Genomic DNA, 57,487 nt, shown 5'->3' with positions numbered 1-57,487 from the left:
GGCAAGGCTATCATTGAGTTCAAAACTCTTTGGCAGTTCTTTTGCTGAGAAACGCAAAATAGCCAGTGGCATACGAGGACCACTTGAAGCGCGGGCATAAATAAACACCGTATCAGTAGGTTCTATTTTAGCGAGGAACTGCGGACTGAAAGAGACTTTTCCAGAAACTTGAGCAAGTACCGCTTTGTTAGTTGAAGTTTTTGCAGGGGCTTTCATTAAAGATTGCGCTTCTTGAATACTATTTTGCAGACCATTAATAAATTCTTGATCTTTTGGTTCTAAGGCTGTAATAGCTAGCTTCCAGTCTTTTATCGCAGCGGCAAAATTCTTTTGATCAAATGCAGCAGACCCACGCAGGGCAAGTGCTTTTGCATTTTTAGGATTGATGGTTAGAGCCTGATCTAAATAGCCAAGAGCTTCAGCATTGATACTTTTATTTTGGAATGCGGTGAGATCTGCAAGATCCGCTAACAGGTAGTCATTTTTTGGATCAAGCGCAATGGCTTTTTGGTAAGCCATTTTAGCTTCAGGTAAACGATTCATCGCCGCATAGGACCGGCCCAGAAACATCCAACCATCCACGTTAGTAGGCTCGGCTTTTAACTTACGCTCCAACTGACTGACCATTTCCTCAATTTGTTTTGCTTGAGGATCTTTTTCAACAAAAATAGCGGCAGGATTACCCAATATAAAATAAAGACCCACAACCGCAAGAGGGATACCAGCAATCAATCCGTAAGATAACCATCTAGCATGTTTTTGTGCTGGGCTTTTTGTATCTTTGACATTGACTACCTCCTCAACCGTGCGCATTTCAATCTCAGATTTTTGAAAAGCATATTGCTCTGCAGTTAGAAGATCTTCCTGAAACTCTTTTTCTAGGTTGGCTAAACTTTCTTGCAGAATGACAAGATTACTTTGGGATTGATCCACCGTGGATATGGAAGGTGTGCGTAAAAAAGGCAGAAGGAGAATCAGGATAGCAATACCCATGATCAGAACTGCTAAGACAATAAACAAAGTCATTTCGTATCCTTTTCTACAGACGACAATAAAGCTCTTGCCTTTAAAACATCATCAGGATTTCCTGAATCTAATTTGACTACAACTCGATCTTGACGAATATGACGAAGTAAAGCCCAAAGACCAATTAAGAGAATCACAAATGGCCCAAACCATAAAACGAGGGTATTACTTTTTACTGGAGGTTTATATAAAACAAAGTCACCATAGCGATCAACCATATATGCAATAATTTCATCTTTCGATTTACCACTTTGTAATTGATCACGAATTTGGTTTCGTAGATCCACAGCAAGATCTGCATGTGAACCCGCAATTGTTTCATTTTGACAAACCAAGCAGCGCAGTTCAATTGCAATCGTTTGAACTTTAGCCTCTAATTCTGGGTTATCAGCCAAAGGCTTTGCTTCATTAGCTATGGAGATGGAAGTACATAGGAACAAGCTGAAAAGTATTCCTAAAGTCATGCGTTGGAAAGTGTTCAGAAATCGATTCATAATGAGGATTGGTTTAACTTTGCCAACATGGGCAAAAGTTCTTTTTGGATCAAGGACGGTGTCAGGGGCCCTGTAAATTTATGAACGATGATGCCTTGGCTATTAATTAAAAAAGTTTCTGGCACACCATATACACCATAATTAATCCCTATATTTCCTGACCGATCAACGACTGAAAGTTGATAAGGGTCACCCATTTTGGAAAGCCATTCTTTCGCAGCATCATCTTGGTCTTTATAGTTCAGGCCAATAATTGGAATCGTTTGTTGTTTGGCTAATTCGTTGAGCAAGGGATGCTCTTCTCGACAAGAGACACACCAAGAGGCCCAGACATTGAGGAGCCATACTTTTCCTCGCATCTGTTCGGGAGAAAAATTTTGGCTGGTTTGATTTAGTATGGGTTGGCTAAATTGAGGCGCTACTTTGCCAATCAAAGGGGAAGGGACATCTTTCGGGTTGAGCTGCAAGCCGATGACCAAGAATACGCACAGGCAAGCAAAAATAATCAGCGGCAGAAAGCGTTTCAAGATGTCACCTTAACCAAGCCTGCAGGCTTAGTGCGATATTTTTTATCCAGAATTGCGAAGAAACCACCTAAAGCAATTAAAAATGCCCCTGCCCAAATCCATGAGATGAAAGGTTTATATTGCACCTTCACACCCCATTCGGTCTTACTCACAGGTTCTGCCATCGAGATGTACATATCACCACTTACTTTGGAGTAAATAGCAGCTTCAGTCATTAGCATTTCACTTGAAAAATACTTTCTTTTTTCTGGTTGCATGACCGTTAATACTTGACCATCTTTACTAATCGTAATTTGGCCCTGAGCAGCTGTATAGTTACTTCCCAAAACTTCTTTGACACCATCAAAACGAATTTGATAGCCAGCGAGTTCGCTCGTACTTCCGGCTTGCATTCTTAAATCTTTTTCTTCTTCAAAGCCAGTGACCATCGTGACACCAAAGACAAAGACAGCAACACCAAGATGCGCGATGACCATACCGTAGTAGCTCAGCGGTTGAATCTTAAAACCCGTCAAGAAACCTTGGGGATGAAGTCGCAGACGTGCAATTAAGTTATTGATCGTTGCAGTCACAATCCATATAGCGATGAACAAGCCAAAACCAATCAAGGCAGTCCAAGAACGCATCGTCAATGCAGCAACCGCAGAAGTGATGACAGTGATTGCCAAAGCCCAACGTAATTGCGTAGCGAGCTCAATCGGCTTGGCACTGCGCCATTTAGTGATTGGGCCAACACCCATTAAAAAGAGGGCAGGTGCCATGAGGGGAATAAATACCGCGTTAAAGTAAGGTTGACCTACGGAGATCTTTCCTAAGCCTAGAGCATCTAATATGAGCGGATAGAGGGTGCCGAGAAGCACAGTAAAAGCAGACACGAGTAATAGAATGTTATTGGCTAACAGCATCGAGTCTCTAGAAACCGTATCAAAGGATTCACCGATAGATGCCCGAGGGGCACGCAGGGCAAACAAGGTCAGTGAACCACCGATTAAGACTGCTAAAAAGATGAGAATAAAAATACCACGTGTTGGATCAGTTGCAAAGGCATGCACGGAAGTAATGACACCTGATCTGACTAAAAAAGTTCCAAGTAATGACATGGAAAAAGTCAGGATCGCAAGCAAAGCAGTCCACATCTTAAAGCCGCCCCGTTTTTCAGTCACAGCTAGCGAATGAATCAGGGCCGTACCTAAAAGCCAAGGCATAAAAGAAGCGTTTTCAACCGGGTCCCAAAACCACCATCCACCCCATCCAAGTTCGTAATAAGCCCAGGCACTCCCTAAAGCAATACCAAGGGTTAGAAAACACCAAGCTGTTGTAATCCATGGGCGAGACCAGCGTGCCCATGAAGAGTCAAGTTTCCCGGAAAGTAGCGCGGCAATCGCTAAAGAAAATACAACGGAAGTTCCAACATATCCCATATACAACATCGGCGGATGAATAATCATTCCAGGATCTTGTAGAAGTGGGTTGAGATCACGACCATTCAGAGCCGGAGGCAATATACGTAAAAAAGGATTGGAAGTCGCTATCGTAAATAGGATTGTTCCTGAACTAATAAAACCCATCACACCGAGTGTGCGCGCAAGAACAAAACTCGGTAAGTTTTTCGAAAAACAAGCAACAGCAAGACCCCAACCACTCAGCATCAATGCCCACAACAAAATTGACCCTTCATGGCTACCCCAGGAGGCACAAATACGATAGATCATAGGTAAGGAGGCATTCGAATTTTCAGCGACATTGAGTACTGAAAAATCATTATTCATGAAGGCATAAATTAAACAAGCAAAGGCCACTAAAATCATGACAAAATGAGCAAAGGCGGCAGGTTTAGCAATGGCCATGAGCCGCACTTGATGAGTATGAGCTCCCCACAAGGGGAGAACGCACTGGAGCAAGGCAACTACAAAAGCAGTAATTAAAGCAATATGACCTATTTCAGGAATCATTATTTACCATCCGTGAGAATAGATTTTGAGAGTTTTTCTTGGTTTGTTTTTGCAGCATCTAAAGCACTTTTGGCTTCCGGCGGCATGTAGTTTTCATCATGCTTTGCTAACACTTGTGAAGCGATGAAGGTTCCATGCTCATTTAGTTTTCCTTGCGCAACTACCCCTTTACCTTCTTTAAATAAATCCGGCAAGATACCGCTATATTGAACGGGAACTGAATTCACCATATCTGTCACAACAAAAGACACTTGTAGTCCTCCTGGTTCGCGTTTGACACTATCGCTTAGAACCATACCACCAATCCGAAAATTTTTATTCACGGGGGCTTCTTTGGCAATAATTTGGGTAGGGGTATAAAAGAAAACCAAGTTCTCATTAAAAGCTCTGAGAACAAAAAATGTGGCAATGCCGATGGCAATCAAGCCACCTAAAATGAAATAAGTACGTCGCTTGCGTGGTGTCATGATTGCTCGGAGGAAATGATTTTTTTACGAAAGAGCGTTAAGGATCTTTGTTCGACATAAAAAAGGACGAAGGTAACCACAAAAGATCCCCAGACATAAGGGCCATAGCCATTCATATTGATAAAGTCAGAAAAAGAAGACCAAATCATTTGAGTCCCCCAATGTCAGATAATTCTTTTTGCACCCAGTCAGTGTGAGATTCTTCATCAAGTGTTTTATAGTTCACTCGCGTCAGAATCGTGGCAAAAGTATAGGACCAAAATGCAAAGGTCATGATTAACATCGCGAGAAGCATAGAGCTATCCATACTAGTTTTCGTGACAGTAATGGAAGCTCCCTGATGTAAAGTATTCCACCACTTGACCGAGAAATAAATGATGGGGACATTGACAACGCCAATGATGGCGAGAAGGGAAGCCGCTTTAGCAGCCTTACGCGCATCATCAATAGCACTATATAAACTGAGATAGCCAATATATAAAAACAATAAAATTAATTCAGAAGTCAGTCGGGCGTCCCATACCCACCAAGCTCCCCACGTTGGCTTTCCCCAAAGGGCGCCGGTCCACAAAGCAATAAAAGTCATGATGGCGCCAGTTATAGCGATACTATTTGAAATACGATAGGCTAAACGGGCATTAAAAATCATCCCCATGGCTCCCCAAAACGCCATGGCTAGATAAAGAATCATCGACATCCATGCGGCTGGGACATGAATAAAAATAATCCGGTATGAATCACCTTGAACTGCATCTGTCGGCGCAAACAATAAGCCGAGGATAAGACCAACCAATCCGAGCACGATAGAAAATAGCCAAAATAAAGGAATCAATTTTTTGGCTAAAAAGTAAAACTTACTAGGCGCTGCAAATGTAAACCAATGAATCGATTTGGACGGTTGAGAGGTCATGGCAGTTTTGGTTTGCATAAAAGATTTTATTTAATCAAGCACGATTCTTAAGGCTGAGGCACATGCTACTGGAGCAAAAAAACTTGATAAAACACCGTAAGCGACTAAAAGATGTAAGTATACCGAATAAGGCATTTCCATGGCGGCAGCATCTACAGCTAAGGTGCCTAGAATCAGAGCGGGTATTAATAAAGGCAGGATTAACAATGAGATGAGTGCCCCAGAGCTTTTTAATCCTACCGTCAGAGCTGCGCCAATAGAGCCAATAAAACTCAGGGTAGGAGTGCCAAGTAGTAAAGCAATAAAAAGAACTTGAATAGAATGAGTCGGTAGATTAAATTGCAACGCCAGAATTGGTGACAACAAGAGCAAGACAAAACCCGTATAGCACCAATGGGCAATAACTTTTGCAAAGACTACTAATTCGAGGGGACACGCGCTTAAAGCCAGCTGTTCAAGAACGCCATCCACAAAATCATCATTAAACAAACGACTTAAAGATAGCATGACCGCCAATAGAGCGCTAACCCAAATAATTCCTGGAGCAATTTGTTGTAAAAGCTTTGTTTCAGAGCCAAGTGCCAGGGGAAAAAGACTCACCACTAAAGCAAAAAAGAAAATTGCACCACATGTGTCTGAACCACGACGAATCGCAAGTGTGATATCACGTTTAAAGATACACAAAAGGATGTTGATGGTTGAGATGGGCGTCATGCTTAAAACTCGATTCTGATCTCGCGTTGTTGCAAAGAAGGGGCGATGTGAGCAGCCGTTTCATGCAGATGACTGGTGATCACTGCGATGTAATTCTGCGCCAAGTGGAATTCTAATTGTTTGCTTAGTATGTTGGAACCATTGGAATCTAAACTGTTAAAAGGCTCATCTAAAATCCAAAGTACTTTTTCTAGTAAAGAAAGCTGCGTCAAGGCAACCCGTTGCTTTTGTCCTTGCGATAGATGCTTGGATGGTAGGTAAATAGTTTTACCTTGAAGTTCCCAGGATTGAAGAGCTGAAATCATCTGATCCTGGGACACACTTTGTCCATGAAGCTGCGTTAAAAAAGTCAAATTTTCAACAGCATTTAACTCTGGTTTTAACGGTGGTTGATGACCGATATAGAGAAGTTGTGAGCGATACATTTGAGTTTCTACGTTAATTTTTTCACCACACCATAAAACATCACCAGAGTTAGCCGACGATAATCCTGCCAGTATGCGTAACAAGGAAGATTTACCGCTGCCGTTGGCGCCACTGACAAATAAGAGTTGACCCAGATCCACAGTGAGATTGACATCACTCCAGAGGAGTTGACGACCGCGCTCGCAGGAAATTTCTAGAGTGCTAAGCATTGACTGGGGAAGGATTCGGGTTGAACGCTTGCAGGGCCTCCTGAATTACTTTTAGTGCGCGAGAGGGGTTTTCTTCGTGAAACAAGTGCCCCCCTTCCTCAATGCTGATAACGGCATTTGGATAGCATTGATGGATGACGGGCAGTAGGGAGCTTTCTGGAACCCAGGGATCTTGTGCAGCCACTAAAAAAGTACATTTTGTCTGAAGTTTTGCGCTTTTTTGGAGTAATTCGGGAATATTTGAGGCAGCCATGAAGTTCATGGAGCCATAGATGTGGCTTTGCTGTTTAAATAAAAGATGATAGGGTTCGCGTTGCTTAGTCGTAAGAATCGAATTCGTGGAATCCAACAGTTTATCGATCATTCCAGTCATCGGAATGGTGTTCGCTAAAAAGCTGGCAACAAAGCCGGAAGTAACGAGTGGATTAATTAATGGACCAACAAAGAAGTTGTAAATACTAGGAGGTGCAACAAATGAGGGGTTAAGGCCAATAATGACTGCGGGTGGCTCTTTATATATAAGGCTTAAGGCTAAAGCACAGTTTGCTCCTGCAGAATGACCAATCATTGCATCAATCTGTGGCAAATTGATTGATTTGAAGAGTGAATACAAACTTATGGCAATTTGATCAATATGCAAACCTGATTTTTTTGCCCCGACAGTAAATCCATGACCAGGTAAATCCGGGGCGATTACCGTGTAATCTCTTGCTAAAACAGGCAGGATTTTTTCCCAAGAATGAGCAGATGAACCAGTACCATGAATGAGAACAATGACTTTTGCTGATGGGTTTTCATGCCGACTGATTTGAAAATGCCAGTCTAGTCCAGAGTCATAATGGGTCTGGCTAAATTTGCGATTAGGCCATTTGAGGGGGACGCGCGATAGGTCATTGATTGGCATAAGCAATTATTACATGAAGCTATGTAAAAGACATTTGTCAGTATATCCCCATAAGATGATTCTATTTATTTAAAAGTTTTTTAAAATAGTGGATAGGAATGCTGTCTAAAAGCGCATATCTAAGATTAGGAGTTGTTGTAAAAAAGCCTTTATTCAAAAAAGCAATTCTAAGATGTGTATAATGATTAGTAACACACCCGCCATGCCTCTCTGCGATGCACACTTTGGCGGGTTTTTTTTAAATATGACTCAATTCGACAAACCCGCACTCAGCATTGCTGATCATATCCAAAAATTAAAAGATCGCAGTTTAATTATTACTGATGATGCTAGAGCTTCATTTTGTTTAAATAATATCAGTTACTTTCGTCTTTCTGCATATACTAGACCTTTTTATGTACCAGATCTCGAAGACCATTTATTTAAAAGTGGTACTAGGTTTGAGGATGTTTTAAGTCTTTATATATTTGATCGAGAGCTAAGACTTTTACTACTTGATGCGATTGAAAGAATAGAAGTTTCCCTAAGAGCTCAAATAACTAATACTTTAGGTATGCGCTATGGCCCTCACGGCTATCTGGATTCAACCCTATTTGATACCCGTTACGACCACTCATGGTTGTTAGAAAAATTAGCAGATGATTCAAAAAGGCGGGAGGTTGAAACCTTTTTAAACCATTATCGTAATAAATATAAACAAGCCCCTGAGCAACCACCAATTTGGATGGTTGTAGAGTTATTAACTTTCAAGGAAGTTTCTACTCTTTTTTCAAATTTGAAAAATCCTATAGATTCACAACAAATTGAATCTCATTTTCAATTTAAATACACCCTTTTAAAATCCTGGTTCCGAAGCTTGTCTGATCTTCGAAATTTATGTGCTCATCATGCTAGGGTCTGGAATCGTGAGTTTGGGAGTTGTCCTGAACTTCCCAAGCGACCTCCAAAAAAATGGCCATCCTTTCCATCGTCTATTCCTGTTAAAAGTAGAACTTATACCCAATTTATCAATCCTCAAAGAAGACTTTATTTACAAATAGTAGTTATTGAATCGATGCTTAGAATCATAACTCCTGATAATTGTTGGGCATCAAGATTGATCAATCTTCTTGATCGCTACCCATCAGTTTCAAGAGCACACATGGGTTTCCCGGAAAATTGGGATTTAGACCCATTTTGGGAAAATGCTATGGCCAATTCAGGACGAATGAGTGGAAAAAAATAGAAATAAAGAAGATTATTCAGAATAATAGTTATTCTTTAATCAAGATAACTGAGAATGACTCAGCAACCTTGGGAGTGATTTTTTTTGCTGTATTAATTTATGGTGCAGCAATTAAGTATTGTGGATACCCAAATAATGCTAATATCAATATGACACGTTTAAAGGTACTTTATGAGTGATTTTGTTCTTTACAATGCCCCACAATCAACATGCAGTCAGCGCGTACGCTTTGTTCTCAATGCCAAAAAAATTCCATTTGAGCAACATTTGTTGGATTTATTTTCTGGTGATCAATTAAAGCCTGAATATAAAGCAATTAATCCAAATGCAGTTGTGCCCGCATTGATTCATCAAGGAAGAACAGTTTTAGATTCTGCCGTCATCATGGAGTATTTGGATGAAGTAAGGCCTGATCCTATTTGCTTTACTCCTACAGATCCAGTAGAAAGAGCAAAGATGCGTTGGATGATGCGCTACATCGATGAAATACCAACCCCAGCGATCCGAGTGCCTTCCTATAACTTGGCATTTTTACCGCATTTCCAAAAGATGTCGGAAGAAGAGTTTCTTACGTTGTGCGAATCCAAACCCCTAAGAAAAGAATTTCTGATGGCAATGGGACGAACCGGTTTCCCGCAAAAGGATATGGATACTGCAACAGATAAATTACAACGTGCTGTTGTGCGTATGAATGAGTGGATTACAGAATCAGGCGGTCCTTGGTTAATGGGCAAAGAGATAAGCCTTGCGGATATCGCCGTGATGCCAGTGATTGTTCGTATGGCAGATATCAATATGGATGATGCATGGCAAGATATGCCACAGATAGCAACTTGGTTAAAAAATATTCAGACACATGAAGCTTTTCAGCCTACGTACTATAGCGGTTCATTGCTGACTGAAAAATATCCCCATTTAGCAACTTTAAAGAAAAAGTAATTAATCAAAAAACTTTTTTTCCCACTCTTCAAAATCAGCAAGACCTAGCGCAGCATTGTATTGTGCGCCAGTTAGCATGCTTTCACGAAGTCCAGCAATGTTGCCAGAAGACTTTAATTTAGTTAACGCTTGTTGCATGGCATAACCAAAAACTCCTCGGCCCAGACTTGGATGAATCGCAATATCGATTCCCAAAGATTTCATTTGTGAGGCCTGTAATTCAGAAACAGCACCGCCTACATCCACATTAAACATACAGGTCGACTTCACTTCATCTTTAATCCGTCGAATCATCTCAATCGCATTCGGACTCGGTTTTAATTCAACAAAGACGGCATCAGCACCTTCATCAATAAAAGCTCTTGCTCGTTCAATGGCATGATCTAAGCCTAAACTTGCTGCACAATCTGTTCTTGCAATAATCATCAAGCTATCATCCACACGACTTAAGGTAGCAGCTTTAATTTGATTAATGGCTTCTTTGAAATCCAATACTGTTCGCGCACCTTCAAATTGTGCACACCGCTTAGGGAAGCGTTGATCTTCAATATGAATCGCGCTAACTCCAGCCGCCTCAAATTCCTGAACAGTTCGTTGAATATTAAAAAGCCCGCCATAGCCGGTATCCGCATCGCAGATTAACGGTAAATGGGTGCAGGCAGCGATACGTCTTGCATGATCAGCAATTAACGTGAGATCGACTTGTCCAATATCTGGATGACCTAAGAGAGATGCCGAAACGCCATTACCGGTGAGGTATACCGCCGAAAATCCAGCATTCGTAACAAGCTTTGCGCCAAAGGCATCATAAATTCCTGGGGCAACGACTACATCCTTACCATTGATTAACTGGCGTAGTTTTTCTCGTTTATGTGCAGGGCTTAGATTCATGCGGCAAAATTCCAATCAGGATGTTTCGTAATGAAATTCAGTAAACCGCCCATTTGAATAATTTTTAAAATTTCTTGAGGCAGGGGAGTAAAGTTGATTTCATAGGAATTCGAAATGACCTTACCGAGTTGTAAGTCAACTTGTAAGTTTTCCCCTGCTTGAATTTGTGCAGTATCACATTCAATAATTGGCAGACCATTATTGATGGCATTACGAAAAAATTGTCGACCAAAAGATGGTGCCAAAATACATTTGACCTTCATCAAATGTAGAACATGAATCGCTTGCTCTCTAGAAGAGTTGATACCAAAGTTTTTACCAGCGACTAAAATTCCGCCGCCATTTGCAATCACGCCTTGAGCAAAGCCAGGCTCTAATTTCTCAAAAGCAACAGTACTTACATATTCACTATCTTTGCCGGGAAGATATTTACTTGAGCAATTGATGTCTGTATTGACCTCTTCGCCTAGCAAGAAGGTTTTTCCTTCGATTAACATATTACTCATGCATTTCTCCACGAGCCACCGGCGACAGTTCTTGGGTCAGTAATAAAGCCAGTGAGGGCAGAAGCCGCAACCGTTGCTGCAGACCCTAACCAAATGTCTGCTTCATCATTGGAGAGTCGGCCCTTAAAATTACGATTTGCACTTGAAATAACTGTTTCTTGATTACCTGGAACTAGATGATTGGTAATGCCAACACAAGTTCCACAACCAGCTGCTTCAAAAGATGCACCCGCAGAGGTTAGGATTTCAATCAGACCTTCACGTAACGCAGCTAAATAGATTTGACGAGAAGCCGGAGTAACAATCATACGCACCCCCTTCGCCAATTTCTTACCTTTTAAGATGTGCGCTGCTTGCCGAATATCATCGAGTCGACCATTGGTGCAGGTACCTATTAGAGCAAATTGAATCGCTTGACGATCAATTTGGTCTGTTCCTACCACATCATCGACATTGTGCTTTCTAGCTACTTGAGGCGCAAGAGTAGACACATTGAGTTGATCCTTAAACGCATAGATCGCATCGTGATCGGCGTAGACTGGGGCAGGAGTTTTAGCGCCGTGAGCAGATAACCAGTCAATGGTTTTTTGATCAGCTTCTAAAATCGCTGCTTTAGCACCAAGTTCAGCCGCATGATTACACAAGGTCATACGGTCATCAATATCCATTTTGCTAACTGCTGAACCAATGTATTCAATTGCCTTGTAGTTCAAACCTTCAGCTTTATATTTTCCTAAAAGATATAAGGTAATATCTTTTGCCCATACCCCAGGTTGAAGTTCGCCATTGAGATGAATCTGAACAGATTCAGGAACCCGAAACCATAGTTTGCCACTTGCCATTACCGTGGCAACATCACTACCTTCGATACCAGTTCCAAAAGCGTTAAATGCGCCATAAGTCACTGAGTGGGTATCCGTACCTACAATTAAATCACCACTCGTGAGATGTCCCCCCTCTGGCAATACTTGGTGGCAAATACCATCACCGATGTCATATAAGTGCGTATTTGCCTGCTCAGAAAAGTTGCGCATTTTTTGATGAATCTCAGCAGCCTCCAGGTTTGGAGGAGGAGAGTAATGATCTAAAACTAAAGCCGTATTTTGCGTAAACTTAAGAGCATCTTTATCTAATTTACTCATCATTTTGATGGTGTTTGATGCTCGTGTATCGGTAACCATCGCAAAGTCAACATCACAGACAACGACTTCGCCGGCTTTTACAGAATCTTTCTTTGCTCGTTTAGCCAGAATTTTTTCACTGATGGTGTATCCCATTATTTTTCCCATGGTATTTTTTTAATGATTTTTCCCCAAACTTCATATTCAGATTTGACGTAAGTGTACAGTTCTGTTGGTGAGTTGGGTGAGCCTTCTAGTCCAACACGATGTAAGCGATCAAGCGTATCTGGATCACGCATCGCCTTTGTAAGAGCAATATTGAGTTTATTGACTACCTCTGCCGGCATTTTGGCGGGACCAACAAATGCGTACCAGTTATCAGCTTGGTATCCAGGATAGCCTTGTTCTGCAATGGTGGGCACATTTGGCAAAGCTAGTGCACGTTTGGAGCCGGTTACACCGAGCGCTCTTAATTTTCCGGCTTCAATAAACGGAATTGCGGTTGGCGTACTTGCAAAAATCGCTGTAATATTGCCCCCCAGTAAATCATTCATAGCAGGCCCACCACCTTTGTAATTAATGTGTTGAGCATTCATGCCAGAGCGAATTTTAAGAAGTTCACCTGCAAGGTGACCCGTACTCCCATTACCAGAAGAGCCAAAAGTCACAAATCCTTTTTTATCTTTGCCGGCATTTACAAAATCTTTCAGATTTTTAATTGGCGAATCAGCTTTGACAACCAAAATATTAGAAAAAGTAACACCCTGAGTAATCATGCTGAAGTCTTTTAAAGGATCAAAGCTTGTTCCTTCAGGCATGTGAGGATTAATGGCTAAAGAGCCAATGGTTGTTAATAAAATGTTGTAGCCATCAGCAGGGGCTTTGACGATGTAATCACTCGCCAGATTACCGCCTGCACCTGGTTTATTTTCAATAATGACGGACTGTCCAATATATTCGCTGAACTTCGGGGCAATTAACCTTGCAGCGGTATCTGAGCCACCACCTGCTGCAAATCCAATAATTAAACGGATGGGCTTATTGGGGTAATCTGCATTTGACTGAGCAAAGACAGGAGAGGTGAAGAAGATACTCAATCCAGCAAAAAGTAATTTGGTGGGTAGTTGCTTTAATGAAAACTTCTTCACGTTCATTCTCCTTAATTCATTTGAATAGGTTCGATACCTGCAAGTTCTGCACAAGTATGCAGGTTTTTGAGTAACCCTGCCGGAATCGGAATCCCCTCTACCTTTCTTTTTTGCTTAGCCTGCGCCGCTCCATCACCAGGAACTCGAATCTTTGAAACATTGGGTAATGGTTTGGATGATTTAATTTCACCAATCAGTTGATCCGCAGATTGTGTCATATTTTGGAAACCCGCTAAAAATTCTGGATTGACCGCAATAATAGTTTGACCTGTATTGGTTACCGCAGTTTCATCATCATTGAAGTCGACAAGTTGTGAGCCAACGGCCGCACCATTCATTGAGCCAGCTAAAAGAGCAATCATTAGAGACAAGCCATAGCCTTTGTAATCACCAATTGGTAAAAGCGTCCCTTCAGACGATCGGTTTGGATCAGTTAAGGGATTGCCTTGTTTATCAATCATCCAGCCAACAGGCATTGGTTCACCTGCTTGTGCCTTCATTTTTACTTTACCGTATGCGGCAACAGTTGTGGCCATGTCTAAAACAACAGGACCTTGTTGATTGCTCGTTGGAACAGAGATGGCAATGGGATTAGTCGACAGTAGAGGATCAACACCACCCCATGGGGCCATATGATTGGCACTTCCTACTGCCATATAAATACCAACGAGACCTGCCTCTGATACGAGATTGGCATAGGTTGATCCCGCACCGGCATGATTGCCATAACAACAACCCATCCAGCCTATACCAGTTACTTTGGCTTTAGCAATTGCCATTTCAGCACAGCGATGCATCACCAAATGGCCCATGGCATTATCACCATGAAGTAGCCCGATAGAAGGAGCGTCCTGCAAAAGTCTCATTTCCGGATTTAGGTTAATGCCCCCAGACTTTATGCGGCGAGCGTATTGCAACAAGCGAAATACGCCATGCCCATCAGCACCAGATAAATCTGTACGAACCATTAAGTCTGCACATAAGGTCGCATCTTGAGTTGGCATACCAAGGCCAATAAAGACCTTGGAGATAAAATTTTGTACTTCTTCAGCACTTAAATAATTTGTGTCCATACTTGGCTTCCAGTCGCATATTTTTTCACTGCCGCTTCATCAAAATTAAAGCCAAGACCCGGTGTTTGATGCAACATCAAGTCACCTTTTTCAAAGCTTAATTGTTTATCAATCAAGCGACGGAAATTGAGAACTTGATCATCGGTGAAGAACTCAACAAAACGGGCATTTGGCGTTGCCGCAACAAGAGGTGCATGTAAATCATGGAACCAATGTGGGCTGACGGTAACGCCTTTAGAGTCAGCAAATGCTGCAATACGGCGCCACTCACTAATGCCACCACAAACGGCCGCATCCGTTTGCAAAATTTCACAGCCGCCAGCTTCTACAAGCTCACGATGACGCCAGCGACCCACCTCAATCTCACCAGTGGCAACTGTAATCGTCGTTCTACTGGCAAGGCGTGCATGTAAGTCAATCGCATCTGGCGAAAACGGCTCCTCAATCCAATACGGGTTGTACTGTTCAAATCGTTGAATATATTCCATAGCAGTTGGCAGATCGCGCCAAGCATTATTAGCGTCCATTGTCACAATAATGTCATCACCAACCGCATCTCTTACTGCAGCCAAACGTTCTTCTTCTTCGCGAGGAGAAAGACGGCCAGTTTTCATTTTGACTGCTTTAAAACCCATAGCAACATAAGATTCCATCTCTTTTGCCAAAAGGGCAGGTGTCTTGCCATCTACATAATATCCACCACTTGCGTATGCAGGCACGCGGTCGAGAACTACGGCACCTAAGTATTGGTGCAAAGGTAAGCCAACAGAGCGAGCATTTAAATCCCAAATAGCCGTATCTAAGATCGAGATACCACGCATGACTGAGCCAGAGCGCCCTTGTAAAATTGACTCAGAGTACATTTCTTGCCAAAGACCTTCACTACGATGACTTTCTTGGCCAATAATTTTTGGTGCTAATAATTGTTCTACAGCAATCTTTGCAATTTCACCTGCTTTGCTACCAACGTAGCAAAAGCCAATACCCTCAATACCATCCGTGTTCGTTACTTTAACTAAACAGTAGTGACGTTCGGAGACAGTGCGAGTTGAAAAAGAAGTGACTTTATCTAAAGGTATGCTGACATTGGCAACATGGACTGATTTAATAATAGACATATTGGTTTCTTTCGGTTGATTAGTTGATTTGATGGGAACTACGCAGATTCATTTTGAAGGTATAACGATTTTCAGGATGATGAGTCATAGAGATTTCAAATGGATTGCCTTCTTGATCAAAGTACCTTCTTAAAACCACTAAAGAAGGTGATCCCGTTTGAACGCCCAATAACTCAGCATGTTTTTTGGCTAGTTTTGAGGAAGAAATCTCCACATCGGCATGGGCAATACTTACGCCAAAATGTTTTTCGATTTGGGAGTAAACCATTTCGCGTGAATGATCTTTCATTTGAGTTAACTTAGCAAATTTTTGCAATATATAAATATCCGTCCAAGCCAATTTAATATGAGTCTCTTCTTCTAGTCTAATTGCTCCAATATGATACCAAGCGGAACCAATAGGAGCTTGTAAGATTTTTTGTAAATCTTGATCACATTCCACATACTCTTCGATATGGCTTTCTCGGTAGGTGTTGCGTGGGTAATTCAAAATCTCTCCTAGAGAGTTAAAACTTTGACTAAATTTTCTGGGTTGTGAGGTTGAAATTACTTTTGTTGCAGCCCCTTGATGGCGATAGATATAACCATTTTCGTGTAAAAACTGTAACGCTTGTCTAACCGTTTGGCGACTGACTTTAAAATTAGCAGCTAATTGGTTTTCAGAGGGGAGGTTATCCCCAACAGACCAAACGCCAGATTGGATTTGATCGACAAGTTGCTCTGCAACCTGCCGATACAAAACCACTCTTTTAGTTACTGCTTGTAGCATGTCAGCTAAGACCAAACATCTTTTTACCAGCAACTGGTAAACGTGCTTTAAGAATATCACCGGACATTGATTCAGTGATGTAAAGATCTCTGCCATCACCGCCAGTACAAATATTGGCAAGATGGTGGTGGTGTTTATTTTCAGAGTAAATCAAATGAGTTGGCAACATATTGCTATCAAAGCGCCAAACACCAACACCAAGGTGGCAAACGAGTAGACCATTTTCTGAATCCATTTCTATGCCGTCAGGACCAGCAGCACCACCAGATAACTGAATCGCAACACCTGTTTTGGAAACTGAACCATCAGCCATGATGGGTAAGCGCCAAATTTGTTGTGAGCGAGTTACTGCCACATAACAATGCTTATCGGTAGTTGATAATGTAATACCGTTAGGACTTGGAACATTGAGAGCTAAACGGTCTAATTGACCATTTGCGCGTAAACGAAACACACGACCTGTAGGATCAGCAATTCCAGTTTGGCCCTGGTCAGTGAAGTATAGGTCGCCATTCGCTGCAAAGTGGAGGTCATTTAAGCCCTTAAATGATTCGCTGTACATAGAGCCTAAAATCGTTTCGATTTTGCCAGTTTTTGTATCTAGGCTCAGGAGTCCCATTTTGTAATCGCAAATAAATGCTCTACCGTCTTTATGAAACTTTAAGCCGTTTGGCCATCCGTCATATTGCGTGATGAGTTCCCACTCACCTTTAGTTGAGATTCTAAAAATACGGCCATAGGGAATATCTACAAACCATAAATTACCTTCACGGTCAAAGGACGGACCTTCTAAAAAACACTCAATTTCAGCGCCTTGGCGGTTTGGATCTGCCCAAGAAGTTCGTTTTGGATTACGAAACTTTGCTGGCATGGACATGAATGGTTCAGCTTTAATTAATTCTACTTGTTGAAAGGGATTAAACACGAGTATGGCTCCTAACTTGTACGAACAGGTTTAATAAAAAATAATCACTTTATAATAATATTGAAATTATCAAGTAATTTATTGGTTACAATTAAATAAATTCAATTAATTAAAAGTATACATAAACTACTTGTACGAACAAGTTGGTTTTGGAGTTGGAGGAGACCGATGAAAAAAGTTGTCATATTGGGCACAGGAATTATGGCTGTCGGAATTGCCGCCGGTTTTTTGGCCAGTGCTCATGCCGTCATTTTGTTAGGTCGAAATGTAGATCGCGCCAAGAGCCAAGAAGATGAGATAGTCCAACTAACGAAGGATATGAATCCTTCTTGGAATCCTCAAGAAACTCCCTTAATTTTCGGATCAATTGATGATTGGAGTGATTGGACCGACGTGATTTGGGTATTAGAAACTATTAAAGAAGATATGGCTCTCAAGCAAGCCTTATTTGCCCAGTTAGATCAACGAGTACCTGCACATATTCCAATTGGCAGCAATAGTTCAGGATTTCCGATATCAAAAATTGCCGAAAACTTACCTACCGCTAATCGCATGTTCAATGCACATTACTTTATGCCAGCACACATTGTGCCGTTAGTCGAAGTTGTGCTTGGTGAAAAATCAGACCCAAGGATGGGGGAAGAGGTTTGTGAGTTGTATCGTGCCGCTGGTAAAAAACCGGTGTTGGTCAGAAAAGATATCCCAGGTTTTTTAGCTAATCGTATTCAACATGCGCTCATGCGTGAGGCTTTATCACTGGTTGATGCTGGTATTGCTACGCCTGATGACGTTGATACGGCGGTGCGTTATAGCTTTGGTTTTCGCTATGCTGCGGTTGGGCCGATGACACAAAAAGAGATCAGTGGTTGGGAAGGTATGGCTGGAGCTTCCGTTGAAATTTGGCCATCTTTATATAATGTAACTGGTTTGCAACCGGTCATTGCGAATTTGATTGCCAACGGTAAATATGGCATGAAATCGAAAGAGGGTTTTAGAACCTGGAGCGATGAAGAAATGAAAGAAATGCGTCGTAAATACAATGCCCGGCTTAAAGGAGCATTTGACGTCTTGCAAATTGAACCAGATTAATTTGTGTATGATTGAAGTTTGTTGTGTGTCACTTTGAAGTTGTAGTTTCGGTAGTATTTAAAATCATTTAATTGGAGTTGTTATGGAAAATCAAAAAAATTATAAAGACATCATTTTTGAAGTAAAAGATCAAGTTGCTTGGATTACGATTAATCGTCCGCGCGTCCTAAATGCATTCAGAGAGCAAACACTCGACGAAATGATTGATGCCGTTAAATTGACTCGTGAAGACCCATCGATTGCCTGTATCGTGTTTAAAGGCGCTGGAGATAAAGCCTTCTCAGCTGGTGGTGACTTCTACGCTATGAAGAGATTAACATTCACAAACGGTTCTATGTGGAATGATCGTATGTTAGGTCTTGCAATGGCCATTCGTGGTGTTGCGATTCCTGTGATTGCGATGGTAAATGGTTGGTGCGTCGGTGGTGGTCATGAACTCGCCTTATGGTGTGATTTAGTGATTGCTTCTGAAAAATCTATGTTAGGTCAAACAGGTGCAAAAGTAGGAGCATGTCCAACTGTTGGAGCAACTCAATACTTACCAAGAATTGTTGGCGAACGTATTGCTCGTGAAATGATTTTCTTGGCTAAGCGCTTTGATGCTAAAGAAGCTGAGAAAATTGGTTTGATCAATAAATGTGTGCCTGAAGCAAAACTCATGGAAGAGACGCTTGCATGGTGTGAAAGTATTAAGAGTCATAGTTCACAAACGATTCGTATGACAAAGAAGAGTTTGAATTTCGAATCAGATCAAATGTATGCATCATGGCAGCATGGTATGGAATTGTTAGCTTATGTTTGGGGATCAGAAGAGTGCTTAGAAGGTATGAATGCGTTCCTCGAAGATCGTAAGCCAGACTTCCAAAAATTCCGCCTGCAAAATAAAGCAGCTCTGGCGGATTATATGGATGGCTTTCATAAGAATTTGAATGCCCCACCTGACATGCGTGATCTCTAAGATGTCTGAAGTAAGTCAATCTTCGGAAGGTGCTCTAACCGGCTTTAAGGTCCTTGATCTCAGTCGCGTTCTCGCTGGTCCATGGTGTGGAATGCTTCTGGGTGATATGGGCGCCGAGGTTGTTAAAGTGGAATCCCCTAAGTCCGGTGACGATACTCGGGCATGGGGTCCTCCATTTTTGGAAGGGGAATCTTCTTATTATTTGGGATGTAATCGCAATAAAAGAGGAATTACCATCGACTTTTCCCAACCAGAAGGAAAAGACTTACTTGCAACTTTAATTCCTCATTTTGATGTTGTACTAGAAAATTTTAAAAATGGTACTTTAGAAAAATGGGGATTTAATCAAGCATGGTTTGAGAAAAACGCCCCAAGAGTGGTGCGTTGTTCAATTACCGGTTACGGTACGCAAGGACCACTTTCTCAATTACCAGGATATGATTTTATATTGCAGGCTGAATCTGGTTTGATGAGTATTTGTGGTGAAGAGCAGGGTGTTCCCAGTAAATATGGCGTTGCGATCGTTGATATTGCGACTGGCATGATGGCTGCGAACGTCATTCAAGGTGCTCTGTTAGCAAGGTATCGGACCGGACTCGGTCAGCATGTGGAAGTCGCTTTATATGACACTTCGATTGCCTTATTAGCTAATGTGGGTTCAAGCCATTTAGCAACCGGTAAAGATGCACGCCGTTTTGGTAATGGTCATCCGACAATTGTTCCTTATACAACTTTTAATGCGGCGGATAAGTTAATTGCACTGGCAATTGGCAATGATGGCCAATTTGCTAAATTAGCGGAAATTTTAGGTCATCCAGAGTGGGCAAGTAATGAAAAATATCAAACTAATACTGCGCGCATAGGTAATCGTGAAGAAGTGGATACGATGGTCGGGTTGGAACTGAAAAAAATACACTCTTCAGAATTAATCCCATTACTGCGCAAAAATGGAATACCAGTCGGACCTGTTAATACGGTTGCAGAGGCCCTTGCTACGGAACATACTTTAGCTAGACAAATGATTCTCAAGCATCAGCATCCTAGTATTGGTGAATTAAAAACCCTCGGTACTCCTCTAAAAATGCATCAAACACCAACCGCAGTTCGTTATCCACCCCCACGTTTGGGAGAGCATACGCAAGAAGTGCTTTCTGAATATTTGGATGAAAAACGTATTGAAGAATTGCGCTTACGAAAAGTGATCGCTTAAGCTTTTCGATTTTTATTCTTTTAGATGTTATAACTTTGCTTCGACTAAGGGTAATCACTAGATAACAAATTGTTGACGTAAACTATTGAAGACGTAAACTACTAAATGTACAAAAAAAATTGTGCATAAATAAAATAATAATTAAATAGTTTGATATTTATAAATTGGAGACAACATGAATTTGAGTAAGAAGCTTATAGCTAGTATTGTAATCGGGTCAATGATGGGTGTAGCCCAAGCGCAAGCACCTGCGGCTCCTGCCGCACCTGCCGAAGTGAAAATTGGTATCGTCTCCTTCTTGTCTGGTCCTGGCGCTGCACCATTTGGTGTGCCTGCTAGAAACACTGCTGAGATGTTGGCTGATGCATTTAATAATGCTAAAGCACCTGCGCCATACAACGTCAAAGGTTTTGGTGGTATGCCTGTCAAGCTTGTCGTGATTGATGAAGCTGGCTCTCCAACGAACGTAGTGACTGAATATCGCAACTTAGTACAACGCGATAAAGTGGATATTGTGATTGGTTATGTATCGAGTGGTAATTGCTTAGCAGTAGCGCCGATTGCTGAAGAATTAAAAACTCTCACATTAATGTATGACTGTGGTTCACCACGTCTTTTTGAGGAAAGCCCGAAAAAATATGTTTTCCGTGCGGTCAATCATGCTACCGCTGATAGCGTTGGAGCAGCTTTATATATTAAAGCAATCAAACCTACCGCAAAAACATACTCAGGCTTAAATCAAAATTACGCCTTTGGACAAGACTCTTGGTCAGATTTTCAAGGTGCTGTGAAGATGGTATTGCCGCAGTTACAAGAAAAAACTTCACAAATGCCTAAGTTGTTTGCAGGACAGTACAGTGCTGAAATTTCTTCCTTGTTAGAAAGTAAATCCGATGTGATTCACTCAAGTATTTGGGGTGGCGATATGGAGGCATTTATTCTCCAAGCTGGTCCACGTGGCTTATTTAAACAATCTTCTGTGATTCTCACTGGTGGTGAAGTATCCATGTTCAGATTGGGCACAAAGATTCCTGAGGGAACAATTATTGGAGCGCGAGGACCTTACGGTGTTTATGCTCCGAAATCTGCTTTAAATGATTGGTATCGTTCAAACGTTATCGATCGTTATAACGCACCGCCAAATTTAGCGGCTTATCAAATGGCTCACACGATTATGGCCACTAAATTGGCTTTTGAAAAAGCTTTGGCTGCAAATGGTGGTAATAAGCCAAGTTCAGATCAGATTGCAGATGCAATGCGTGGTATGACATATGAAGGCCCAGGTGGTGTGCATAAATTCAACTTGAGCAATGGTCATCAAGCAACTGCGGAAATGGTCTATGGACGCGTAAAGCACGTCAATGGCCAAATTCAACTAGTCGACCAAAAACGTTTTACTCCTGATCAGGTAATGCCACCCGATGGTGTGAAAGCTGCTGATTGGATGGCTTCTAAGAAGCAATAAAAGACTTTCCCAACTTAGAAGAAATCAAACGAGGTCTATGACCTCGTTTTTCAAAGGCACATCATGTCAAATTTACTAATCGTTTTAATTGATGGGATTAATTACGCAGCTTGGTTATTCATATCAGCTGTAGGATTAACTCTCATCTATGGAGTGATGCGCGTTTTAAATGTGGCGCATGCAAGTTTTTATTCCTTTGGGTGTTATGTTGCTGTGACCCTTGCTGGTTATTGGTTTAGTCATAACTATCCACCACATTTATCTTTCTTTGCTTTATTTGGAGCATCATTTATAGCTGGTTTTGCAATTGGCTGGATATTGGAGAGATTCTTGTTGCGCTATCAATACGCAAAAGATGAAGTAGTCATTCTTTTAATTACTTATGCAGTATTTTTGATTTTGGATGATGTGCTTAAATTAATTTGGGGTGTTGATCCTTACTATGCATCTGATCCATATGAACTATTAGGTACTTTTAATATTGGTGACATGACCTATCCTAATTATTATTTATTGATGATTGGTTCTGCAATTGTATTAAGTTTAGGACTCACCTACATGCTCAAGAAGACGCGCTTTGGCAAATTGTTGGTGAGTGTGATTCATGATCGTGAAATTAGTTCAGCCATGGGAATCAATGTCGGTCGATTCTTCAGCCTTACCTTCTCTTTTGGTTGTGCCCTTGCAGCAATTGCTGGGGGTATCACTACCCCAACTATTTCTGTAGTGCCTGGCTTAGGCGTGGATGTGATCGTTCTTTCATTTGCTGTAGTTGTCACTGGTGGCTTAGGAAGTTTGCCAGGTACTGCCTTGGCTGCAATCATTATGGGTGTAGTTCGATCATTCTGCGTACATTACGTACCGCAATTAGAACTATTCGTTATTTTTTCAGTGATGGCATTGGTTCTCGTGTTTCGTCCAAGAGGTTTATTTAGTTTGGCGGAGGCAAGAAAGATATGAAGCTTGATAAGTCATTAATTTATATGATTGGTTTTTTAGTTGGAGTTCTTCTTGTATCTCCGTGGTTACCACAATGGATTCTATTCATTATCACGCTAGCAGGTGCCAACGGCTTGGTGGTTTTAGGTTTAATGCTTTTTATGCGTCTTGGCTTAGTATCTTTTGGACAAGCATTATTCTTTTGTGCGGGAGCCTATACAACCGGTATGCTGTGTCTCTTGCTGAAGGTGACTGACTTGTTTGTATTGTTGATTGCCAGTGGATTCGTTGCCGGCTTTCTTGCTTACCTGTTAGGGTTCTTATTAGCCAAATATCGAGCTATCTTTTTTGGGCTATTGTCTTTAGCCTTTTCAATGATTCTTTATGGTGTTTTAGTAAAGAGTGAAAAATTAGGCTCAACAGATGGCTTTACTGTTTCGGGCCTAACAATACTAGGTTGGACTCCAGAAACTACTCAGATGAAAATCGTTCTCTACGGAATGACTGTAATTGCTGTCATTGTTGCCTTGTTATTTGTGAATATGATTTTAAAAAGTCCACGCGGGCTTTTATTGACTGCGATTCGAGATAATGAGATACGTGCGGAGTATATGGGAGCGTCTGCAAAAAGCACGATCCATTTGATTTATATCATTGCTGGAGTTTTATCCGGTGTTGGGGGTGCCATTGCAGCAATGGTGTCAGGTCATATTGATCCTAACATGACCTTTTGGACTTCTTCTGGAGAGTTTGTATTTATTGCAATCTTAGGTGGCATTGGGAGCGTGAGCGCACCATTTGTGGGAGCTCTTATTTTTGGTGCTATACAGACAATTGCATACGGTTATTCACCAAACACATGGCAAATGACCATTGGTATCTGTTTAATTGTGGTGATTTTGCTATTGCCTGAGGGTTTATGGTCCTTAGTTGAAAAAATGAGGAAAAAATCTCGTGTCTAATATTATTCTCACTGCGAATAACTTAAATAAAACCTTTGGTGCAGTTACTGCTGCAGCAAACATTAATGTCGAGGTCGAAGAAGGCGCTTGCATTGGCTTGATTGGTACGAATGGTGCAGGTAAAACCACTTTTGTAAATATGATTACTGGTTACCTAAAACCCGATACAGGATCGATTAGCTTTAATGGTATGGATATTACTCCCTTACCCCCAAGGAAAATCACTCAGCTTGGTATTTGTCGATCATTTCAGATTCCTCAGCTCTATAACACGATGACGACACTGGAAAATCTTGAAGTCAGTTACGGCATAATCGCTCTTCAAGAAAGTAAAGGCGCATTAACTACAAATACAAATGCAATTATTCCTTCCTTTGGTAAAACCATCCGAGAACTTGCCGTGGAAAGTATCGCAAAATATGGCTTAACTGACTATCAAGATCAAATTACGAAAGTTCTCCCAGGAGGCGTTCGCAAAGTACTTGATATAGCGATGGCAATGTCTACTCGCCCTAAAATACTTTTCTTAGATGAACCGACTAGTGGTGTTTCTGCAGAAGAAAAATTTGACATGATGGATATGATCATGCAAGCGATCCGAAATTCTGGAACAACGGTTTTGTTTGTCGAGCATGATATGGAAGTTGTCATGCGATACGCACAGCGAGTGCTTGCATTTTATGAAGGGACAATTATTGCGGATAGCCATCCTGATATTGCTCTCAAAGATGAGCGTGTTCTTAAATTTATCGTCGGGCACTCACAAGCCCAGCATGTATTATCGGAAAAATCAGATGCTTAAAATATCAGATCTCAACGTATCGATTCAATCAGTAGATATTCTGAGGAATGTTTCTGCTGAGCTACCTAACGCTTCAATGGCTGGTTTAGTTGGAAGAAATGGTGCTGGTAAGACTACGCTAATGAAGAGCATTATGGGTATCTTGCCTGCAAAGTCAGGTTCAATTGAGTTTCAAGGTCAGGATTTATTGAAAGTCCCCACTAATTTACGCAACCAATTAGGTATTGGCTATATGCCAGAAGATCGTCGTTTGATTCCCGACTTAACGGTTGAGGAAAATATTCTTCTTCCTATGTGGGCCAACAAATCTAAAGAGCCAAAGCAGCGTTTAGACTATGTTTACAACATCATCCCTGAATTAATTCAATTTGCGCCCCGTCGTGGCTTGCAACTCTCGGGTGGTCAACAAAAGTTAGTCGCTTTAGGGCGGGCGCTCATGATTGGCTCAAAGTTGTTATTGTTGGATGAGCCATTTGAGGGGATTGCTCCTGCATTAGCGCAACGCTTAGCAGAGGTGATTAGTCAATTAAGAAGTGAAGGAATGGCAGTTATATTTTCTGAGTCAGACTTACAATACTCTCGCCATTTGGTGCAAAATGTCTTTGAAATTGACCGTGGTATTTTGACAAGTCAGTCCATTCAACTTAGTTAATAAACTGTTTTATTAGACTGAGTTAAATTGACTGAATTAATTCAGTTAGGCACCTTAATCATCTGACCCGTCTCAACTGATTTCACGATGGATTCAAACATAGCGATGGTTTGACCCATTTGCAAAGGCGAAATCGGGTAGTCAGTTTGCACGAATTGACTGACATCCCCCTCATGGAATTCTTTTGGAATTGCTTTTGCAAAAGCCTCAAGTTCTGCCCTGATTGAGTCCAGTGGCGGAAGTACATGTCGATCGATACGACCACCTTTATAACGCACGACCACTTCATTTTCACCAATTGCTTCAATAGAAGCTTGGTCACCAAATAGATGCACACGATAAAAAATAGGTGTGGCTCTAACCATGGCAAAGTAACCACTTAGGCCATTGACAAACTGCACACTAACGGAAGTGGAATCACGAGGGTCTGGGCCAGATCGCAGTGAACTAACAATGGCATTTACCTGAGAGGCAGGCCCCATCAAATTTACAAATGCTTCAATCAAATGAATCCCTGTACCTGTCAAACCACCTGCGGGTGATTCAGCAGGTGACTCACGCCAGTCAGAAAAAAACTTCGTTGAATGATCGTTACTGTAGTGGCCTTCAATATGTAAGAGTTGACCTAAAATGTTACTTTTAACGAGTTCTCGTAATTTTTGCATTGAAGGCCAAAAATGCTTGTTTTGACCTACAGCTAAAACCACATTGTGGCTTGAGCATGCATCAATTGCTTGCAAAGCTTGCGCATAATGCAGCGTTAAGGGTTTTTCACAAAATACGTGCTTGCCAGCTTTTGCTGCCGCAATAATTTGCTCAGCATGAAGCGAATGTGGTGTGGCTAAGACAATGGCTTTAATATCGGGTTGTTGCAAAACAAATTCAAAGCTGTCAGACAATTCCATTGACATACTATTTGCAAAGTCACGAGTTTCATTGACTTCTTTGGTAACGCCAAGGGTAAACTGAATTTCTTTACTTTTATGTTGGATGGATTGAGCAATATTTTTACCCCACCATCCCATACCAATGAGTGCTGCATTAATCATCTTTTGCTTCCTTATTACACAATATGTTGATCGATAACTGCTTGATTGACTTCAATACCTAAACCAGGTAATGATGAAATCGTAAAAAATCCATTGATTGGTTGTTCTTGATGACTGACCACATCATTAGTGAGATACAAGTGAGTTGGACTTACTCCCCAGTTAACATTCGGTAAAGCAGCACTTAAATGAAGTAGTGCCGCAGCACCAATACCAGTTTCAGCCATTTTGCTAGCAAGATTAATTTGAAGTTTGAACGCATTGCAGAGATGTCCAGCGCTCATTACCCCAGATAAACCGCCTAATTTAAGAGTTTTTAATGAGACTCCTTGAACCCCGTCTCTGGCAGCGGCAAGAATATCGTCAGTAGAAGTCACAGACTCATCAAGACCAATCGGAATCGGACTTATTTTCGCTAGTGTTTGTATACCTGTAATATCTTTTTTATGTAACGGCTGCTCTAAATAAGCGAGTTGGGTATTTTTCACAGCTTGCACATAGCGAGTTGCTTGATCTAAATTCATACCCATATTAGCATCTGCGCAAATTTGTAATGCATCACCAAATTTTTCACGAATAGCTATTGTTAGGGCAATATCATCATCTAAAGATTTGACACCTAGTTTTAGTTTAAAAAAGCGATAACCTTGATCCCATTTTTTTTGTGCTTCTGATAAATCCTGCTCGATACTACTATTGCCAATCAACCATAGCGGAGGGACTTGATGCCGCTGTTGCCCCCCTAGAAGGACGTGGACAGGTACTTTTAAATATTTTCCAAGCAAGTCGTATAAAGCAACATCAACCGCAGCGACTGTACTTGTAGCATCTTTCGTGATGCGGTTAAGTTGTTGGGTAATGCCAGACAATTCCAAAACATTTTTACCTATTAAAAAATCATGGATTTCTTGATGAAAGCTAGTCAACATATCTTTTAAGGAAGCACCTCCATGACTTGGCGCAGAAGAAGCCTCCCCCCAGCCCACAAGACCATTCTCAGTTTCAATTCGAATCAAAAGACTTTCTACCGTAGTCAATTCCACACCGGCCATGAGTACTATTTTATTGAGAGGTAGGTTTAAACCAAACGCATCAACACGTGAAATGATTAGAGGCTCTACGGCTTGATTGTTCACTTTCATATTCAGTCCTTAATGAGAGATATTTTTTAAACGATTTTGATAGATAGCCTCATAAATCATGGCGTTATCATTATCGCCGTGACCATCTTGCAGTTGCGATTGCAGTAACTTGATGTATACCTCGGCAAGAGGAAGCATCAGTCCTGCATGATCTGCCAAATCAGCAATGAGTCCAAAGTCTTTTAAGCTTTGACCAATCTTGCTTTGGGGCTTGTCATACGTTCTTGCAACCATCAGTGGCCCCTTGATTTTCATGACACTAGAAGCCGCTGCTGAACTTTGCAAAGTTTGTAATAGTTTTTCTGGATCCAAGCCCAGTTTGACACCAAAATTTAAGCCCTCTGCTAGCGCTGCTCGGTGCAGTCCTAAAACCAAGTTAATCGCAAGTTTGGCCTTACTGGCATCTCCTGCGGGACCGATATACTGACGATGAGGTGTAATTACATCTAGTAAGTCAGATAAATGTTCACATAACAAAGGGGATCCCCCCATGAGACCTAAGCAATCTCCTCTGGCGAGTTGCATACTCGTTCCAGAAATAGGTAATTCAAAAAAATGATGACCAGCCTTTTCAACATCCTCAGCAATTTGTTTGATTTCACCTGGATCGCAAGTACTCGTACAAATAACGACCATCGGTTCTTTTGTATGAGCAAACAAACCATTAGCGGAAAAGAGAGTCTCTTGAACTTGAGCAGTATTAAAAACTGCTAATAACACCTTGTCACAACTGACAGCAATCTTGGCAAGAGAGGCTGCTCGATGATGACCTAATTTTTCTATTTGTTCCGGATTAATATCAAAGCCAAGAACGCGAAGAGCAGCTTCATCGAGACGTTTGATTAAGCTTTGTCCCATGAGACCAAGGCCAACAACTCCGATAGGCTTTGTAAGATTTTTTGGAAATAAACTCATTTTTAAGCGCTTGGTGGAATAATATTGGTCAGAGGTTGGACGATTGTTGACTGCATTAAATCATTTGCGCTCCAGGTTTGAAGCTCTTTTGTTGTACTGATTAAGTCGGCCATCATATTTTTCGAGGGATAGCCCTTACTTTCTAAATGATGGAGTAATTGCTCTTCAACTGGTTTAACTTTGTTACGCCAAATTTGTTGTTCTGCGGTGCTCAGGCTAATAAATTCAATTCCCGCTTCTTGAAAAACTGAGCAGGCTTTTGCGCCGGCTAAACCATAAAATATTTGTGCACCAGCTTGGGCTAGAGATCGTAACCATTGATTAAAAGTAATTTGGAGATTTGGCGGTAATTGGTGCCAAAATGTCTTTGATAAGCCATATTCTAGATTGACACGAACTAGATTTGCGCTTGTGCGGTATTTGGCAAACTTATATAGACCGACCGTTTGCGCTGCACTATCAGAAATTGATACAGCAAATACCTGATTGGATTCAAACTGCTTTTTTGCCTCTGGGGTACTACACCCAACGGGAATAGCGCCTAGAGCGCGAAAAATATCTGATTCAACACCATTGCTACAAGCAATTTTTTGATTAGCCAAGTCACTCAGCGTCCTAATAGGGGAGCGACTAAATAAGTTATATTCGCTAGTAGCGACCATGCGCCCCATATAGATGTTATGTTTTTCTACATCCTGACTAAAGTACGTTCGATACAATTTTTCTGATACCGCGGTTGCGATTTCTGCACTTGTAAAAATAAAAGGTAGACTCAAAATTTGGGCTGCAGGAAAAAGATCCGCATCCCAAGCAGAATACACAGGGCAAAGATCAGTGATGCCGTTCCTTAAAGCTTCGATACCCTCACGTTCAGGATGTAGAGTTCCACCCCAGAAGGCCTCGACTCCAATAGCACCTTGACTCATTACTTGCAAACGCCTAAAAGCAGGTTCAAAAACATCTTTGACAGCAGGGGATTCACCCGGAATATGAGCGCTTACACGCAAAATAAAATCTGGTTTGATAGTTGGTATTTGTTCATCTGAAACCGTTAACCACTGCCTTGCTGTAATGGTTTTGTCTAATACTTCTTGGACACTATCAGTGCCGATAATTTGACGATGCATCATATTTGTAACCTAAATTATTTATTTTTTTATTGTCTCAGGCTCTATTGTAAGCACAAGTAGGATCAGAAGGGATTAAACTCTTTATATTCCATGCTTAGGATGATTCAATGTCATTACCTTCCTCTTTAAGTCACTTACGATTACCATTAATTGGTGCTCCTTTATTTATCATTGCTCAACCAGAGTTAGTTGTTGCACAGTGTAAGGCTGGGATTATTGGCGCCTTCCCAGCACTAAATGCAAGACCCCCAGAATTATTAGATACGTGGTTGACGCAAATTAAATTGGAGTTGAATCGAGAAAAAGAACAATTTCCTAACAAAATCATAGCGCCATTTGCTGTCAATCAAATTGTGCATGCTTCTAATGAACGATTACAGCATGACATGGAGCTTTGTGTGCGTCATCAAGTTCCCATTGTGATCACTAGTTTAAGACCTCCTGGCGAAGTTGTTACAGCAGTTCATTCCTATGGAGGACTCGTGTTTCATGACGTGATTAGTGTGAGACATGCGCAAAAAGCTTTAGAAATGGGAGTAGATGGTTTAATTTTAGTTTGCGCAGGAGCTGGTGGACATGCTGGGACGATGAGTCCATTTGCGTTGATAACCGAAGTACGCAAGTTCTGGGATGGACCACTCATTTTGTCAGGGGCAATGTCCAAGGGAGAACATATTCTTGCGGCACTAGCGATGGGTGTAGATATGGCTTATATGGGAACACGATTTATTGCATCTCTTGAGGCAAAAGCTTCACAAACTTATAAAGAAAGTTTAGTCAATAGCCAAGCTTCTGACATCATTTACAGTAATTTGTTTACCGGTGTGCATGGTAATTATTTACGTTCCAGTATCGTCGCTGCAGGGCTTGATCCAGATCATCTACCTATAGCAGATAAAAATACGATGGATTTTTCTGGCTCATCCACAAAAGCGTGGAGAGATATTTGGGGGGCAGGACAAAGTGTCTCCGGAATAGATTCTGTTGAGTCCGTAGAGGATATCGTTGCACAATTGGTGCTTGAATTTACTCAAGCAAAAAATAAGTTATGTTCACACTTTTGAAATGACAGATTGACATGATTCAAATTACTGAACTTCGTTTACCTATTGACCATACGCCTCAAGATTTAGAGCAAAGTATTTTGTCTCGATTGAAAATCGAGGCGATAGATTTAATCCGGTTTCAGATATTTAAACGTAGCCATGATGCGCGAAAAAATAGTACCTTATCTTTGATTTACAACCTTCATGTATCAGTCAAGAATGAAGAAGAAGTTCTTAAAAAATATGCAGGGGATATTCATATCTCAATTGCGCCGGATACCTCTTATCAATATGTAGCCAAAGCTCCTGAGCATATCAAATCAAGACCCATCGTGATTGGTTTTGGTCCTTGCGGTATTTTTGCAGCACTCATATTAGCCAAGATGGGATTTAAGCCCATTGTCTTAGAAAGAGGAAAAGCTGTTCGGCAAAGAACACAAGATACTTGGGGTTTGTGGCGAAAGCATGTTTTACAACCTGAATCTAACGTTCAATTTGGGGAAGGTGGCGCTGGACTGTTTTCTGATGGTAAGTTGTATAGTCAAATTAAAGACCCACAATTTTATGGCCGCAAAGTTATCGCAGAATTTATCAAGGCAGGAGCCCCACCAGAAATTGAATTTGTGGCTAAGCCGCACATAGGAACTTTTCGATTAGTTGGAGTTGTTGAGCGGATGCGTCAAGAAATTATTCAATTGGGAGGTGAGGTACATTTCTCAAGTCAGGTGACACAATTCTTGATTGAGAATCAAAAAATACGTGGTGTGCAATTGGCGGACGGCCAAGAGTTTTTATCTAATCATGTCATTTTAGCCTTGGGACATAGCTCAAGGGATACCTTTTATACCCTGCATGATGCTGGCGTATTCATGGAGCCGAAGCCTTTTTCAGTTGGATTTCGAATTGAGCATCCGCAATCCATTATTGATAAAGCAAGGCTAGGACCCCATGCAGGTAACCCTATCATTGGTGCGGCTGACTATAAATTGGTCCATCATGCCAAGAATGGCCGCGCAGTCTATAGTTTTTGTATGTGTCCTGGTGGAACTGTTGTTGCTGCAACGTCAGAATTAAATCATGTGGTGACCAATGGGATGAGTCAATACTCACGCAATGAAAGAAATGCCAATGCAGGTATTGTCGTTGGTATTACGCCAGCAGATTATCCTGGCGGACCTTTGGCTGGCATTGAATTTCAACGAGCGATTGAAGCAAAAGCCTATGTAATGGGTGGCTCTAATTATGAGGCTCCTGGACAATTAGTTGGTGACTTTATACATAATCGACCATCTGCGCAGTTTGGCTCAGTCATGCCATCGTATAAGCCTGGAGTACATCTGACTGACTTAACACAAGCCCTTCCTGGATATGCCATTGAAGCAATGCAAGAGGCCTTACCGGCTTTTGATAAAAAAATTAAAGGTTTTGCGATGCAAGATGCGGTTTTAACAGGTGTAGAAACAAGAACTTCCTCGCCACTTCGAATGACTAGAGGACGAAATTATCAAAGCCTGAATATTGAAGGTTTATACCCTGCTGGAGAAGGCGCTGGATACGCTGGCGGTATTTTATCTGCTGGTGTGGATGGTATCAAAGTTGCTCAAGCAGTTGCTTTAAGCATGACTGAAAACCTTGACTAATCATTTGACGTATTTGACTCGTACAATGGTTGGATACATTTAAAAGGAATTTTTATGAAATTGAATCATTTGGTGTTTTTATCCCTGTATGTTTTGGTATTTCCTTATTCACTTGCGCAGGCTCAAACAAGTGCATCTGGTGCAATTGTGACTGTCAATGGCACAAAGATTATGCAAAAAGAAGTGGATGGCATTGTTAAAAATGCCGTTGCTAGAGGTGCTAAAGATGGTCCAGAGTTAAGGCAGGCTATTGTGAACGACCTCATTCTAAAAGAGGCTATTTTGCAAGATGTTAAAAAATCTGGTGTTGATAAGAAGGGTGATAATCCAGAAAAAATTAAATTAGCCCAACAACAATTTTTACAAGAATTATGGTTTGAGGACTATCTCAAAGCTCATCCTATTAATGAATCTGATATTAAGGCTGATTATGATCGTCAAGCCAATTTGACTAAAGAGGGACGTAATTCAAACGAATATAAGGTTTCACAAATTGTTGTTGCGACTGAAGCTGAAGCAAGCAGCTTGATTACGCAAATCAATGGCGGGGATTCCTTTGAAAAGCTTGCTAAAGAAAAATCTCTAGAAAAAGTCAGCGGTGCGCAAGGCGGAGCCATTCCTAATTGGGTATTACCAGATATGGTTGTAGCACCACTTGGAGATGCTTTAGTTAATTTAACTAAAGGTAAGGTTGATCCAAAGCCAGTTAAAACTAATATTGGTTGGCATGTTGTAAGGGTTGACGAAGTGCGTAAGTTTAAGATGCCAAGCTTTGATGAAGCCAAAGGTAATATTTATCAGGGGCTTTTAGCAAGAAAAAAACAAGAAGCAATTGATGCGCTGATCAAAAAGACCACGATTGCTAAAGCAAATTAATTTTTCAGAAGCTTAGCTCCGGTTTCATACTGATCAAGCATCTCTATCCAATCATTCGGCAGAGGGGTACTTTTCCCCTCACCCTGATGGACGTAGACATAAATCATTTCACCGCTTACCAGAAGTATCTCGTTGCGATAGATTTCCAGTAGGATCGTTAACGAAGTTTTACCGACTCTACTTGCTCTGACTCCAATCTGAAGATCATCATCGAACTTAGCTGACGCATGATATTCAAGGGTTGCCTTTTTAACAAATAATTCAATACCTTCTTTGGCTTGTATAAGGGGCGATGGTAGTTTTACCGCACGCCAATACTCGGTGAGCGCCACATCAAAATAAGTCAGGTAGTGCCCGTTAAAGACAACGCCTTGCATATCTACTTCAGCCCAGCGGACACGAAGTGGATGAAAAAAAATAAAGTCGGTATATGCCATGAAAAGTAATATAAATGATAAGGATTATTTTTACCAATAAAAAAGGAGCCAAATAGGCTCCTTTTGGGAACACAACCGAAGCTTTAATGCACTGTCGGTGTTGAGAAAGCAAATGATGCAAATCCAGTAATTTTCATCAATAGCTCATTAAACTCTTCTTGAGTAACTGGTAAGAGACCTCTGGCAGCTCTACGACGATTAAACGTGTCGAGCTCTTGAATATCTGAACCACCTAAGGTAGTATTTGCCGATTGTCTAGTTACATCATTCGTTTTCATTTCATTTCTCCGTTTTTGATCAACTAGGCCATTCAAGTTATAAGAAATTCATATAAATTGTTTAACCTGTGTATTCAACGCAGTCATTTCTTTAAAGTTGACAAAAATTGGAAAAAAGATAAAAAACTTTATTTTTGTTAAGTTTATGATTTTATTGAGTTATTTTAATATTGAGCCTTTAAAGGAATTTTGCTTTTGAGAATTTTTAAATATTTAGCCTTTACTTTCATTGGCTTATCTACTTTATTCGCTGGGGGAGTTTGGTACGCCCAATCTCACGCCTCTGAGTGGGCAAAAAAATACGCTCATGAATTTGGTCAATCGATAGGCTATGTAATTGATTTTAATGAGTTAAAAGTAGGTATCCGGAAGCCAAGCATAGCACTTTCTGAGCTGAAAATCACTGAAATTGCCAATCAGCACCAACTGATTCAGGTAAAAGATCTTCAGATAGCAGCCTCTTGGGGGGGGCTGTTGCAGAAGAAAATTACCATTGATTCAATACAAATTGATCAGGCGCATATCCTGGCTGAAAAATACCCTGAGAATTGGAATTGGTTGAAATTTATTGCTGCTGTGCAGACGAAATTTCCACCCGATCCAAATAAAAAACCTAGTCCTCAAAAGGAGTTCTTGATCAAAGATCTCCAATTTAAGGATGGCAGTATCAAAATTGATGAGCCATCAATCAAATTTAAAACTGAATTGAAGCCACTTCATTTTGATTTAAAAAACACCACAAACTTAACTTCTAAGGGTGGAGTTGGCGGTTTAGAAACCAAATACGGGTTAGATTTAGGCCAAGTAAGTATTTCCATCCCGAAAAAGAATCAACAACTGATCCTAGGGCATGTTCTTCTCGGCGGAGATCTGCTCCTCGATACCAATCAAGATATGTTGTTGGTTGCGCAGGCGAAGATTGATGAAGGAGTCATCGATACAACGACGCATATCTTCAAAACCAAAAATAAAATTGAAAGCGATATCAAATTAAAGGACTTGAGTTTAGTTCCTTATATTGACTTATTGACTCCCAAAGTGAGCCGCGCAGAAAAAACTGGAATTGCATCAGGACAATTTACATTAGTGCAACAAGATAAAAAGATCATTCTTGATGGTGATGTTGAAATTGATCGTTTAAATATCAGCCCATTGATTAGTTTAGCGCCGACTGTGAATACGATTAATGCCAAATCGGGTGATGCGAAGGGTACCTTTAAGATTCACTATGATTCAGAAAACACCAAAGTAGAGGGTGATATTAAGCTGAATCAATTAGCTATTTATGAACCCGATAAAACCAGTGAGTTATTGGGGTGGAAATCAGCGAATGTGGATAAATTTTATTTTGAAGAAAATCCAAGATCAAGTAAATTGCGCGTTGAAGATGTGAAGATTGATGGTCTAAAAGGTAGATTTGTTATTTATGGCGATAAGAGTTCTAATTTTCGAAGAATGTTTCAGCCATCAAAAGATGAGTCGAAGCGCTTAGAAGAAGAAAGAAAAAATGCACCACTGAATCCCGCGATTCCTAGCAATACTAATTCGTCTCCATCGACCACCGGAGAATCTGTACAAAGGTCATCATTGGCAAATCAAATCCAATTAGTGACGAGTTCAGTTGGAAAAAATACCAATACGATCAAGAAGGACGATGAAGAAGATCTTGATGGGACGAATGTATCTAAAAATTCTTCTAATAAGAAGCCCATGAATTTCAATATGAAATCGATTCAAATTCAAAATGGAAGAATTGAGTTTTCTGACTTTTCAATTAAACCTAATTTCAAAACGACTATTGAAAATTTTCATGGGACTTTGATTGGTATCAGTACGTATCCCAAGCGCTATGCAACAGGAGCGTTTGAGGGTATTATTCCGCCGACTGGAGATATGAAGTTAAAAGCAAAAATTGCTTTTGAAGATTCACGCAGAAATAATGACATGAATATTTCTTTTCGTCGCATACCTTTAACGTCGATTAATCCGTACTACACAACATTTGCCGGATATGAAGTCAAGGGCGGAACTTTATCATATGATTCAAGGTTTTTGACACAAGATGGCATGCTGAATGGCGACAATCGTTTCATCATCAATCAAATGCAATTGGGCGATAAAGTTCCAGACTACAAAGGAAAAAACATTCCATTAGATCTCATCGTTGCTTTGCTTGAAGATGAAAATGGCGTGATTGATTTAAATTTGAAGGTGGCAGGCAATGTGGATAAACCGGATTTTAAAGTTGGAGATTTAATTTGGGATGCGTTATGGACAATACTAGGTAACGTTGTAACTGCTCCCTTTAAGATGATTGGTCGATTGATGGGTGTCGAAGGTCATACAGGCATTTATTTTGAGCCAGGTAAATCTACTCTTCGCCCCTCAGAGACCTTGAAGTTAGAAAGCTTAGTTGCGGGTATGCAAAAAAAACCAAAAATTAATCTGAATATTAACGGTGTTTATGATCCTGAAGTTGATAAACTTAATCTAAATACAGAAAAAGTGGACCGTGAAATATTTAAAAATGCAGGATTTCAATTACCTGCAAATGAGCCCTTGCCTCAACTGCCATTGGAAGATGAGCGAGTTCAACGAGCAATTCGCCGAATTTACACTACCAGTATTGGTGCAATCCCATCGGATATCAATTTGAAGGATGGACCATCAGGTAGAGAAGGGTGGCAGCATTTGCATGAGCAATTAGTCGCTAAAGGTAAGGTATCAGAAGAGGATTTACAAAAACTTTCCGACGCTAGAGCGTTGGCGATTAAAAATGAGATTACGAAGGTCAATCAATCCATGGACAGTCGAGCCAAGATTGTTCAGTCGAAGCAAGAGTCAGCCGAAAAAGATGGGATTCCTGTTGGTATAGAAATCGTTTCTAATTAATAGGGTAAGCCAACGTAATTTTCAGCTAAAGATTGTTGCGCCAGCTCTGATTGGCAAAGATAGTCAAATTCCGCTTGTTGGATACGTTGATCAAAGCGTGATTTTTCTGGAAAATGATGCAACATATTGGTTAACCACCAAGAAAACCGTTCAGCTTTCCAGATTCTTTGTAATGCGGTCACTGAGTACTGATCAATGCCTCTTTTTTGATGATCGACATAATATTCAATGAATGCATTGGATAGGTAGTAAATGTCAGAAGCAGCTAAATTAAGACCTTTCGCGCCTGTAGGTGGAACAATATGTCCGGCGTCCCCAGCTAAAAACATCTGACCGTAGCGCAAAGGTTCGGCAACAAAACTGCGAAGGGGAGCAATGTTTTTTTCGATGGAAGGGCCACGCACAAGATTGCCTGCAATGCTTGAAGGCAAACGAGATTGGAGAGTATTCCAAAAACGCTCATCGGACCATGTGGCGATATCTTCGTCGACTGCGCATTGCAAATAATATCGACTTCGTGTTGGAGAGCGCATACTACATAAATAAAAACCATCTGGATGGTTGCCGTAGATCAATTCTTCTTGAACTGGCGGAGTATCAGAAAGAATCCCTAACCAACCAAATGGATACACGCGTTCAAACTCTTGGATCGATTCCTTTGGTATGGAAGCACGACAGACGCCATGATACCCATCGCATCCAGCAATAAAATCAGCTTTGATTGAGTAAGTTTGTTGCTCATGAATAAACTGAACACAGGGTTGTTCGCTAAGTAAGTCATGGACTACAACTTCTGAGGCATCATAAAAAGTTGGCAGTCCCAGAACTTGCCTAGCCTCACTTAAATCTTTGGTTACTTCTGTTTGACCATACACAGTAACATGCCTACCTGCTGTTAACTTCTCAAGATCTAAGCGTAAGTGTTGATGATCAAAAGCAATATCGAACCCGTGATGGACAAGTCCTTCGCGGTGAAGTCGATCGCCTACTCCAGCTTGATCAAGTAAATTAACAGTTCCCTGCTCAAGAACACCCGCACGGATGCGTGACAGAACATAGTCTTTTGATTGACGTTCAATGACGATATTATCGATTCCCGCTTTCGCGAGTAATTGCCCAAGGAGTAATCCTGATGGACCAGCTCCAATAATCGCAACTTGTGTTTGCAGATTTTTTATCATAGTCAGTTCACGTTGCTCATATTAGATATTGCTCTGTATCTACTTCGGATTGACTCACAGCGTTGTAGCGATTGCCAATCACAGGAATCGATTGAAGAATCTCATCAATTTCCTTTAAGCTTTGTGCAGATAGTTGAATTTGATCTGCTGCAACATTCTCGCGCAGATGGGATAAATTTGCCGTACCTGGGATAACTAAAATATCACTACCCTGATGTAACACCCATGCTAGCGCTAGTTGTGGCAATGAGCATTGGTGCTTTTGGGCAACTTCTTTTAAGGCGTTATAAAAAGGGATATTTTTCTCGAAATTTTCCGCCTGAAAGCGTGGCATACCACGACGAATATCTTTCTCTAAAAACTGATCGATTGCTAGAAGAGATTGGCTAAAAAATCCTCTCGCTAAAGGACTAAATGCCACAAAAGAAATCCCTAGCTCACGACAGGTTTGCAAAAGAGCAATTTCTGGATTTCTCGACCACATCGAATATTCTGTTTGAAGAGCCGCGATAGGGAAGGTTGCATGCCCTTTTCGTAAAGTCTGCGCAGAAATTTCGGACATACCGATGGCCCTTACTTTGCCCTCTTTGACAAAATCTCCTAAAGTTCCAATCGCATCCTCAATCGGTACTTTTTTATCCCAACGATGCAGATAATATAAATCGATCACATCCGTTTGTAGACGCTTAAGACTACCTTCAATATCACGACGTAAAGATTCTGGACGACTATCAATGACGCGCTTACCCTCTGCAGGGCCAACACCACCCTTGCTAATTAAGGTAATTTGTTGACGATATTTTTTTAAAAAGTTTTTACCCAAAAGAGTTTCATTATGACCAAGACCGTAAAGAGCCGCAGAGTCAAAATGGGTAATACCAAGGTCAAAGGCTTCTTGCAAGAGACGATTAGCATCTTCTTCACTAGGAGGGGTGCCATAAGCATGACTTAGATTCATGCAACCAAGACCAATAGCACTTACTTGGTAGGGCCCTAATCGACGCGAGGAGAGTTGTGTAGACATTTTTACTCCTAGGAGGCGCTCTGTAATTGCATTTCTAACTGATGCAAAATTTCATAACAAGGAAGCACTTTTGCAACACTCGAGTTTGGTTCGCGCCCCTCACGAATCGCAGCAAAAAATTCACGATCTTGCAGTTCGATACCATTCATAGAAACATCTACTTTGCTCACATCAATTTGATTATTTTTACCATCAAATAAATCATCATAACTAGCAATATACGTATTCTCATCACATATATATCTAAAAATAGTTCCTAATGGGCCATTATTATTAAAGGATAAGCTGAGGGTACATAAGGCACCAGTACTTGCTTTTAACTGGATCGACATATCCATTGCAATGCCAAGTGTGGGATGAATCGGTCCTTGCATGGCACTAGCCGCGATAATAGTCCCTTGCGTTTGATAGGCGAAAAGGTCAATCGTGTGTGCCGCATGGTGCCAGAGCAAATGATCAGTCCAACTTCTTGGTTGCCCTAAGGCATTCATATTGGTGCGACGAAAAAAGTAGGTTTGCACATCCATTTGCTGAATATGGGTTTGTCCAGCAACAATTTTTTGATGAAGATATTGATGGCTAGGGTTAAACCTTCTTGTATGACCGGCCATTGCAACTTTGCCAGTTTCTTTTTGAAGTCGCACGATTTCTTGCGCGTCTGCTAGAGAGTCAGCCATCGGTATTTCTACCTGAACGTGCTTGCCAGCTTTGAGGCAGGCAATTGCTTGAGCAGCATGCATTTGTGTTGGCGTACATAAAATAACTGCATCAACCTCAGCAATTGCTAGGCTGTCTGCAAGATTAGTCGTAACATGCGGAATCTGATATTTATCAGCAATTTCTTGTGTTTTCGATAATTCTCGACCAACTAAAGAAACTACTTCAATGCCCCCAATTTGAGCCATGGAATCAAGATGTTTATTACCAAAGGCGCCAGCGCCAGCTAAAGCAACTTTCATAGATTCTCCAAAATAATATGCCCGACCGCAGTGTTTGATGCTGGGACGTGATAATGACGATAAATTTCTTTTACTGAGGCATCAAGAGCCCCACGCATAATTAACCACATGACGAGTTCGATACCCTCAGAGCCCGCTTCTTCCACATAGGTGAGATGGGATATTTTTGCTAGACCTTCAGGATCCTTCGTTAAACCATCTAAAAAATCTTTGTCAAAGGCTTTGTTGATAAATCCTGCACGAGGCCCTTGTAATTGATGAGACATTCCACCAGTCCCCATAATCACAATCCGTTCATCGCTACTAAAGGATTCAACCGCCTTACGAATGGCTTTGCCTAATTGGTAGCATCGATTGCCAGTTGGTGGTGGGTATTGAACTACGTTAACTGCAAGAGGAACCACTCGGCAAGGCCACTGACTCGGTTGCCCAAACATTAACGATAGCGGAACCGTCAGACCATGATCTACATCCATTTTGTTGATGATGGTCATATCAAACTCATCCAAAATGGTACTTTGTGCAATATGCCAACCGAGTTCTGGATAGCCTTCTACCGTTGGCACTGGTCTTGGACCCCAACCTTCATCTGCCGGAGCATATGAAGCAGCACAGCCGATGGCAAATGTTGGAATCATTTCCAAAGAAAATGCTGAAGCATGATCGTTATAGATCAGAATAATGGCATCGGGCTTTACTTCTTTGAACCATTCTTTGGCCCGATCATAGCCTGCAAATACAGGACTCCAATAGGGTTCATTGGTTTTTCCCAAATCAAGAGCTGCGCCAACCGCAGGAATATGAGAAGTTGCTACACCAGCAATTATTTTAGCCATTTATTTCTCCACAGGTCCAACAGGCATGGAGGGATTACGCCCGCCAGCGATCATCATTTGTCGATAACTTTCCTCGGGCATGCCAGTCATGAGTGAAGCAAGTTTCTGAAAGGAGTGGCCATCGGTTGCACCAATTTTAGCTAAAAAATAAATATTGCCACCCAGTTGAATCATTTGGTTATAGTCGCGGACTCGAACCGCGTGGTGTTGTTCTTCTGTCATCGGAAATTGCTTGAGATAAGCGTCCTCATCAGCTTTAAAAGAGCTACGATTTGCCTCTTTCATGAGTGACATGGCAAACATATTGAGGTGATAACCGATTCTGGATTGAGTTGCATCAAATATGACAGTCCCAGGTATTTTTTTAAAAGCATCGTAATAATCAACCATTTATTTACTCCAGTACAGTCGGTTAGGGTTGTCAACAAGTAAGGCTTGTTGGAGTTTTGCCGTATTGGCAATTCTTGGAATCCAATCGACTAATAAGCCATCATCAGGCATATGATCTTTTAGATTGGGGTGGGGCCAGTCTGTTCCAGTTAAAACTCTATCCGTAAAATTTTCGACTAAATATTTGGCAAATGGTACAACATCCGTGTAGGCCAGTTGTTCACCGTTCAAAGCTTTCGGACCTATTACAGAAAGTCTTTCAGGACAAGTAACTTTGCTCCAAATGTTTTCATGCTCACGCATGAGCTTGACGAATAACTGGAATTGTGGCCCATCTAAAGGCAGGCTAACATCCGGGCGTCCCATATGATCTACGACAACATTTGTTGGCAGGGCGGTAAAAAAATCCCATAACTCAGGTAAGTCGACTGCTTCAAAATAAATAACAATATGCCAACCAAGTGATTTAATACGATGTGCAATTTCGAGTAACTCTTCTTTGGGTGTGAAATCAACCAATCGTTTAACAAAATTAAATCGCACACCTCTAACTCCGGCGGCATTCAGTCTTTCAAGCTCTTGATCAGAAATATCTCTTCTGACTGTTGCAACACCTCTTGCGCGACCTGCGCTTCGAGAAAGGGCATCCACCATAGCACTATTGTCAGCACCATGACAAGTTGCTTGGACAATAACATTTTTGTCAAAACCTAGACGATCTCGCAGAGCAAATAGTTGCTCATAACTTGCATCACAGGGAGTATATTTTCTTTCGGGAGCAAATGGAAAAAGATGGCCAGGTCCAAAAACATGGCAATGAGAATCTACAGCACCCTTGGGTAATTGAAAATGAGGTTGGCTAGGGTTGGAGTACCAATCTAACCAGCCCGGAGTTTTTTCAAATGTAGTCATAGGTTTAATCAATCTTCAATGTACTCTAAGCCAGCTTGCTTTAATTTATCGCGCATTTTATACATATCGAGTCCTAAAACACCTGAGGCTAATAGAGCACGTTTTTCTGTCTCATTACTCTCACGCGCTTGGGAAGCTTGAGCAACCTCCTGAGCTAAGTGAGCTGGCACGACAACAACGCCATCATCATCAGCAATAATGACATCTCCCGGATTCACATGGGCGCCAGCGCACACTACAGGAACATTGACTGAACCAAGCGTTTCTTTAACGGTTCCTTTAGCACTAATAGCCTTACTGAAAACCGGAAAATCCATTTGTGTTAACTCTTTGACATCACGCACTCCAGCATCGATGATTAAACCCTTTGCGCCACGCGCTTGAAAAGAAGTAGCTAGTAAATCGCCAAAAAAACCATCTGTATTATCTGTTGTACAAGCCGCTACGACCACATCACCTGGTTGGATTTGTTCCGCGACCACGTGCATCATCCAATTATCCCCGGGCTGAAGGAGTACAGTCACTGCCGGCCCACACATGTGTGCGCCGGTATAGATTGGGCGCATATACGTTTTCATGAGACCGATACGCCCCATTGCTTCATGAATCGTGGCAACACCAAAATGAGAAAGAGCCTCAACTGCAGCAGAGTCTGCACGAACAATCTTAGTTTTTACAATACCAAAAGCTTTCATGGGTATTCCTTTTATTTTCCTTGTTGTTGCAATATGTGATCTAAGCGTGAAAAAACTCGACGAGCATTACCTGAATAAATTTGCTCGCGATCTTGGGGACTGAGTTGGGTATTAGATTCAATATAACGTTTTGTATCATCAAAGTAATGGCCCGTTTGAGGGTCGATACCACGCACAGCACCAATCATCTCTGAGGCAAATAAGATGTTTTTGACAGGTATGACTTCGGTTAACAAATTAATACCAGGTTGATGATAAACGCAAGTATCAAAATAAATGTTATTCAGGAGATGTTCTTCCAATAATGGTTTTTTCAGTTCTTGAGCTAATCCCCTAAATCTTCCCCAGTGGTAAGGAACGGCACCACCACCATGCGGAATTAAAAATTTCAGAGTTGGGAAATCCTTAAACAAATCTGAAGTCAAGCACTGCATAAAAGCGGTTGTATCTGCATTGAGATAATGTGCACCGGTTGTATGAAAACACAGATTACAACTTGTACTCACATGGATCATCGCTGGGACGTCGTATTCCACCATTTTTTCATAGATGGGATACCAATGTTTATCTGAAAGGGGCGGTTCACGCCAATGACCACCTGATGGATCTGGATTGAGGTTGATGCCCACAAAGCCATACTCTCGAACACATTTTTCTAATTCTTGTACGGAAGTTTTGGGATCAACGCCTGGAGATTGAGGCAACATGGCAGCCCCGATAAAATGGTTTGGAAATAGTTGATTGACACGATAAATCAATTCATTGCAAATAGCAGCCCAAGTGGATGATGTATTGAAATCTCCGATATGGTGTGCCATGAAACTGGCTCGTGGGGAAAAAATAGTTAGATCACTGCCACGTTCTAGCATCTTTGCGAGCTGATTTTTTTCTATAGATTCGCGTAAATCGTCATCAGAAATTTTTAAATCACTGACTTTTGGACCTAGTTCAGGCGTATTTAAATTAGCAATTTGCAGATTACGCCAATCCTCTAAGGCCTTAGGCGCTGTGGTGTAGTGACCATGACAATCAATAATCATTTTTTTCCTTATGTGGCTAAATAATACATATGAGTGAATTACTGTTTCGGAATACGGGCTTTATCAATGATATTTCCCCAACGTTTCATATCATTTTCTAAGAGTGATTTTGCATCCTTGGTTGAGGAAGCATGAGCTTCTACGAAAATATCTTGTAATTTGGCTTTTACTTCAGGATCATTGACTGCGTCATTGATAGTTTTATTTAAAAGATTAACAACTGCGGTTGGTGTTTTGGCAGGAGCTGCTAAACCATTCCATGAAGATGCCGTAAAGTTTTTTAAACCTACTTCGCTAACCGTTGGAACTTCTGGGAAAAATGCTGATCGTTTATTACCGGTTACAGCAAGCAGACGAATTGCCTTGGATTTGATTTGGGGTACGAGTGGCCCTAAAATTTCCACACCTGCATCCACTTGCCCACCGCGAAGAGCAGTAATGACAGCCGGCGTACCGTTAAACGGAACGACTTGAACATCTAAGTTCGCTGAACTTTTAAAAAGTTCAGCAGCTAAATTCTGAGTACTGCCGATATTAATGCTACCGACATTGAGCTTTCCTGGATTGGCTTGTGCTGCCTGAATCAAGTCCTTTAGTTGCATATATTTTGAAGATTCAGTCACCACGATGGCAATATCAAAAAAACCAAGAGTTGAAAGTGGCTCAAAATCCTTCAAAGTATCATAAGGAAGTTTTTGAAATAAATTAGCACTAATGGCTGTGCCATTTGACATCAGCAATAGGGTATAGCCATCTGGCTCAGACTTTGCAACCAGATCTGCTGCTACTACACCACCTGCACTTGGCTTGTTTTCAATGACAACACCTTGCCCAAGGTTGCTACTCATTTTCTGAGCAACAATACGCGCAGTTAGATCAGCAATACCGCCTGGACCGAATGGCACAATAATTTTGATGGGTTTAGTAGGGAAGTTTTGAGCTAGGCAAGACAGGCTACAAAAAAAAGTGAACAGAAAAACACCAATTTGGCGAATCATACGTTGAGTAAGTAGAGGAGTCATAAAGTCTTTTTTAAAAGTCAGGGGTCTTAAATAATGGTTTCGCAAGAAAAAGGTGTTATAAAGTCTGCAGGAAAATCAAATTTATAAAATTTATTCATATGATCAAATTCTTGAATCCGATTAAAACACAGACTAAGCAATATATTCATCTTATCGCACTTACATTTTTGGCGATTAGTTTTCATATAAACGTCATCGGATCTGCTCAAGCGCAGAGTTCCCTTCCCGAAAAATCTGAACAACTCAAAACCTTATTGGCAATCTCATGCCCTAACTTTAATGATATGGTGAGTAATTATCAGCAAAAGTTTGTATCCAAAATGTCTAGTTGGAGTGCTTCACATTTATCTCAAGCTGATTATCAGACGGCTTTTTACCCTTTTTCAGGCCCAGACGTTGTCACCGTAATGTCTTTGTATCCTAAGGCTAACTACTATGTTTTGGTGGCAGATCAAGTCCCAGAATATGCTTATATCAATTCACCAGAAAAGTTAAGTAATGCTTCACAGTCTTTTGAATGCCATATGTTGAGTAATTTTTCAAGAAGAGGCTACTACTTAACCAATGATTTAGTTGGAAAAAATGGTCCAAAACCAAGATTTATCAAGTTGTTGATTTATAACTTAGCCTTTGCTGGGGCTAAGATCAATGAGGTAAAAACCTTAACGATTAGCTCTGAGGGGATGATTGTGCCTCAGACGAAAGATAGCCAAGCAAACGGAGTTCGTTTTTCGATTGAAACCCAAGATGGACGAGCTGTGACGGTTGATTACATTAGTGCCAATATTTCCGATAGTGGTTTAGAAAATCAAGCGCATTTTGTCAAAGCCTTTCAACGTAAATCAAGTCAAGTCGTTTTGATTAAATCAGCCTCTCATTTGCTGCAAAATACATACTTTTCAACCATGAAAAATGTATTAATCGAAAATGCAAAATGGATCACTCAAGATGAAACCGGCCTTGATATAGTGCCTTTTTCAGAGAATTTTAATTTACAACTCTTCGGTAAATTTACAACACCGAATAACTTATGGGCAAAAAGTCCATCGGCTCAACGCTTAGCAAAATATTATCAAGAGCATCCTAGCAAACAAGAGCTACCTTTTTTATTAGGGTATGAGAAAGCTGGTGGGTCAATGCTGATGATTGGACAACATAAATAAGCACTACTTCAGAAAAGAAGAGAACAGTACGATATTGTCTGTTAATTGATTTTGATTAAATGGGCTTAGAGTCCACAGATCAAGTTCGAGACCATTTGATAAAGGGTTGAGATAGACATTATTTTTTCGCAACTCAAAATGTAGGTGCGGACCAGTAGAGTGTCCCGTTGAACCAACATAACCAATCTCAAGACCACGCCTGACTTCGCTGCCAACGGATAACTCTGGGTTATAGGCGCTTAAATGCGCATAGTAGGTTTTATAGTTACCTGGGTGCTCAATAACGACAAAGTTTCCATAACCCGCGTAAGGGCTATATTGAACAATTTTGCCATTTGCCACAGCATAAATAGGGGTTCCTGGAGGTGCTGCAAAATCGATACCTTGATGCCCTGAGTAACTGGTATAGGATTGCAGAACGACGACATTTTTATTGCCTTTTTTGACGATTGCTTGACGACGACTTGTCGAAGCAAAGTTACCCACACCCCTTGAAATTCTGGTGTAATTCAAAGGATTAATCCAAAAATTTTGTTCTAATTCTTGGCCATAAGAAGTAAAAAATCCGCCAGGTAAATCATCTCGCTGAACCCAAAAGGCATCAGCAACAACGCTTTTTTGAGTTTGATCCAGAATTTCTAAGCTAATGACTTGAGCCCATTTGTCTTTACCGCCAGCATCGTAGACAACGCGTGCAAAGCTCTTTTCACTTTGCCTTATTTTGGGGTAAAGTTCTTTGACTAAAGACGCTAACTCCCAAATGAGTTCAGGGGGAATAGAGGTGTTTGCCTGATTTGCTTTGTAAATCACTAAATCATTTAAATCAAGAGTGACTTCAAGATAGTTTTCAAAGCCTCGCCCAAGCGGTTGTGAGTTAACTAAATAGCCGTCTGTATTGGGCGAGCGATTGAGAGTGACTAAAGTAGTTGTCGGCTCTCTTTTTTCGTTATTGAGAATAGAAAATGCCTGTATTTTATTCGTATTGTTATCAATCGAATAAGCGTAAGGAAGGCAATTGGCTTTGAGGTTACTGAAAAAAGCTGGCGCTTGACGATCAAACGCAGAGAGAAATTCACTGTCTTGAATATAGAGACTTTTTAATAAATTTGCCATCGAAGTCGTGACCGCCACGCAACCATGCCTAAAAGTAAATCGTTGGAAACTTGAAGAGGGTTTAACGACCTCAGGACTTGGTGTTTTGAGGATGTTCTCAATAATGTTGGGCGTGGGTAAAGGCTCGCCCGATGCATTTTGAGTATTTCCTATCGGATAAGTATTGAGATAGTTTTGCTTGTAAGTAGGTTGAGCACCTAATCTTGGAGATGGCACTGAACTGATTTGCTTTTGTGGGACTATCTTTTTAGCACCGCTGTTTTTATTGTTAGCACTGATTGCAGCATTAGAGAATAAGCATAAAGAAACCAAACAGATGATTTGACGATAAAAAGAAAGGGTCAATTCGATTTCCTTAGAAAATTTTCTAAATCCAAATTAAATTCAGTAGCTCTATCAACAAAAAGCCCATGTCCGGCGTTATCCTCATAAATTTTAAATTCCCCCATAGGGTGTTTCTCACTGAATAACAGAGCTTGTTCAGTATATCTAGGTGTAATAGCATACCAAATAGGTACCTGAGTTTTATAAACGGTGTCCCTATAGTATTCACGTGAATAAGGTTTTCTGAGAATGGCGAAGGCATTTTCAGGGCTTGAAGAGAGTCGCAATGCTGAGTTTTCAACCGTTTGAATAAACTCTGGTGGGGGATTGGATTTAAAAATAGCACCAACAAATCCTTTGACATATTTTTTAAAAGACTCAGTCGTCATTTTTGTATTACTTCGAGAGCCGCTTGCTTTAGGAGGGGTACCTTCGCCAATTGAATTGTCAATTAGTACCAAGCTTTGTAAGCCTTGATCGCCATAGCGATTGATATAGTCCAAGGCTTCCATCACCCCTAAAGACCAGCCAATGAGGGTGAATTCAGTGGTTTGAGTACTCGCAAGCAATTCTTTGATATCTCTTGCCCGAAGTTCAGCTAAATTGGCTCCCAAATAGATATCTGATTTACCTTGCGAGCGGGGGCTAAAAGAGATCACACGGTAATTTTTAGCAAAATAATTAAGCTGAGCATTGAATACTTCAGCTGGCATCATCCAGCCTGGAATAAAAAATAAAGTTTTTGTTCCTTGCCCACCAATCAGATAATGCAGTTTCACACGATCAGAGGTGATGAAGCTTTTTTGTTGAATATCGGGAGTCAAGTTAAACGATTGCGCTTGTGAAGGGGCTGAGTTGATTCCAAGCAACAGAAACAACATAAAAGAACTAAAAAGTATATGTTTTTTATAAACAAGCATCATAATGCTATTTTGCACGATTGCCACGATTCGTTCTACCATTTCTTATAAGCCTTTAATCTATAATGACAAATCCAAACAACATGAACCACACTACGAGCCCGAAAAGGTCTTTAACGACTTTTGATATTGGCGCACTCATTATTGGCACCATTTTGGGAGCTGGTATTTTTAGAGTTCCATCAATGGTTGCTGGACAGCTTAATAATGAATATTTCATTATTGGAGCTTGGTTATTAGGTGGTTTGATTTCGATTATTGGCGCGTTGTGCTATGCCGAATTAGCCACCACTTATCCGAATGTCGGTGGCGAATACCATTTTTTACAAAAAGCTTATGGGCGCCGCTTAGCTTTCCTGTATGGATGGGCTAGATCGATTGTGATTGTGACTGGCTCATTAGGCATTTTGGGCATTACGCTAGGTGACTATATGACGAAAATTGTTCCTTTAGGAGCATATTCATCCACCATTTGGGCCATGCTAGTCATTATTGTCTTGAGTGTTTTAAATGCCATCGGAATTAAAGAGGGTAAAACAGCGCAAAATTTTTTGACCGTACTAGAAGTCTTGGGGGTGATTGGTATCATTGTGACTGGATTCTTGGTTCAAGGTGCAACTCCCCAAGAGATACAGGCAAGCACCAGTCAGCCTAGCTTTGGTGCAGCAAGTTTAGCTCTTGTTTTCGTCTTATTAACCTATGGCGGATGGAATGAAGCCGCTTATGTATCCGCGGAAGCAGTCGATCAGCGCCGAGGTATTCTCAAAGCCCTTGTCTTGGGTATTGGGATTGTGACTTTGCTGTATATCTTAGTCAATTTATCCTTAATTCAAGCATTTGGGGCATCTAAAATGGGCCAATCCAACGCCCTTGCTAGCGACTTATTTGATTTGGCCTATGGACATCAATCGGCAATTATATTTAGTGCTATCGTTGTTTTTTCCTGTTTAAACTCCATCAATGCCACCATCATTTTTGGTTCGAGAAGTAGTTTTGCTTTAGGTCAAGATTGGAAGTTGTTTTCTTGGATTGGGCAATGGGATGAGTCAGGATCACCTAGAAAAGCAATTTTCCTGCAATGTCTCATTGCTTTAGTCCTTGTTTTTGGGGCATCCTTTGCGAGAGAGAGTTTTGAGTCGGTCGTAGAGTTCACTGCGCCAGTATTTTGGTTTTTCATTCTCCTGATTGGAATTTCTTTATTTATTCTCCGAAAAAAGAACCCTGACCAGGAGATTCCATGCCCCGTGCCGTTTTATCCAGTGTTGCCGATCATTTTTATTCTGACCGTGGCTTGGTTACTTTGGTCCAGTTTGGCGTATTCGGGATGGGGGGCATTAGTTGGCGTTGCTTGCTTAGGTGTTGGGGCTGTAATATTATTATTCGAATCGAAGCATTAAATCGATCAAATGTAACAAATGTTCATAAACCTTTGTTATGGTTAATAATAAATTGAATGGAGATTAATATGAAAACCACCTTATTTGCAATAGTAGCTCTTTTTGCAGTGAATGTCGCATACGCTCAAAATGCTTGTGAAATGAAAGCAGCAGACAAAAAATTAAATGGGGCAGCAAAAAATAGTTTCGTCAAGAAATGCGAGAAAGACGCTCGTGCAGTTTGTGAGAATGATGACATTAGTAAAAAAACAAGCGGTGCAGCAAAAGAAGCGCATATTAAAAAATGTATTAAGGATAGCGTAGGCAATTAATCCTTCGTACCTTTTATGTTTAAAACACTGCGTAGTTTTTCAAGGTACATTCCATGGGGATTATGTATTTTTTTCGCCATCCTCATGGCTTTACAAATTCAAGGTGGTCACAACGGTCTTGTAACTTTTCTTTGGTTTGGGGCTTTCACTTTTTTAAGTGTGATTGGTTTTCAGGACGTAACCCAAAAGAAGCATGCCATCTTGAGAAACTACCCAGTTTCTGGTCATTTACGTTTTTTATTCGAGACCTTTCGTCCAGAGTTGCGACAATACCTCATTGAATCCGATACTGAAAAACTACCATTTTCAAGAAATCAACGTGCTTTAGTCTATCAACGTGCTAAAGGCGCATCGGATAAGCGACCCTTGGGGACGATTGAAGATACCTATAAAAATGGTATGGAATGGTTAATGCATACCATTAACCCGGTCGGTCATATCAAGCCTGAGTCATTGCGAGTCACTGTGGGTGGATCAAGTTGTAAGAAGCCATATTCGATTTCCATCTTTAATGTTTCTGCGATGAGCTTTGGTTCTTTATCGGCCAATGCCATCATGGCATTAAATAAAGGCGCCAAAATGGGTGGCTTCGCACATGACACTGGCGAAGGTTCTGTGTCTGATTATCATCGTCGCTATGATGGTGATTTGATTTGGGAACTTGGTTCAGGTTACTTTGGTTGCCGAACAGCCGATGGTAATTTTGATCCTGAGAAGTTTGCCAAGGTTGCCTTAGAACCTCAAATTAAAATGATTGAGATAAAGATTTCTCAAGGCGCAAAGCCTGGCCATGGGGGCGTTTTGCCTGCTGCCAAAATTACCCCAGAGATTGCCAGAACGCGCGGCATTCCAATGGGCGTGGATTGTAATTCGCCAGCAGGGCATTCTGCATTTTCGACGCCACTTGAGTTAATGCAGTTTATTACGCAATTGCGAGAACTTTCAGGTGGCAAGCCCGTTGGTTTTAAATTATGCGTTGGCAAGATTGACGAGTGGTTTGCCATGATTAAAGCCATGCTTGAAACCAAAGTGGTACCTGATTTTATTGTGATAGATGGTAGTGAAGGTGGTACGGGTGCCGCACCAGTTGAATTTGTTGATCACGTGGGAACACCGATGCGTGATGCACTGCGCCTGGTACATATGACCTTAATCGGCGCTGGTCTGCGTGATCAAGTAAAAATTGGTGTTGCCGGCAAAATTATTTCAGCATTTGATATTGCAAGAGCATGCGCTATCGGCGCTGATTGGTGTAATTCTGCTAGAGGTTTTATGTTTGCTGTTGGATGTATACAGGCAAGAAGTTGCCATACCGACTTATGCCCAACTGGAGTTGCTACACAAGATGCCATGCGTCAACAGGCGTTAGATCCTGAAGATAAAGCGCATAGAGTTTTCCATTTTCATCAAAACACTCTTATCGCTTTGGGGGAGTTGCTTACAGCAGCAGGTTTTTCACATACATCAGAACTCGATGCCAATGCTATTGTTCGAAGAAATGAGCGCGGGATTGCTGTTCCATTAGGTAAGAATTTGTTATCGCTGGAACACGGAGAGCTTTTAACGCGTGATGCAGAGATTCATTTAAATACGCACTTTGATGGTTTGGGTAGTTATTGGTCAAAAGCAACCCCTAACCATTGGTAAACTTTCTAATATATGTTCAGTCCTAAATCGATTGCTGCTATTGTTCTTTCATTTTTAGTTATTACGGCTTTGGCGTTGCATTATTTTGTCCCTGCGCCACCGAAAAAAATCGTGATTGCTACCGGAGGTAAAACAGGCCAGTATTTTCGCTTAGGGAACGAATACAAAGAAGTACTTGAGAAGAATGGCATTCAAGTAGAAGTTATAGTCACTAAAGGATCCATAGAGAATCTTGAATTACTCAATGACCCAAAGAGTAACGTGGATCTTGCCTTTGTACAATCAGGAACATCTACTTCCAAAGAGTATCCAGAAATACAATCTTTAGCGGGAGTGTTTTATGAGCCACTTTGGATTGTTTATCGAGAAAAATCATTTAAAGCTACACCTGATACCTTAGAGGATTTAGTTAACAAGAAAGTATCCATAGGGGTCGCCGGAAGTGGTACCCGAAAGTTAGTAGAGCGGATATTTGAGCTAGATCAGATCAAAACCAATGCGCCTAATTTTTCGGAATTGAATACTGATCAGTCTTTAGAGAAATTACAAGCAGGTGAAATTGATGCCATGTTTATTTCTGTCAATAATCGTGCACAGATTATGCAAAAGATTTTTGCTGATTCACGACTAAAAATCATGTCATTTTCAAAAGCCTATGGCTATCCTCCAAGAATAAAAGGTTTAAGTGTTCTACAGGTAAAAAGAGCGACTTTAGATGTTTACAACGACTCTCCAAGTAAAGACATTATTATGCTGTCTTCTACAGCAGAACTTGTTTCTAGAAAAGATTTACACCCAGCGATAACCTCTCTAGTGATGGATCTTTCTATCGATATGCTTTCTCAGGCAGATATTCTGAATGCTGAAAAAGATTTCCCCAACCCGAATCACTTAAGTTTTGATACGAATGAGGATGCACAAAAAGTATTACGCGAGGGACCTGGATTTTTACATCGTTATTTGCCATTTTGGGTTGCTGTTTGGATTGATCGATTATTTCGGGTTGCTATTCCGTTAGCGGCTATTTTGATTCCACTGTTTAATTTCCTGCCGGCCATTTTGCAATATAGAATCAAATATAAATTCGCTATGATTTATAAAGAATTACGCACCATTGAAAATCAAGTAAACGTGGGTGGTTATGACAAGACGAAGGTAAATAACGCTTTACAAGACTTACTTGAGCGTTCCATGGCTTTAAAAGTTTCTCAATTCAACACCAAAGATGTCTATGATCTCTTGGCACACATCGGCGATGTACAGCGCAGAGTTGAAGAAGTGAAAAAGAATTTAATTGAATAATTAGAAAGAAATTCCCGTCCTTTAGGGATGGGAGGATATCAATTGAATAGAAATAGATTTAAAAACTGTAAAGATAGATTGATGAGTGGCTCAAGCCATAATCCACCCAAAATGCCAGCAATCGTCAAACCAATCACAATAAAAAATCCATAGGGTTCTAGCTTGGCTACCAAGCGAGCTTGTTGATAGGGAAGCAAGCCAACTAAAATTCGGCCACCATCCAGTGGTGGAATTGGAAACAAGTTAAAAACAGCTAGTACCACATTCCAATAAATACCAGCTTTAGCCATCGCCATTAAAAATGGTGAGTCAAACGATATTCTTAAAACAGAAAAAATAAGTGTCCAAATAAAAGCTTGAATAAAGTTGGATGCAGGGCCAGCTAAAGCCACCCAAATCATGTCTCTTTTGGGATGATTTAGTGCGGAAAAATTGACGGGAACTGGTTTTGCATATCCAAATAAAAAAGGTGATCCAGAAAGTTTTAATACTAAAGGTATTAAAAAAGTCCCAATAGGGTCGACATGTTTCAGAGGATTTAGAGTCACGCGCCCTAAAGAATAAGCTGTGTAATCACCAAAATATTTAGCAGCATAACCATGAGCAGCCTCATGCAGTGTAATGGCGAGAATCAATGGCGGTGCAACTGTCAAAATAGTAAAAATTAAATCAGATTCCATAGCTTCTTTCTTCTACTGAGTTGAGGGTAATCCAAAGCCAAAGCTTAACATGCTAATCGCCGACATTTCTATACCCTCAGTGATCACCCTAGCTGATTCATCCTCATGTTTTAAACCAAGAGTATAAATTGCCGGTAAATAATGTTCTGGAGTAGGTACTGCATGAGAGGCATAAGGACTTGAATTTTTCCAATGAATCAATGGCTCAAGATCATTGGTTAATAGGTGACGTTTAAAGAACTCTTCATAATGAGTTGCCCATAGGTGTGGTGACGCATTGCTTCTCGATAGTAAGCGTAAATTATGAACCACGTTACCACTACTAATAATCAATACATTTTCTTCACGAAGCGGCCGTAACAGTTGTCCCAACTTCCAATGATCTTCATTCTTTAGGGTGGCGTCGATACTCATTTGAATGACTGGAATGTTTGCTTTGGGATACACATATTTTAAGATGGACCATGTGCCATGATCTAAGCCCCATTCAGCATCTTCCAGTGTGATATTTGCAAAATGAGGCAGAATCAAACCCCTAACTCGTTCTGCAAGTTCTGGAGAGCCTGGCGCACGATATTGGATCGCTGATAACTCTTCTGGGAAGCCACTAAAGTCATGAATCGTTTTTGGGTTTTGCATGGCGGTTAACCAAATACCTCTTGTATACCAATGAGCTGATAACATCAAAATAGCACTGGGTTGAGGAATACTTTGCCCAAGTTTCGACCAAGATTGAGTATATTGATTTGGCTCAATCGCATACATTGGACTACCATGCCCAATAAATAATGCTGGCGTTAGCATAGGAGAGCTATCAGATTAATGAGAACCAACCATGCGTGGTTTTGCTGCAGGGGGAAGGTCGAACAGTAAAACTTCGGCATCCTTACCTTGCTCAATTTGAACACTACTTTCTTGCGCAAGCATGATGGCATCGCCAGCTTCTAGTTGTTCACCATTCACATGGACACTACCTTTAGCAACATGCAGATAAGCCAAACGGTCACTTGCTAAAGCATATTGAATCGTTTCATCCCCATCGATTAACGCCGCATATAAGCGTGTATCTGAATGAATTTTTACAGAGTTTTCAGCACCATTTTCAGAAGCTACTAAACGTAATTTACCTCTTTTTTCTGCGGGCGAAAACAAGGTTTGTTCGTAACTGGGGTCAACACCTAGAGAGTCTGGTTGAATCCAAATCTGGAGTAGATGAGTAGTTTGACCTTCCGCATGATTGTATTCACTATGCATCACCCCACGACCGGCACTCATGCGTTGCACTTCATGAGGAAAAATAGCTTTACCATTACCCATATTATCTTTATGAGCCAGTTCACCCTCGAGAACATAGGTAATGATTTCCATATCTTTGTGACCATGGGTACCAAAACCTTTGCCTGAGGCAATCCAGTCTTCGTTGATCACACGCAAAGGACCAAAGCCCATGAAGTTGGGATCATAATAATCGGCAAAAGAAAAACTGTGAAAGGATTTAAGCCAGCCGTGATCGGCATAGCCTCTTGATAGAGCAGGGCGTTTAATTTTCATGTCTGTGCAATCACTAAAAATAAGAATACTTTAAGAATAGCCTATTTTAGTGAACTACACAGACAAGTCAGAAATTATTCCTCGCTTGAAATCAATACGTCTTATAAGATAAAAACTTACCAGATAGAACAACATTGACACGATCGCCCTTAGGATCTGCTTCCCGTTGAATATCCATTGAAAAATCGATTGCACTCATAATGCCGTCACCAAACTCCTCGTGTATTAGTTCTTTGATGGTTGTGCCATAGACATTCACAATCTCATACCAACGATAAATCAAGGGATCAGTTGGTACAGATGAAGGAAGAGATCCTTTATAGGGAACAATTTGCAACCAGGCCATTTCTTCATCTGTTAAATCAAACAGCTTTCCAGCAGCCTCAGCTTGAGTCTTTGTAAAAGTCATCTGACCTAAACAAGCTGCAGTCACCCACTCTTTAGATTCACCAATAGTTACTGCAATATCGGCCCACTTAAGGCCTTTTTTGACTTTGGTACTTACAATTTTTTCAGTTACTAATTCTCGATTCATAATTTTCCTTTTAATTAAATGTAGTGGATTCTTCCAATCCGGGATATACAACAAGAGGTACAAAATCATTTAGAACCTTGCCTGAAGCGACCTCAACTTGTAGTTGTTTGGAGCGATTGACTAAAAAGTCAACTAGGTGATTTCTGACAGGGTAATACTTAGATTCGTGATGTAAAGTCGCTCTTTGCCTATTTTTGGGCAAGGTGTTAACAACTATTTCAGCAATTTTGGCATTTGGCCCATTACTCATCAACATAATACGATCGGATAAAAGGATAGCTTCATCAACATCATGCGTAATCATAAACACCGTTTGTTGGGTTTCTTTACAGATCTTTAGTAACTCATCTTGAATGACACCTCGAGTCAAAGCATCTAAGGCACCAAAAGGCTCATCTAGTAACAACATTTGTGGTTCGATGGCAAAGGCCCTTGCGATACCGACGCGTTGTTTCATACCGCCAGATAATTCAGATGGTTTTTTCTTATTGGCGCCATGAAGGCCAACCAAGGCTAGATACTTGTTTGCTTGATCTTCAATTTGTGACTTACTCCAATCAGGGAATCTTGATTTAACGGCAAAACAAACATTCTCAAGAACGGACATCCAGGGCATGAGAGCATGACCTTGGAACACAACACCACGCTCAAGTCCAGGACCTTTAATTTCACGCTCAAGCATAAAGGCATAACCAGAGCTTGCTTTTTCAAGTCCAGCTAAAACATTCAGGATGGTGGTCTTGCCACAACCCGAGTGACCAATGATGCAAATGAATTCACCTTTTTGAATGTCAAAGTTAATCCCTTCGAAAACTGGAGGGCCATTTAGGCTATAAGATTTTGAAAGATTCTGAACTTTTAAAAAAGATTTATTAGTCTGCATAGGACACCATTTTTTGAAGTTGACCGAAAAGAGTATCGAGAAGCATGCCTACAGTACCTATTAAGGTAATGGCAAAAATAACACTAGAAAGAGAAAGGTTGTTCCATTCATTCCATAAAAAATAACCAATACCAGTGCCACCAACTAGCATTTCAGCGGCAACGATAACTAACCATGCGATCCCCATGGAGATGCGCATACCCGTTAGAATCGTTGGAGCAGCAGCAGGCAAAATTACAAAGAAAGCTTTTCTGAAAGGATTCACCTCTAGAGTTTTTGCCACATTGAGCCATTCACGCCTTACATTGGCAACACCAAAGGCCGTATTAATTAGCATGGGCCAGATGGAGCAAATGAAAATCACAAAGACTGCGGAAATAGAAGAATCCTTGATGGTGTAAAGTGCGATGGGCATCCAAGCTAGTGGGGATATCGGCTTTAACACTTGAATAAAAGGATTTAATGCTTGATAAATGAGAGGGGACATACCAATTACAAACCCCAATGGTAAAGCGATAAGCAGGGCTAATAAAAATCCTAAACCAACACGACCCAGTGAGTAGTAAAGTTGGATACCAATACCCTTATCATTTGGGCCATTATCATAAAAAGGGTGTGATAACTTCTCATAAAATGTAGTGCCCATTTGACTCAGTGTTGGGAAGCCTGATTTTTGTGCGCTATCTAAACTACCTTTACCCATCAAATCATTGTATTCAGATGTGTTACCTGCTGAAGCAGTTGCTGCCGCTGATGTTTTAGACGCCTTAGGTACC

General features: G+C 40.9%; 60 protein-coding genes (2 of these 60 cut by a window edge). 19 read left to right on the top strand and 41 right to left on the bottom strand.

The window, feature by feature from the left end:
- The 10 genes in view from ccmI to QMN06_RS09215 are tightly spaced (at most 12 nt apart) and all read right to left on the bottom strand, a layout consistent with a single transcriptional unit that may run on beyond the window.
- On the bottom strand, nt 1-1,026 hold the 5' portion of the coding sequence (ccmI, locus tag QMN06_RS09260; protein ID WP_281969836.1) for a c-type cytochrome biogenesis protein CcmI. It extends 168 nt beyond the left edge of the window; 1,026 of the gene's 1,194 nt are visible here — the first part of the coding sequence; its start codon is at nt 1,024-1,026; the stop codon falls past the left edge of the window.
- Nucleotides 1,023-1,520 carry a cytochrome c-type biogenesis protein gene (locus QMN06_RS09255; protein ID WP_281969835.1) on the bottom strand — a complete coding sequence of 166 codons (498 nt, stop codon included), beginning with the start codon at nt 1,518-1,520 and terminating at the stop codon, nt 1,023-1,025. Before QMN06_RS09255 ends, ccmI begins: the two co-directional genes overlap by 4 nt.
- Entirely contained in the window at nt 1,517-2,047 is a 531-nt protein-coding gene (locus tag QMN06_RS09250) for a DsbE family thiol:disulfide interchange protein (protein WP_281969834.1), read from the bottom strand. Before QMN06_RS09250 ends, QMN06_RS09255 begins: the two co-directional genes overlap by 4 nt.
- Nucleotides 2,044-3,999 carry a heme lyase CcmF/NrfE family subunit gene (locus QMN06_RS09245; RefSeq protein ID WP_281969833.1) on the bottom strand — a complete coding sequence of 652 codons (1,956 nt, stop codon included), beginning with the start codon at nt 3,997-3,999 and terminating at the stop codon, nt 2,044-2,046. The genes QMN06_RS09250 and QMN06_RS09245 overlap by 4 nt, the downstream gene beginning before the upstream one ends.
- Nucleotides 3,999-4,466, bottom strand: a complete 468-nt coding sequence (ccmE, locus tag QMN06_RS09240) for a cytochrome c maturation protein CcmE (RefSeq protein ID WP_281969832.1) — start codon at nt 4,464-4,466, stop codon at nt 3,999-4,001. The genes QMN06_RS09245 and ccmE overlap by 1 nt, the downstream gene beginning before the upstream one ends.
- Complete coding sequence (gene ccmD, locus QMN06_RS09235) at nt 4,463-4,615, bottom strand: heme exporter protein CcmD (protein ID WP_281969831.1); 153 nt, start codon at nt 4,613-4,615, stop codon at nt 4,463-4,465. The genes ccmE and ccmD overlap by 4 nt, the downstream gene beginning before the upstream one ends.
- Nucleotides 4,612-5,394, bottom strand: a complete 783-nt coding sequence (gene ccmC / locus QMN06_RS09230; RefSeq protein ID WP_281969830.1) for a heme ABC transporter permease CcmC — start codon at nt 5,392-5,394, stop codon at nt 4,612-4,614. Before ccmC ends, ccmD begins: the two co-directional genes overlap by 4 nt.
- Before the next feature lie 12 nt (nt 5,395-5,406).
- The gene (ccmB, locus tag QMN06_RS09225) at nt 5,407-6,090 is read right to left on the bottom strand and encodes a heme exporter protein CcmB (protein ID WP_281969829.1); all 684 of its coding nucleotides are present in this window, start codon (nt 6,088-6,090) and stop codon (nt 5,407-5,409) included.
- Nucleotides 6,091-6,092: 2 nt separating this feature from the next.
- Nucleotides 6,093-6,725: a cytochrome c biogenesis heme-transporting ATPase CcmA gene (gene ccmA, locus QMN06_RS09220; protein WP_281969828.1), complete on the bottom strand. Its 633-nt coding sequence runs from the start codon at nt 6,723-6,725 to the stop codon at nt 6,093-6,095.
- Nucleotides 6,718-7,629: an alpha/beta fold hydrolase gene (locus QMN06_RS09215; protein WP_281969827.1), complete on the bottom strand. Its 912-nt coding sequence runs from the start codon at nt 7,627-7,629 to the stop codon at nt 6,718-6,720. Before QMN06_RS09215 ends, ccmA begins: the two co-directional genes overlap by 8 nt.
- A gap of 181 nt (nt 7,630-7,810) precedes the next feature.
- On the opposite strand from QMN06_RS09215, the gene QMN06_RS09210 reads away from it, so the two are divergent.
- Together QMN06_RS09210 and QMN06_RS09205 are read left to right on the top strand one after the other, a co-directional pair.
- Nucleotides 7,811-8,854: an Abi family protein gene (locus tag QMN06_RS09210; RefSeq protein ID WP_281969826.1), complete on the top strand. Its 1,044-nt coding sequence runs from the start codon at nt 7,811-7,813 to the stop codon at nt 8,852-8,854.
- A 171-nt stretch (nt 8,855-9,025) separates the two neighbouring features.
- Nucleotides 9,026-9,793, top strand: coding sequence for a glutathione S-transferase family protein (locus QMN06_RS09205; RefSeq protein WP_281969825.1), 768 nt, complete (start codon nt 9,026-9,028; stop codon nt 9,791-9,793).
- Here QMN06_RS09205 and QMN06_RS09200 read toward each other — a convergent pair whose 3' ends face one another.
- Genes QMN06_RS09200 through QMN06_RS09165 form a run of 8 tightly spaced genes read right to left on the bottom strand, consistent with a single transcriptional unit; the run spans nt 9,794 to nt 17,344 of the window.
- Nucleotides 9,794-10,684 (bottom strand): oxaloacetate decarboxylase, encoded by an 891-nt coding sequence (locus QMN06_RS09200; protein ID WP_281969824.1) that lies wholly within the window; start codon nt 10,682-10,684, stop codon nt 9,794-9,796.
- Entirely contained in the window at nt 10,681-11,190 is a 510-nt protein-coding gene (locus tag QMN06_RS09195) for a 3-isopropylmalate dehydratase (protein WP_281969823.1), read from the bottom strand. Before QMN06_RS09195 ends, QMN06_RS09200 begins: the two co-directional genes overlap by 4 nt.
- Nucleotides 11,187-12,479: an aconitase/3-isopropylmalate dehydratase large subunit family protein gene (locus QMN06_RS09190; protein ID WP_281969822.1), complete on the bottom strand. Its 1,293-nt coding sequence runs from the start codon at nt 12,477-12,479 to the stop codon at nt 11,187-11,189. Before QMN06_RS09190 ends, QMN06_RS09195 begins: the two co-directional genes overlap by 4 nt.
- A complete protein-coding gene (locus QMN06_RS09185) occupies nt 12,467-13,459 on the bottom strand; it encodes a tripartite tricarboxylate transporter substrate binding protein (RefSeq protein ID WP_281969821.1) in 993 nt (330 codons plus the stop codon). The genes QMN06_RS09190 and QMN06_RS09185 overlap by 13 nt, the downstream gene beginning before the upstream one ends.
- A gap of 11 nt (nt 13,460-13,470) precedes the next feature.
- Nucleotides 13,471-14,532: an Ldh family oxidoreductase gene (locus QMN06_RS09180; protein WP_281969820.1), complete on the bottom strand. Its 1,062-nt coding sequence runs from the start codon at nt 14,530-14,532 to the stop codon at nt 13,471-13,473.
- Entirely contained in the window at nt 14,514-15,650 is a 1,137-nt protein-coding gene (locus tag QMN06_RS09175) for a mandelate racemase/muconate lactonizing enzyme family protein (RefSeq protein WP_281969819.1), read from the bottom strand. Before QMN06_RS09175 ends, QMN06_RS09180 begins: the two co-directional genes overlap by 19 nt.
- Nucleotides 15,651-15,669: 19 nt before the next feature.
- Nucleotides 15,670-16,419 carry a GntR family transcriptional regulator gene (locus QMN06_RS09170; protein ID WP_281969818.1) on the bottom strand — a complete coding sequence of 250 codons (750 nt, stop codon included), beginning with the start codon at nt 16,417-16,419 and terminating at the stop codon, nt 15,670-15,672.
- 1 nt (nt 16,420) lies between these two features.
- Nucleotides 16,421-17,344 carry an SMP-30/gluconolactonase/LRE family protein gene (locus QMN06_RS09165; protein ID WP_348649138.1) on the bottom strand — a complete coding sequence of 308 codons (924 nt, stop codon included), beginning with the start codon at nt 17,342-17,344 and terminating at the stop codon, nt 16,421-16,423.
- A 168-nt stretch (nt 17,345-17,512) separates the two neighbouring features.
- Between QMN06_RS09165 and QMN06_RS09160 the strand changes: the two genes are divergently transcribed.
- From QMN06_RS09160 to QMN06_RS09125, 8 genes are all read left to right on the top strand, one after another.
- On the top strand, nt 17,513-18,433 hold the full coding sequence (locus tag QMN06_RS09160) for a 3-hydroxyacyl-CoA dehydrogenase NAD-binding domain-containing protein (RefSeq protein ID WP_281969817.1): 921 nt from the start codon (nt 17,513-17,515) through the stop codon (nt 18,431-18,433).
- A gap of 82 nt (nt 18,434-18,515) precedes the next feature.
- Nucleotides 18,516-19,391, top strand: a complete 876-nt coding sequence (locus QMN06_RS09155; RefSeq protein ID WP_281969816.1) for an enoyl-CoA hydratase-related protein — start codon at nt 18,516-18,518, stop codon at nt 19,389-19,391.
- Nucleotides 19,363-20,601 (top strand): CoA transferase, encoded by a 1,239-nt coding sequence (locus QMN06_RS09150; RefSeq protein WP_281969815.1) that lies wholly within the window; start codon nt 19,363-19,365, stop codon nt 20,599-20,601. The genes QMN06_RS09155 and QMN06_RS09150 overlap by 29 nt, the downstream gene beginning before the upstream one ends.
- 175 nt (nt 20,602-20,776) lie before the next feature.
- Nucleotides 20,777-22,066: an ABC transporter substrate-binding protein gene (locus tag QMN06_RS09145; RefSeq protein WP_281969814.1), complete on the top strand. Its 1,290-nt coding sequence runs from the start codon at nt 20,777-20,779 to the stop codon at nt 22,064-22,066.
- 63 nt (nt 22,067-22,129) lie between these two features.
- Entirely contained in the window at nt 22,130-23,026 is an 897-nt protein-coding gene (locus QMN06_RS09140) for a branched-chain amino acid ABC transporter permease (RefSeq protein WP_281969813.1), read from the top strand.
- Nucleotides 23,023-23,967: a branched-chain amino acid ABC transporter permease gene (locus tag QMN06_RS09135; RefSeq protein ID WP_281969812.1), complete on the top strand. Its 945-nt coding sequence runs from the start codon at nt 23,023-23,025 to the stop codon at nt 23,965-23,967. Before QMN06_RS09140 ends, QMN06_RS09135 begins: the two co-directional genes overlap by 4 nt.
- The gene (locus QMN06_RS09130) at nt 23,960-24,769 is read left to right on the top strand and encodes an ABC transporter ATP-binding protein (protein ID WP_281969811.1); all 810 of its coding nucleotides are present in this window, start codon (nt 23,960-23,962) and stop codon (nt 24,767-24,769) included. The genes QMN06_RS09135 and QMN06_RS09130 overlap by 8 nt, the downstream gene beginning before the upstream one ends.
- Nucleotides 24,762-25,421, top strand: coding sequence for an ATP-binding cassette domain-containing protein (locus tag QMN06_RS09125; protein WP_281969810.1), 660 nt, complete (start codon nt 24,762-24,764; stop codon nt 25,419-25,421). Before QMN06_RS09130 ends, QMN06_RS09125 begins: the two co-directional genes overlap by 8 nt.
- A gap of 41 nt (nt 25,422-25,462) precedes the next feature.
- Here the strand turns inward: QMN06_RS09125 and QMN06_RS09120 are convergent, their stop codons facing one another.
- Genes QMN06_RS09120 through dctP form a run of 4 tightly spaced genes read right to left on the bottom strand, consistent with a single transcriptional unit; the run spans nt 25,463 to nt 29,657 of the window.
- Nucleotides 25,463-26,470, bottom strand: coding sequence for a Gfo/Idh/MocA family oxidoreductase (locus QMN06_RS09120; RefSeq protein ID WP_281969809.1), 1,008 nt, complete (start codon nt 26,468-26,470; stop codon nt 25,463-25,465).
- A 14-nt stretch (nt 26,471-26,484) separates the two neighbouring features.
- Nucleotides 26,485-27,612: an enolase C-terminal domain-like protein gene (locus tag QMN06_RS09115; protein WP_281969808.1), complete on the bottom strand. Its 1,128-nt coding sequence runs from the start codon at nt 27,610-27,612 to the stop codon at nt 26,485-26,487.
- 9 nt (nt 27,613-27,621) lie between these two features.
- Nucleotides 27,622-28,527: an NAD(P)-dependent oxidoreductase gene (locus QMN06_RS09110; RefSeq protein WP_281969807.1), complete on the bottom strand. Its 906-nt coding sequence runs from the start codon at nt 28,525-28,527 to the stop codon at nt 27,622-27,624.
- Between the two features lie 2 nt (nt 28,528-28,529).
- Nucleotides 28,530-29,657 carry a TRAP transporter substrate-binding protein DctP gene (dctP, locus tag QMN06_RS09105; protein ID WP_281969806.1) on the bottom strand — a complete coding sequence of 376 codons (1,128 nt, stop codon included), beginning with the start codon at nt 29,655-29,657 and terminating at the stop codon, nt 28,530-28,532.
- A 107-nt stretch (nt 29,658-29,764) separates the two neighbouring features.
- Here dctP and QMN06_RS09100 point away from each other — a divergent pair, with 107 nt between their 5' ends.
- The 3 genes from QMN06_RS09100 to QMN06_RS09090 are packed head-to-tail and all read left to right on the top strand — an operon-like array spanning nt 29,765 to nt 33,219.
- Nucleotides 29,765-30,721 carry a nitronate monooxygenase family protein gene (locus QMN06_RS09100; protein ID WP_281969805.1) on the top strand — a complete coding sequence of 319 codons (957 nt, stop codon included), beginning with the start codon at nt 29,765-29,767 and terminating at the stop codon, nt 30,719-30,721.
- A gap of 14 nt (nt 30,722-30,735) precedes the next feature.
- On the top strand, nt 30,736-32,343 hold the full coding sequence (locus QMN06_RS09095; RefSeq protein ID WP_281969804.1) for an NAD(P)/FAD-dependent oxidoreductase: 1,608 nt from the start codon (nt 30,736-30,738) through the stop codon (nt 32,341-32,343).
- Nucleotides 32,344-32,397: 54 nt separating this feature from the next.
- Nucleotides 32,398-33,219, top strand: a complete 822-nt coding sequence (locus QMN06_RS09090) for a peptidylprolyl isomerase (RefSeq protein WP_281969803.1) — start codon at nt 32,398-32,400, stop codon at nt 33,217-33,219.
- On the opposite strand, the gene QMN06_RS09085 is transcribed toward QMN06_RS09090, so the two are convergent.
- Both QMN06_RS09085 and QMN06_RS09080 read right to left on the bottom strand, forming a co-directional pair.
- The gene (locus QMN06_RS09085) at nt 33,216-33,656 is read right to left on the bottom strand and encodes a thioesterase family protein (protein WP_281969802.1); all 441 of its coding nucleotides are present in this window, start codon (nt 33,654-33,656) and stop codon (nt 33,216-33,218) included. The genes QMN06_RS09090 and QMN06_RS09085 overlap by 4 nt on opposite strands.
- Nucleotides 33,657-33,739: 83 nt before the next feature.
- On the bottom strand, nt 33,740-33,934 hold the full coding sequence (locus tag QMN06_RS09080) for a hypothetical protein (protein WP_281969801.1): 195 nt from the start codon (nt 33,932-33,934) through the stop codon (nt 33,740-33,742).
- Nucleotides 33,935-34,129: 195 nt separating this feature from the next.
- On the opposite strand from QMN06_RS09080, the gene QMN06_RS09075 reads away from it, so the two are divergent.
- Nucleotides 34,130-36,826, top strand: a complete 2,697-nt coding sequence (locus QMN06_RS09075; RefSeq protein ID WP_281969800.1) for a DUF748 domain-containing protein — start codon at nt 34,130-34,132, stop codon at nt 36,824-36,826.
- Here QMN06_RS09075 and pobA read toward each other — a convergent pair.
- From pobA to QMN06_RS09030, 9 genes are read right to left on the bottom strand one after another with little or no spacing between them, the layout of a single operon-like run.
- Nucleotides 36,823-37,995, bottom strand: a complete 1,173-nt coding sequence (pobA, locus tag QMN06_RS09070) for a 4-hydroxybenzoate 3-monooxygenase (RefSeq protein ID WP_281971761.1) — start codon at nt 37,993-37,995, stop codon at nt 36,823-36,825. The genes QMN06_RS09075 and pobA overlap by 4 nt on opposite strands.
- Nucleotides 37,996-38,023: 28 nt before the next feature.
- Nucleotides 38,024-39,031, bottom strand: coding sequence for an aldo/keto reductase (locus QMN06_RS09065; RefSeq protein ID WP_281969799.1), 1,008 nt, complete (start codon nt 39,029-39,031; stop codon nt 38,024-38,026).
- A gap of 8 nt (nt 39,032-39,039) precedes the next feature.
- Complete coding sequence (locus QMN06_RS09060) at nt 39,040-39,990, bottom strand: Gfo/Idh/MocA family oxidoreductase (RefSeq protein WP_281969798.1); 951 nt, start codon at nt 39,988-39,990, stop codon at nt 39,040-39,042.
- Complete coding sequence (locus QMN06_RS09055) at nt 39,987-40,826, bottom strand: class III extradiol dioxygenase subunit beta (protein ID WP_281969797.1); 840 nt, start codon at nt 40,824-40,826, stop codon at nt 39,987-39,989. The genes QMN06_RS09060 and QMN06_RS09055 overlap by 4 nt, the downstream gene beginning before the upstream one ends.
- Entirely contained in the window at nt 40,827-41,216 is a 390-nt protein-coding gene (gene ligA / locus QMN06_RS09050) for a protocatechuate 4,5-dioxygenase subunit alpha (RefSeq protein WP_281969796.1), read from the bottom strand.
- Nucleotides 41,217-42,128, bottom strand: coding sequence for an amidohydrolase family protein (locus QMN06_RS09045; protein ID WP_281969795.1), 912 nt, complete (start codon nt 42,126-42,128; stop codon nt 41,217-41,219). It abuts the gene before it with no gap.
- Between the two features lie 8 nt (nt 42,129-42,136).
- A complete protein-coding gene (gene ligK, locus QMN06_RS09040) occupies nt 42,137-42,823 on the bottom strand; it encodes a 4-carboxy-4-hydroxy-2-oxoadipate aldolase/oxaloacetate decarboxylase (protein ID WP_281969794.1) in 687 nt (228 codons plus the stop codon).
- A gap of 11 nt (nt 42,824-42,834) precedes the next feature.
- Nucleotides 42,835-43,863: an amidohydrolase family protein gene (locus QMN06_RS09035; RefSeq protein ID WP_281969793.1), complete on the bottom strand. Its 1,029-nt coding sequence runs from the start codon at nt 43,861-43,863 to the stop codon at nt 42,835-42,837.
- A 38-nt stretch (nt 43,864-43,901) separates the two neighbouring features.
- Complete coding sequence (locus QMN06_RS09030; RefSeq protein ID WP_281969792.1) at nt 43,902-44,885, bottom strand: tripartite tricarboxylate transporter substrate binding protein; 984 nt, start codon at nt 44,883-44,885, stop codon at nt 43,902-43,904.
- Between the two features lie 98 nt (nt 44,886-44,983).
- On the opposite strand from QMN06_RS09030, the gene QMN06_RS09025 reads away from it, so the two are divergent.
- Nucleotides 44,984-46,048, top strand: a complete 1,065-nt coding sequence (locus tag QMN06_RS09025; RefSeq protein ID WP_281969791.1) for a hypothetical protein — start codon at nt 44,984-44,986, stop codon at nt 46,046-46,048.
- A gap of 3 nt (nt 46,049-46,051) precedes the next feature.
- Here the strand turns inward: QMN06_RS09025 and QMN06_RS09020 are convergent, their stop codons facing one another.
- Both QMN06_RS09020 and QMN06_RS09015 read right to left on the bottom strand, forming a co-directional pair.
- On the bottom strand, nt 46,052-47,506 hold the full coding sequence (locus QMN06_RS09020; protein WP_281969790.1) for a M23 family metallopeptidase: 1,455 nt from the start codon (nt 47,504-47,506) through the stop codon (nt 46,052-46,054).
- The gene (locus tag QMN06_RS09015) at nt 47,503-48,447 is read right to left on the bottom strand and encodes an alpha/beta hydrolase (protein WP_281969789.1); all 945 of its coding nucleotides are present in this window, start codon (nt 48,445-48,447) and stop codon (nt 47,503-47,505) included. The genes QMN06_RS09020 and QMN06_RS09015 overlap by 4 nt, the downstream gene beginning before the upstream one ends.
- Before the next feature lie 41 nt (nt 48,448-48,488).
- On the opposite strand from QMN06_RS09015, the gene QMN06_RS09010 reads away from it, so the two are divergent.
- From QMN06_RS09010 to QMN06_RS08995, 4 genes are all read left to right on the top strand, one after another.
- The gene (locus tag QMN06_RS09010; RefSeq protein WP_281969788.1) at nt 48,489-49,802 is read left to right on the top strand and encodes an amino acid permease; all 1,314 of its coding nucleotides are present in this window, start codon (nt 48,489-48,491) and stop codon (nt 49,800-49,802) included.
- A gap of 68 nt (nt 49,803-49,870) precedes the next feature.
- Complete coding sequence (locus tag QMN06_RS09005) at nt 49,871-50,113, top strand: hypothetical protein (protein ID WP_281969787.1); 243 nt, start codon at nt 49,871-49,873, stop codon at nt 50,111-50,113.
- A 15-nt stretch (nt 50,114-50,128) separates the two neighbouring features.
- Nucleotides 50,129-51,760, top strand: a complete 1,632-nt coding sequence (locus QMN06_RS09000; protein WP_281969786.1) for an FMN-binding glutamate synthase family protein — start codon at nt 50,129-50,131, stop codon at nt 51,758-51,760.
- Nucleotides 51,761-51,772: 12 nt separating this feature from the next.
- Nucleotides 51,773-53,062, top strand: coding sequence for a TAXI family TRAP transporter solute-binding subunit (locus QMN06_RS08995; protein ID WP_281969785.1), 1,290 nt, complete (start codon nt 51,773-51,775; stop codon nt 53,060-53,062).
- 38 nt (nt 53,063-53,100) lie between these two features.
- On the opposite strand, the gene QMN06_RS08990 is transcribed toward QMN06_RS08995, so the two are convergent.
- From QMN06_RS08990 to ntrB, 6 genes are all read right to left on the bottom strand, one after another.
- A complete protein-coding gene (locus QMN06_RS08990) occupies nt 53,101-53,742 on the bottom strand; it encodes a site-2 protease family protein (protein ID WP_281969784.1) in 642 nt (213 codons plus the stop codon).
- A 12-nt stretch (nt 53,743-53,754) separates the two neighbouring features.
- The gene (gene ygiD / locus QMN06_RS08985; RefSeq protein ID WP_281969783.1) at nt 53,755-54,546 is read right to left on the bottom strand and encodes a 4,5-DOPA dioxygenase extradiol; all 792 of its coding nucleotides are present in this window, start codon (nt 54,544-54,546) and stop codon (nt 53,755-53,757) included.
- 15 nt (nt 54,547-54,561) lie between these two features.
- Nucleotides 54,562-55,293, bottom strand: coding sequence for a pirin family protein (locus tag QMN06_RS08980; RefSeq protein ID WP_281969782.1), 732 nt, complete (start codon nt 55,291-55,293; stop codon nt 54,562-54,564).
- 91 nt (nt 55,294-55,384) lie between these two features.
- Nucleotides 55,385-55,828, bottom strand: coding sequence for a cyanase (gene cynS / locus QMN06_RS08975; RefSeq protein ID WP_281969781.1), 444 nt, complete (start codon nt 55,826-55,828; stop codon nt 55,385-55,387).
- 10 nt (nt 55,829-55,838) lie between these two features.
- Nucleotides 55,839-56,711, bottom strand: coding sequence for an ABC transporter ATP-binding protein (locus tag QMN06_RS08970; RefSeq protein ID WP_281969780.1), 873 nt, complete (start codon nt 56,709-56,711; stop codon nt 55,839-55,841).
- On the bottom strand, nt 56,701-57,487 hold the 3' portion of the coding sequence (gene ntrB, locus QMN06_RS08965; RefSeq protein WP_281969779.1) for a nitrate ABC transporter permease. It continues 86 nt past the right edge of the window; 787 of the gene's 873 nt are visible here — the last part of the coding sequence; its start codon lies off the right edge, out of view; the stop codon is at nt 56,701-56,703. Before ntrB ends, QMN06_RS08970 begins: the two co-directional genes overlap by 11 nt.

It is taken from the genome of Polynucleobacter sp. SHI8 (assembly GCF_027944005.1).
Lineage (GTDB): Bacteria > Pseudomonadota > Gammaproteobacteria > Burkholderiales > Burkholderiaceae > Polynucleobacter.
This window is presented reverse-complemented; position numbering and strand designations above follow the sequence as displayed.

Coding starts and splice junctions, on each gene's coding strand:
- QMN06_RS09090 (WP_281969803.1), top strand. CDS start 32,398: ATGAAATTGAATCATTTGGTGTTTTTATCCCTGTATGTTTTGGTATTT.
- ccmC (WP_281969830.1), bottom strand. CDS start 5,394: ATGCAAACCAAAACTGCCATGACCTCTCAACCGTCCAAATCGATTCAT.
- QMN06_RS09145 (WP_281969814.1), top strand. CDS start 20,777: ATGAATTTGAGTAAGAAGCTTATAGCTAGTATTGTAATCGGGTCAATG.
- QMN06_RS09160 (WP_281969817.1), top strand. CDS start 17,513: ATGAAAAAAGTTGTCATATTGGGCACAGGAATTATGGCTGTCGGAATT.
- ccmE (WP_281969832.1), bottom strand. CDS start 4,466: ATGACACCACGCAAGCGACGTACTTATTTCATTTTAGGTGGCTTGATT.
- QMN06_RS09080 (WP_281969801.1), bottom strand. CDS start 33,934: ATGAAAACGAATGATGTAACTAGACAATCGGCAAATACTACCTTAGGT.
- dctP (WP_281969806.1), bottom strand. CDS start 29,657: ATGATGCATCGTCAAATTATCGGCACTGATAGTGTCCAAGAAGTATTA.
- QMN06_RS09150 (WP_281969815.1), top strand. CDS start 19,363: ATGCCCCACCTGACATGCGTGATCTCTAAGATGTCTGAAGTAAGTCAA.
- ligA (WP_281969796.1), bottom strand. CDS start 41,216: ATGGTTGATTATTACGATGCTTTTAAAAAAATACCTGGGACTGTCATA.
- QMN06_RS09035 (WP_281969793.1), bottom strand. CDS start 43,863: ATGATTATTGATTGTCATGGTCACTACACCACAGCGCCTAAGGCCTTA.
- QMN06_RS09095 (WP_281969804.1), top strand. CDS start 30,736: ATGATTCAAATTACTGAACTTCGTTTACCTATTGACCATACGCCTCAA.
- QMN06_RS09180 (WP_281969820.1), bottom strand. CDS start 14,532: ATGGACACAAATTATTTAAGTGCTGAAGAAGTACAAAATTTTATCTCC.
- QMN06_RS09205 (WP_281969825.1), top strand. CDS start 9,026: ATGAGTGATTTTGTTCTTTACAATGCCCCACAATCAACATGCAGTCAG.
- QMN06_RS08990 (WP_281969784.1), bottom strand. CDS start 53,742: ATGGAATCTGATTTAATTTTTACTATTTTGACAGTTGCACCGCCATTG.
- QMN06_RS09085 (WP_281969802.1), bottom strand. CDS start 33,656: ATGGCATATACCGACTTTATTTTTTTTCATCCACTTCGTGTCCGCTGG.
- QMN06_RS09255 (WP_281969835.1), bottom strand. CDS start 1,520: ATGAATCGATTTCTGAACACTTTCCAACGCATGACTTTAGGAATACTT.
- QMN06_RS09125 (WP_281969810.1), top strand. CDS start 24,762: ATGCTTAAAATATCAGATCTCAACGTATCGATTCAATCAGTAGATATT.
- QMN06_RS09015 (WP_281969789.1), bottom strand. CDS start 48,447: ATGGTAGAACGAATCGTGGCAATCGTGCAAAATAGCATTATGATGCTT.
- QMN06_RS09060 (WP_281969798.1), bottom strand. CDS start 39,990: ATGAAAGTTGCTTTAGCTGGCGCTGGCGCCTTTGGTAATAAACATCTT.
- QMN06_RS08970 (WP_281969780.1), bottom strand. CDS start 56,711: ATGCAGACTAATAAATCTTTTTTAAAAGTTCAGAATCTTTCAAAATCT.
- QMN06_RS08995 (WP_281969785.1), top strand. CDS start 51,773: ATGTTCAGTCCTAAATCGATTGCTGCTATTGTTCTTTCATTTTTAGTT.
- QMN06_RS09215 (WP_281969827.1), bottom strand. CDS start 7,629: ATGCCAATCAATGACCTATCGCGCGTCCCCCTCAAATGGCCTAATCGC.
- QMN06_RS09055 (WP_281969797.1), bottom strand. CDS start 40,826: ATGGCTAAAATAATTGCTGGTGTAGCAACTTCTCATATTCCTGCGGTT.
- cynS (WP_281969781.1), bottom strand. CDS start 55,828: ATGAATCGAGAATTAGTAACTGAAAAAATTGTAAGTACCAAAGTCAAA.
- QMN06_RS09200 (WP_281969824.1), bottom strand. CDS start 10,684: ATGAATCTAAGCCCTGCACATAAACGAGAAAAACTACGCCAGTTAATC.
- QMN06_RS09110 (WP_281969807.1), bottom strand. CDS start 28,527: ATGAGTTTATTTCCAAAAAATCTTACAAAGCCTATCGGAGTTGTTGGC.
- ygiD (WP_281969783.1), bottom strand. CDS start 54,546: ATGCTAACGCCAGCATTATTTATTGGGCATGGTAGTCCAATGTATGCG.
- QMN06_RS09030 (WP_281969792.1), bottom strand. CDS start 44,885: ATGACTCCTCTACTTACTCAACGTATGATTCGCCAAATTGGTGTTTTT.
- QMN06_RS09155 (WP_281969816.1), top strand. CDS start 18,516: ATGGAAAATCAAAAAAATTATAAAGACATCATTTTTGAAGTAAAAGAT.
- ccmA (WP_281969828.1), bottom strand. CDS start 6,725: ATGCTTAGCACTCTAGAAATTTCCTGCGAGCGCGGTCGTCAACTCCTC.
- ccmB (WP_281969829.1), bottom strand. CDS start 6,090: ATGACGCCCATCTCAACCATCAACATCCTTTTGTGTATCTTTAAACGT.
- QMN06_RS09065 (WP_281969799.1), bottom strand. CDS start 39,031: ATGTCTACACAACTCTCCTCGCGTCGATTAGGGCCCTACCAAGTAAGT.
- QMN06_RS09045 (WP_281969795.1), bottom strand. CDS start 42,128: ATGACTACATTTGAAAAAACTCCGGGCTGGTTAGATTGGTACTCCAAC.
- QMN06_RS09120 (WP_281969809.1), bottom strand. CDS start 26,470: ATGATTAATGCAGCACTCATTGGTATGGGATGGTGGGGTAAAAATATT.
- QMN06_RS09170 (WP_281969818.1), bottom strand. CDS start 16,419: ATGCTACAAGCAGTAACTAAAAGAGTGGTTTTGTATCGGCAGGTTGCA.
- QMN06_RS09010 (WP_281969788.1), top strand. CDS start 48,489: ATGAACCACACTACGAGCCCGAAAAGGTCTTTAACGACTTTTGATATT.
- QMN06_RS09175 (WP_281969819.1), bottom strand. CDS start 15,650: ATGTCTATTATTAAATCAGTCCATGTTGCCAATGTCAGCATACCTTTA.
- QMN06_RS09190 (WP_281969822.1), bottom strand. CDS start 12,479: ATGGGAAAAATAATGGGATACACCATCAGTGAAAAAATTCTGGCTAAA.
- QMN06_RS09140 (WP_281969813.1), top strand. CDS start 22,130: ATGTCAAATTTACTAATCGTTTTAATTGATGGGATTAATTACGCAGCT.
- QMN06_RS09000 (WP_281969786.1), top strand. CDS start 50,129: ATGTTTAAAACACTGCGTAGTTTTTCAAGGTACATTCCATGGGGATTA.
- QMN06_RS09195 (WP_281969823.1), bottom strand. CDS start 11,190: ATGAGTAATATGTTAATCGAAGGAAAAACCTTCTTGCTAGGCGAAGAG.
- QMN06_RS09100 (WP_281969805.1), top strand. CDS start 29,765: ATGTCATTACCTTCCTCTTTAAGTCACTTACGATTACCATTAATTGGT.
- QMN06_RS09115 (WP_281969808.1), bottom strand. CDS start 27,612: ATGAAAGTGAACAATCAAGCCGTAGAGCCTCTAATCATTTCACGTGTT.
- QMN06_RS09135 (WP_281969812.1), top strand. CDS start 23,023: ATGAAGCTTGATAAGTCATTAATTTATATGATTGGTTTTTTAGTTGGA.
- QMN06_RS08980 (WP_281969782.1), bottom strand. CDS start 55,293: ATGAAAATTAAACGCCCTGCTCTATCAAGAGGCTATGCCGATCACGGC.
- ligK (WP_281969794.1), bottom strand. CDS start 42,823: ATGAAAGCTTTTGGTATTGTAAAAACTAAGATTGTTCGTGCAGACTCT.
- QMN06_RS09245 (WP_281969833.1), bottom strand. CDS start 3,999: ATGATTCCTGAAATAGGTCATATTGCTTTAATTACTGCTTTTGTAGTT.
- QMN06_RS09025 (WP_281969791.1), top strand. CDS start 44,984: ATGATCAAATTCTTGAATCCGATTAAAACACAGACTAAGCAATATATT.
- QMN06_RS09005 (WP_281969787.1), top strand. CDS start 49,871: ATGAAAACCACCTTATTTGCAATAGTAGCTCTTTTTGCAGTGAATGTC.
- ccmD (WP_281969831.1), bottom strand. CDS start 4,615: ATGATTTGGTCTTCTTTTTCTGACTTTATCAATATGAATGGCTATGGC.
- QMN06_RS09210 (WP_281969826.1), top strand. CDS start 7,811: ATGATTAGTAACACACCCGCCATGCCTCTCTGCGATGCACACTTTGGC.